This window comes from Phytopseudomonas seleniipraecipitans, from assembly GCF_900102335.1.
Classification (GTDB): domain Bacteria; phylum Pseudomonadota; class Gammaproteobacteria; order Pseudomonadales; family Pseudomonadaceae; genus Aquipseudomonas; species Aquipseudomonas seleniipraecipitans.
The window spans coordinates 171217-228887 of sequence record NZ_FNBM01000007.1 but is presented as its reverse complement, the minus strand read 5'-3'; the positions used below and the strand labels follow the sequence as shown (position 1 = coordinate 228887).

General features: G+C 55.7%; 50 protein-coding genes and 3 pseudogenes (2 of these 53 only partly in view). 29 read left to right on the top strand and 24 right to left on the bottom strand.

Translation table 11 applies throughout. The annotated features are described in order from the left end of the window. Window positions 1-369: the 3' portion of an endonuclease gene (locus BLS60_RS15995; RefSeq protein ID WP_092369948.1), read on the top strand. Its footprint begins 591 nt before the window's first position; only the last 369 of its 960 coding nucleotides appear in the window; its start codon lies beyond the left edge, outside the window; the stop codon is at window positions 367-369. 36 nt (window positions 370-405) lie between these two features. Next, window positions 406-888, top strand: a pseudogene (locus tag BLS60_RS15990) (methyl-accepting chemotaxis protein); the annotation flags it as partial. 237 nt (window positions 889-1125) lie between these two features. Here BLS60_RS15990 and BLS60_RS15985 read toward each other — a convergent pair. The 6 genes from BLS60_RS15985 to BLS60_RS15960 form a co-directional block, all read right to left on the bottom strand. Next, the gene (locus tag BLS60_RS15985) at window positions 1126-2307 is read right to left on the bottom strand and encodes an acyl-CoA dehydrogenase (protein ID WP_092369945.1); all 1182 of its coding nucleotides are present in this window, start codon (window positions 2305-2307) and stop codon (window positions 1126-1128) included. A gap of 41 nt (window positions 2308-2348) precedes the next feature. Continuing rightward, on the bottom strand, window positions 2349-4763 hold the full coding sequence (locus tag BLS60_RS15980; RefSeq protein WP_092369942.1) for an efflux RND transporter permease subunit: 2415 nt from the start codon (window positions 4761-4763) through the stop codon (window positions 2349-2351). After that, window positions 4753-5856: a WD40/YVTN/BNR-like repeat-containing protein gene (locus BLS60_RS15975; protein WP_092369939.1), complete on the bottom strand. Its 1104-nt coding sequence runs from the start codon at window positions 5854-5856 to the stop codon at window positions 4753-4755. The genes BLS60_RS15980 and BLS60_RS15975 overlap by 11 nt, the downstream gene beginning before the upstream one ends. Before the next feature lie 55 nt (window positions 5857-5911). After that, on the bottom strand, window positions 5912-7261 hold the full coding sequence (locus BLS60_RS15970) for a DUF1329 domain-containing protein (protein ID WP_092369936.1): 1350 nt from the start codon (window positions 7259-7261) through the stop codon (window positions 5912-5914). An 18-nt stretch (window positions 7262-7279) separates the two neighbouring features. After that, a complete protein-coding gene (locus tag BLS60_RS15965; protein ID WP_092369933.1) occupies window positions 7280-8914 on the bottom strand; it encodes a DUF1302 domain-containing protein in 1635 nt (544 codons plus the stop codon). A 92-nt stretch (window positions 8915-9006) separates the two neighbouring features. Continuing rightward, window positions 9007-9429 carry a GlcG/HbpS family heme-binding protein gene (locus tag BLS60_RS15960; RefSeq protein ID WP_092369930.1) on the bottom strand — a complete coding sequence of 141 codons (423 nt, stop codon included), beginning with the start codon at window positions 9427-9429 and terminating at the stop codon, window positions 9007-9009. A 163-nt stretch (window positions 9430-9592) separates the two neighbouring features. Here BLS60_RS15960 and BLS60_RS15955 point away from each other — a divergent pair, with 163 nt between their 5' ends. Next, entirely contained in the window at window positions 9593-11497 is a 1905-nt protein-coding gene (locus tag BLS60_RS15955; protein ID WP_244153421.1) for a methyl-accepting chemotaxis protein, read from the top strand. A gap of 74 nt (window positions 11498-11571) precedes the next feature. After that, on the top strand, window positions 11572-12258 hold the full coding sequence (locus BLS60_RS15950; protein WP_208597310.1) for a GntR family transcriptional regulator: 687 nt from the start codon (window positions 11572-11574) through the stop codon (window positions 12256-12258). A 105-nt stretch (window positions 12259-12363) separates the two neighbouring features. On the opposite strand, the gene BLS60_RS15945 is transcribed toward BLS60_RS15950, so the two are convergent. From BLS60_RS15945 to BLS60_RS15930, 4 genes are read right to left on the bottom strand one after another with little or no spacing between them, the layout of a single operon-like run. Continuing rightward, window positions 12364-13923, bottom strand: coding sequence for a bifunctional 3-(3-hydroxy-phenyl)propionate/3-hydroxycinnamic acid hydroxylase (locus BLS60_RS15945; protein WP_092369921.1), 1560 nt, complete (start codon window positions 13921-13923; stop codon window positions 12364-12366). 43 nt (window positions 13924-13966) lie between these two features. Then, the gene (locus BLS60_RS15940; RefSeq protein WP_092369918.1) at window positions 13967-15397 is read right to left on the bottom strand and encodes an aldehyde dehydrogenase family protein; all 1431 of its coding nucleotides are present in this window, start codon (window positions 15395-15397) and stop codon (window positions 13967-13969) included. A gap of 49 nt (window positions 15398-15446) precedes the next feature. Then, a complete protein-coding gene (locus BLS60_RS15935; protein WP_092369915.1) occupies window positions 15447-16004 on the bottom strand; it encodes a VOC family protein in 558 nt (185 codons plus the stop codon). A 41-nt stretch (window positions 16005-16045) separates the two neighbouring features. After that, window positions 16046-16897: a fumarylacetoacetate hydrolase family protein gene (locus BLS60_RS15930; RefSeq protein WP_092369912.1), complete on the bottom strand. Its 852-nt coding sequence runs from the start codon at window positions 16895-16897 to the stop codon at window positions 16046-16048. 113 nt (window positions 16898-17010) lie between these two features. Between BLS60_RS15930 and BLS60_RS15925 the strand changes: the two genes are divergently transcribed. The 9 genes from BLS60_RS15925 to BLS60_RS15890 all read left to right on the top strand — a co-directional run bounded on the left by BLS60_RS15925 (window position 17011) and on the right by BLS60_RS15890 (window position 27118). Further along, complete coding sequence (locus BLS60_RS15925; RefSeq protein WP_092369909.1) at window positions 17011-17592, top strand: amino acid synthesis family protein; 582 nt, start codon at window positions 17011-17013, stop codon at window positions 17590-17592. 73 nt (window positions 17593-17665) lie between these two features. Next, entirely contained in the window at window positions 17666-18781 is a 1116-nt protein-coding gene (locus BLS60_RS15920) for an alcohol dehydrogenase catalytic domain-containing protein (RefSeq protein WP_092369906.1), read from the top strand. Window positions 18782-18850: 69 nt separating this feature from the next. After that, window positions 18851-19384, top strand: coding sequence for a cupin domain-containing protein (locus BLS60_RS15915; protein WP_092369903.1), 534 nt, complete (start codon window positions 18851-18853; stop codon window positions 19382-19384). A gap of 72 nt (window positions 19385-19456) precedes the next feature. Next, entirely contained in the window at window positions 19457-20653 is a 1197-nt protein-coding gene (locus tag BLS60_RS15910) for an acetyl-CoA C-acetyltransferase (RefSeq protein ID WP_092369900.1), read from the top strand. Further along, complete coding sequence (locus BLS60_RS15905; RefSeq protein WP_092369897.1) at window positions 20650-21207, top strand: NADPH-dependent FMN reductase; 558 nt, start codon at window positions 20650-20652, stop codon at window positions 21205-21207. The genes BLS60_RS15910 and BLS60_RS15905 overlap by 4 nt, the downstream gene beginning before the upstream one ends. A gap of 607 nt (window positions 21208-21814) precedes the next feature. Beyond that, window positions 21815-23839: a methyl-accepting chemotaxis protein gene (locus BLS60_RS15900; RefSeq protein ID WP_092369894.1), complete on the top strand. Its 2025-nt coding sequence runs from the start codon at window positions 21815-21817 to the stop codon at window positions 23837-23839. Between the two features lie 1356 nt (window positions 23840-25195). Continuing rightward, window positions 25196-25567 carry a hypothetical protein gene (locus BLS60_RS15895; RefSeq protein WP_092369891.1) on the top strand — a complete coding sequence of 124 codons (372 nt, stop codon included), beginning with the start codon at window positions 25196-25198 and terminating at the stop codon, window positions 25565-25567. A gap of 221 nt (window positions 25568-25788) precedes the next feature. Then, a complete protein-coding gene (locus BLS60_RS21375; RefSeq protein WP_143024615.1) occupies window positions 25789-26295 on the top strand; it encodes an ankyrin repeat domain-containing protein in 507 nt (168 codons plus the stop codon). Between the two features lie 316 nt (window positions 26296-26611). Further along, complete coding sequence (locus BLS60_RS15890; RefSeq protein WP_092369888.1) at window positions 26612-27118, top strand: hypothetical protein; 507 nt, start codon at window positions 26612-26614, stop codon at window positions 27116-27118. 12 nt (window positions 27119-27130) lie between these two features. On the opposite strand, the gene BLS60_RS15885 is transcribed toward BLS60_RS15890, so the two are convergent. After that, on the bottom strand, window positions 27131-27625 hold the full coding sequence (locus tag BLS60_RS15885; protein WP_092369995.1) for a hypothetical protein: 495 nt from the start codon (window positions 27623-27625) through the stop codon (window positions 27131-27133). A 697-nt stretch (window positions 27626-28322) separates the two neighbouring features. On the opposite strand from BLS60_RS15885, the gene BLS60_RS15880 reads away from it, so the two are divergent. After that, window positions 28323-28532 carry a hypothetical protein gene (locus BLS60_RS15880; RefSeq protein ID WP_092369885.1) on the top strand — a complete coding sequence of 70 codons (210 nt, stop codon included), beginning with the start codon at window positions 28323-28325 and terminating at the stop codon, window positions 28530-28532. 121 nt (window positions 28533-28653) lie between these two features. Here BLS60_RS15880 and BLS60_RS15875 read toward each other — a convergent pair whose 3' ends face one another. Continuing rightward, window positions 28654-31743, bottom strand: a complete 3090-nt coding sequence (locus tag BLS60_RS15875) for an error-prone DNA polymerase (RefSeq protein ID WP_092369882.1) — start codon at window positions 31741-31743, stop codon at window positions 28654-28656. A gap of 85 nt (window positions 31744-31828) precedes the next feature. On the opposite strand from BLS60_RS15875, the gene BLS60_RS15870 reads away from it, so the two are divergent. Further along, window positions 31829-32512 carry an SOS response-associated peptidase family protein gene (locus tag BLS60_RS15870; RefSeq protein WP_092369879.1) on the top strand — a complete coding sequence of 228 codons (684 nt, stop codon included), beginning with the start codon at window positions 31829-31831 and terminating at the stop codon, window positions 32510-32512. Window positions 32513-32790: 278 nt separating this feature from the next. Here the strand turns inward: BLS60_RS15870 and BLS60_RS15865 are convergent, their stop codons facing one another. Beyond that, a complete protein-coding gene (locus BLS60_RS15865) occupies window positions 32791-33150 on the bottom strand; it encodes a hypothetical protein (protein ID WP_092369876.1) in 360 nt (119 codons plus the stop codon). Between the two features lie 24 nt (window positions 33151-33174). Continuing rightward, window positions 33175-33633: a helix-turn-helix domain-containing protein gene (locus BLS60_RS15860; RefSeq protein ID WP_092369873.1), complete on the bottom strand. Its 459-nt coding sequence runs from the start codon at window positions 33631-33633 to the stop codon at window positions 33175-33177. A gap of 170 nt (window positions 33634-33803) precedes the next feature. On the opposite strand from BLS60_RS15860, the gene BLS60_RS15855 reads away from it, so the two are divergent. The 5 genes from BLS60_RS15855 (at window position 33804) to BLS60_RS15830 (ending at window position 37042) form a co-directional block, all read left to right on the top strand. Then, window positions 33804-34526, top strand: a complete 723-nt coding sequence (locus tag BLS60_RS15855; RefSeq protein ID WP_092369870.1) for a metallophosphoesterase — start codon at window positions 33804-33806, stop codon at window positions 34524-34526. 18 nt (window positions 34527-34544) lie between these two features. Then, window positions 34545-34811, top strand: a complete 267-nt coding sequence (locus BLS60_RS15850; RefSeq protein ID WP_092369867.1) for a hypothetical protein — start codon at window positions 34545-34547, stop codon at window positions 34809-34811. A gap of 57 nt (window positions 34812-34868) precedes the next feature. Continuing rightward, on the top strand, window positions 34869-35585 hold the full coding sequence (locus BLS60_RS15845; protein WP_092369864.1) for an HAD family hydrolase: 717 nt from the start codon (window positions 34869-34871) through the stop codon (window positions 35583-35585). A gap of 179 nt (window positions 35586-35764) precedes the next feature. After that, a complete protein-coding gene (locus BLS60_RS15840) occupies window positions 35765-36259 on the top strand; it encodes a hypothetical protein (protein WP_092369861.1) in 495 nt (164 codons plus the stop codon). Window positions 36260-36622: 363 nt separating this feature from the next. After that, a complete protein-coding gene (locus BLS60_RS15830; RefSeq protein WP_143024614.1) occupies window positions 36623-37042 on the top strand; it encodes a hypothetical protein in 420 nt (139 codons plus the stop codon). Between the two features lie 24 nt (window positions 37043-37066). Here the strand turns inward: BLS60_RS15830 and BLS60_RS15825 are convergent, their stop codons facing one another. Beyond that, the gene (locus tag BLS60_RS15825) at window positions 37067-38587 is read right to left on the bottom strand and encodes a hypothetical protein (RefSeq protein ID WP_092369853.1); all 1521 of its coding nucleotides are present in this window, start codon (window positions 38585-38587) and stop codon (window positions 37067-37069) included. Window positions 38588-38876: 289 nt separating this feature from the next. Further along, a complete protein-coding gene (locus BLS60_RS15820; RefSeq protein ID WP_092369850.1) occupies window positions 38877-40331 on the bottom strand; it encodes a caspase family protein in 1455 nt (484 codons plus the stop codon). A 374-nt stretch (window positions 40332-40705) separates the two neighbouring features. Here BLS60_RS15820 and tnpA point away from each other — a divergent pair, with 374 nt between their 5' ends. The 3 genes and pseudogenes from tnpA (at window position 40706) to tnpC (ending at window position 42929) form a co-directional block, all read left to right on the top strand. Next, window positions 40706-41023, top strand: a complete 318-nt coding sequence (gene tnpA, locus BLS60_RS15815) for an IS66-like element accessory protein TnpA (protein ID WP_092369847.1) — start codon at window positions 40706-40708, stop codon at window positions 41021-41023. After that, window positions 41020-41355, top strand: coding sequence for an IS66 family insertion sequence element accessory protein TnpB (tnpB, locus tag BLS60_RS21660; RefSeq protein WP_057403590.1), 336 nt, complete (start codon window positions 41020-41022; stop codon window positions 41353-41355). Before tnpA ends, tnpB begins: the two co-directional genes overlap by 4 nt. A 49-nt stretch (window positions 41356-41404) precedes the next feature. Continuing rightward, window positions 41405-42929 (top strand): annotated as a pseudogene (gene tnpC / locus BLS60_RS15805) (IS66 family transposase). A 5-nt stretch (window positions 42930-42934) separates the two neighbouring features. Here tnpC and BLS60_RS15800 read toward each other — a convergent pair. Together BLS60_RS15800 and BLS60_RS21370 are read right to left on the bottom strand one after the other, a co-directional pair. Beyond that, window positions 42935-43456, bottom strand: a complete 522-nt coding sequence (locus BLS60_RS15800; protein WP_003380656.1) for a GNAT family N-acetyltransferase — start codon at window positions 43454-43456, stop codon at window positions 42935-42937. A 308-nt stretch (window positions 43457-43764) separates the two neighbouring features. Then, a pseudogene (locus BLS60_RS21370) lies at window positions 43765-43875 on the bottom strand (ABC transporter ATP-binding protein); the annotation flags it as partial. 168 nt (window positions 43876-44043) lie between these two features. Between BLS60_RS21370 and BLS60_RS15790 the strand changes: the two are divergent. The 4 genes from BLS60_RS15790 to BLS60_RS15775 all read left to right on the top strand — a co-directional run bounded on the left by BLS60_RS15790 (window position 44044) and on the right by BLS60_RS15775 (window position 50612). Beyond that, window positions 44044-47757: a YobI family P-loop NTPase gene (locus BLS60_RS15790; protein WP_143024613.1), complete on the top strand. Its 3714-nt coding sequence runs from the start codon at window positions 44044-44046 to the stop codon at window positions 47755-47757. 291 nt (window positions 47758-48048) lie between these two features. Beyond that, window positions 48049-49803, top strand: a complete 1755-nt coding sequence (locus BLS60_RS15785) for a trypsin-like peptidase domain-containing protein (protein WP_092369835.1) — start codon at window positions 48049-48051, stop codon at window positions 49801-49803. Between the two features lie 26 nt (window positions 49804-49829). Next, entirely contained in the window at window positions 49830-50144 is a 315-nt protein-coding gene (locus BLS60_RS21885) for a 4-fold beta flower protein (RefSeq protein WP_092369832.1), read from the top strand. 60 nt (window positions 50145-50204) lie between these two features. Further along, on the top strand, window positions 50205-50612 hold the full coding sequence (locus tag BLS60_RS15775; RefSeq protein ID WP_092369829.1) for a hypothetical protein: 408 nt from the start codon (window positions 50205-50207) through the stop codon (window positions 50610-50612). A 57-nt stretch (window positions 50613-50669) separates the two neighbouring features. Here the strand turns inward: BLS60_RS15775 and BLS60_RS15770 are convergent, their stop codons facing one another. The 6 genes from BLS60_RS15770 to BLS60_RS15740 form a co-directional block, all read right to left on the bottom strand. Then, entirely contained in the window at window positions 50670-50984 is a 315-nt protein-coding gene (locus tag BLS60_RS15770; protein ID WP_092369826.1) for a DUF7693 family protein, read from the bottom strand. A gap of 5 nt (window positions 50985-50989) precedes the next feature. Next, window positions 50990-51292, bottom strand: a complete 303-nt coding sequence (locus BLS60_RS15765) for a helix-turn-helix domain-containing protein (protein WP_092369823.1) — start codon at window positions 51290-51292, stop codon at window positions 50990-50992. Between the two features lie 538 nt (window positions 51293-51830). Next, window positions 51831-52010, bottom strand: coding sequence for a hypothetical protein (locus BLS60_RS15755; protein ID WP_092369817.1), 180 nt, complete (start codon window positions 52008-52010; stop codon window positions 51831-51833). A gap of 28 nt (window positions 52011-52038) precedes the next feature. Next, window positions 52039-53136, bottom strand: coding sequence for a DUF4236 domain-containing protein (locus BLS60_RS15750; protein WP_092369814.1), 1098 nt, complete (start codon window positions 53134-53136; stop codon window positions 52039-52041). Window positions 53137-53380: 244 nt separating this feature from the next. Further along, window positions 53381-54070 carry a hypothetical protein gene (locus BLS60_RS15745; protein WP_092369992.1) on the bottom strand — a complete coding sequence of 230 codons (690 nt, stop codon included), beginning with the start codon at window positions 54068-54070 and terminating at the stop codon, window positions 53381-53383. Between the two features lie 94 nt (window positions 54071-54164). Further along, the gene (locus BLS60_RS15740; protein WP_092369811.1) at window positions 54165-54866 is read right to left on the bottom strand and encodes a hypothetical protein; all 702 of its coding nucleotides are present in this window, start codon (window positions 54864-54866) and stop codon (window positions 54165-54167) included. 441 nt (window positions 54867-55307) lie between these two features. Here BLS60_RS15740 and BLS60_RS15735 point away from each other — a divergent pair, with 441 nt between their 5' ends. Both BLS60_RS15735 and BLS60_RS21365 read left to right on the top strand, forming a co-directional pair. Then, window positions 55308-57569 carry a hypothetical protein gene (locus tag BLS60_RS15735; protein ID WP_143024612.1) on the top strand — a complete coding sequence of 754 codons (2262 nt, stop codon included), beginning with the start codon at window positions 55308-55310 and terminating at the stop codon, window positions 57567-57569. Continuing rightward, window positions 57566-57671, top strand: partial view of a site-specific integrase gene (locus BLS60_RS21365; RefSeq protein ID WP_143024611.1) — the start only. The gene runs 2168 nt beyond the window's last position; 106 of the gene's 2274 nt are visible here — the first part of the coding sequence; its start codon is at window positions 57566-57568; the stop codon falls past the right edge of the window. Before BLS60_RS15735 ends, BLS60_RS21365 begins: the two co-directional genes overlap by 4 nt.

Here is a 57671-nt window from a genome sequence, read left to right as displayed (position 1 = left end):
CAGCTCCTGATGGCCTGGAGCAAGCAGTACCCTCCGACTTCTTGGGAGGTAGAACGCAACGAGCGGATCGCGAAGGTCGTTGGATACCCGAATGCCTTTGTGACTGGTGAGCGAGTATGGAGTTTGGGGTACAAGCCTACAGGTGATGGGCTCAAGAGAGGCTCGTCGGCAGCCGCCGCGCGCCAAGTCGGATCGTCAGCGGATGTGAGCGCAGAAGGCGAAGTGATAGGAAATCGGCGTAGTAATGTCTATCACTTGTCTAGCGGCTGCCCCGGCTTCAGCCAAGTATTACCGAAGAACCAAGTGGCATTTGGGTCAGAAGCTGAGGCTATCAAGGCTGGGTTCCGCAAAGCCGGCAACTGCAGGTGAGGTGTAGCGTATGGGAATATGGGATCGGCTATTCGAGCAGAGCAGACCAATCTGCTTGCCCTGAACGCGGCCATCGAAGCTGCGCGAGCGGGAGAGCAAGGACGCGGTTTTGCGGTGGTAGCCGATGAAGTCAGGGCGCTTGCGCATCGAACGCAAACATCCACGCAAGAAATTGAACAGATGATCGGTGGCATTCTCAAGGGGGCAGAGCAGGCGACGAAAGCCATGAGTGAAAGTTGCACGCAGGCTGACGGTACCCTGACGATTGCTCACGAAGCCGGCACCGCTCTGAGTCTGATCGCGAAGGCCATCAACGAAATCAACGAAATGAATCTCATGATCGCCACTGCATCGGAGCAGCAAGCCCAAGTTGCCCGATCAGTCGACGGGAACCTGATGAGCATTCGCGATCTTTCCATCCAGAGCGCAACGGGAGCCCACCAAACCGCTGCTGCGAGCGCTGAGCTTTCACGCCTTGCGGTGGACATGAGCAGGTTGGTTGGTATGTTCTCGATCTGAGTGGGGAATGCCACGCGATCACATTGCATGGATTCCTCGCAATGTGATCGCCTGGCGATTTAGAACATACGCAAAGCTACTGTTTTCAGGGTGGGCATTAACCAGTAAGTAGTGCCTAGCGTTTAAATTAATAGGCAAACTCTGTCGCTACTAGAACTAAAACCCTTGAAAACCTTAGGTACGGTTTATGGGTAACCACTTGACGCAGTAGATGCACCGTAAAAGTGGAGCTGTTCGCTAGAAGAACGCCTGGATGCCGGTCTGCGCGCGGCCAAGAATCAGCGCGTGCACGTCATGGGTACCTTCGTAGGTATTCACCACCTCGAGGTTGACCAGATGGCGGGCCACGCCGAACTCGTCGCTGATGCCGTTACCGCCGAGCATGTCGCGGGCCATGCGCGCGATATCCAGCGACTTGCCGCAGCTGTTGCGCTTCATGATCGAGGTGATTTCCACCGCAGCGGTACCTTCATCCTTCATCCGCCCCAGGCGCAGGCAGCCTTGCAGGGCCAGGGTGATCTCGGTCTGCATGTCGGCCAGCTTTTTCTGGATCAACTGGTTGGCAGCCAGCGGGCGACCGAACTGCTGACGATCCAGGGTGTACTGACGCGCGGTGTGCCAGCACGCTTCGGCGGCGCCCAGCGCTCCCCAGCTGATACCGTAGCGGGCAGAGTTCAGGCAGGTGAACGGGCCGCGCAGGCCGCGCACGTCCGGAAAGGCGTTTTCTTCGGGGCAGAACACGTTGTCCATGACGATCTCGCCGGTGATCGAGGCACGCAGGCCGACCTTGCCGTGGATCGCAGGAGCCGACAGTCCTTCCCAGCCCTTTTCCAGCACGAAGCCGCGGATCTCGCCGGCGTCATCCTTGGCCCAGACCACAAAAACGTCGGCGATCGGGCTGTTGGTGATCCACATTTTACTGCCGCTCAAGCGGTAGCCGCCGTCGACCTTCTTCGCACGGGTGATCATCGAGCCCGGATCGGAGCCGTGGTTGGGCTCGGTGAGGCCGAAGCAGCCGATGTACTCTCCGGTGGCCAGCTTGGGCAGGTACTTCTGTTTGGTGGCTTCGTTGCCGAACTCATTGATCGGCACCATCACCAGCGACGACTGCACACTCATCATCGAGCGATAACCGGAATCGATGCGCTCCACCTCGCGGGCGATCAAGCCATAGCACACGTAGTTGAGACCGCTACCGCCGTAGACTTCGGGGATGGTCGCGCCGAGCAGACCGGTGTCACCCATCTCACGGAAAATCGCCGGGTCAGTCTTCTCATGACGGAAGGCCTCGAGAACCCGGGGCGCCAGCTTGTCGGCGGCGAACTGCTCGGCGCTGTCGCGCACCATGCGTTCTTCTTCGGTGAGCTGCTGATCGAGCAGCAGTGGATCAATCCAATTGAAGCTTGCTTTAGTAATCATGTTCTAGCCTCAGGAAATTATTCAGATCAACAGATGTGGTTTTATATTCGTACAGGTTGCTGATGGTCGCTTCGCGCCAATAGCAATCGCGCTAGAGCAGGAGTTAGGACAAGAGCGCCGAGCATGTTCCAGATGAACATGAAGGCCAGCAGGATGCCCATGTCCGCCTGGAACTTGATCGGCGAGAACGCCCAGGTGGCCACGGCGATGCCCAGGGTTATGCCCGTCAGTACCACCACCTTGCCGGTGGACAGCAACGCCAAGTAGTACGCCCGTGACAACGGGATGCCCTGGCGCAGGTTGGCCAGCGTGACACTGAGGATGTACAGCGAGTAGTCCACGCCAATCCCCACCCCGAGCGCGATTACCGGCAGCGTGGCGACCTTAAGGCCGATGCCCAGGCCCACCATCAATGCCTCGCAGAGAATCGAGGTGAGCATCAGCGGCAGCACCGTGCAGACCACCGCGCGCCAGGAGCGGAAGGTGATGTAGCAGAGCAGGGTGACCGCCGCGTAGACCATCAGCAGCATCTGCACGTTGGCCTTCTTCACGACGATATTGGTGGCCGCCTCGATACCGGCGTTACCGGCCGCGGACATGAACTGCAGGCTGTCGCTGTCGTTCGCTGCTGCGAAGGTTTCGACGGTGTTGACCACTCGGGTCAGGGTGTCGGCCTTGTGGTCGGCGAGAAACACGTTGATGGTCAGCAGGTCGCAGTTCTGGTTGAACAGCTCCCGTGGTGCACGGGTGATGATGGCGTTGAGCAGGCCCTGATTCCGGGGAATCTCGTACCAGGTCAGGCTGCCTTCGTTCATGCCGGCGGCGGCCTGTTTGCTGAGCGCCGCCAGGGAGGTGGTGGAGACCACCCCGGGCAGTTGCTGCAGCCGCGCTTCCAGGGCATCGACCTTGACCAGAGTTTCGTAGTTGGCGCAGTAGTACTGCGGCGTTTTCACCATTACCACGTACTTGTCGCTGCTGGCCGCGTAGTTGCTGACCATGAAGGCGTTGTCCTGGTTGTAGCGCGAGTCGGCACGCAGCTCAGGGGCTCCCGGGTCGAGGTCGCCAACCTTGAGGTGCAGGCTGACCGCGAAGCCGCCCAGGGCCAGTACAGCCGCGACGATCAGAGCACCGTTGCTCCAGCGCCCGGGGCGGGTGAAACGGTCGAGAAAGGCCCACAGTGCCTGACGATCCTGCAGTTCGTCGCTGATCGCGCGTTGCTCGGCCACTGCCTCGCGGCGCGCAGCGGTCTTGCTGACGCCGGTGTAGGAGAGCAGCACGGGCAGCAGCACCAGGTTGGTGAGCACCAGCACCAGTACGCCGATGGTGGCGGTCACGGCCAGATCCTGAATCACCGGGATGTTGATGATCATCAGCACGGCGAAGCCCACGGCATCGGCCAGCAGCGCCATGGCACCGGTCAGGAACAGACGGCGAAAGGTCAGCCGCGCGGCGGTGAGCTTGTCGGCGCCACGGCCGATGTCCTGCATGATGCCGTTCATCTTCTGCGCGCCATGGGACAGGCCGATGGCGAAGATCAGGAAAGGCACGAGGATCGAGTAGGGATCGAGGTTGTAACCCAGTGTCGCCAGCAAGCCGAGCAGCCACACCACGGCGATCACCGAGCAGAGCAGTACCAGCAGGGTGCTGCGTACACAGCGGGTGTACCAGTAGAGCACCAGGGCGCAGATCAGCAGGGTGCCTGCGAAGAACAGCTGCATCAGTGCCAGACCATCCATCAGGTCGCCGACCACCTTGGCGAAGCCGGTGATGGCGATACTGGTCTGCTCGTTGCTGTACTTGGCACGCAAGTCGTCCAGCTGTTTGGACAGGGTTCGGTAGTCCAGGGCATTGTCGGAGCCGGCCGTGGCGGCGTCCTGCAGCGGCAGGATGATCACGCTGGAGCGCAGGTTGGGGGCGACCAGGCGGCCGATCTCCCCGGAGCGTTCGACGTTCTGGCGTACCTGCTCGATGCTCGCCGCCGAGCCGTCGTAGTCTTCGGGAATCACCGGGCCGCCGTCGAAGCCCTCTTCGGTCACGCCGATCCAGCGGGTGGCCGGCGTCCACAGCGATTTCATGTAGGGGCGATCCACCCCGGTGATCAGGAACAGCTCGTCGTTGAGCTGTTTCAGGGTTTCCAGGTAAGCCGGGTCATAGATGCTGCCGTTGTTGCTGCGCACGGCGATGCGCAGGGTGTTGCCGCCTTCGCCAAGCTGGCCGCGGTATTTGAAGTAGTTCTCGATGTAAGGATGACCGACCGGGATCATCTTCTCGAAGGCGGCGCTCAGGCGCAGATCCTGTGCCTGCCAGGCCAGTGCGGCACTGAACAGCAGGCACACGACGATGATGATCTGCCGGTACCTGAAAAGCAGCCGCTCAGGCAGGCCGCCCGAGTGCGGGTCGAACAGGCTGGTGGCGTTCTCGCTGCCATTCTGGGGGGCGGTGGCTTTACTGTTCACGAGGGTCGCTCCGGTTCAGGGCATCGAGGTTGAGGCGTGATGCGCCGCGGGCGCCGCTCAGCACCAGCCCGCCACCGGCCACTTCGACCAGGCCGGTGAGGTAGGTCGGCTCGGCGAGGGTGGTGGTGACGAAGCCGTCTTGTGGGTTCTTGCTGACCAACAGCCGCCCGGATTCATCGACCAGCAGCACGCTGCCGTCGCTCAGTCGGGTACCGGCGGTGAGGGTGATGGGTTGCGCATTGGCGATGGCCTGCCAGCTCTCGCCGGCGTCCCTGGACAGGTAGCTCTTGCCGCGCAGGCCGAAGGCGAGCAGGTCGCCCTGGCCGCTGGTGACCAAGCCGAACAGGGTGCCGCTGGCTGGTGATTGCAGGGCCTGGAAGCTGGCGCCGCCATCGTCGGAGCGCAGCAGCAGGCCTTGTTCACCGGCGATGAACAGCTTGTCGCCGCTGGCCTGGATATCGTAGAGGTGCAGGGCGCCGGGGTTGTCCAGGCGCTCGTCGATAGGCTGCCAGGTCGCGCCGCCATCGCTGGTGGCGAATGCCAGGCCGTAAGCGCCCAGCACGATGCCGCGCTGGTCGTCGAAGAAATGCACGGCCAGGAAGGGTTTGTCCGGGCCGTCCGCGATCAGGTTGCGGGCATCTGCCACGCGGCGTTCGCTGGCCGCGCCGGGTTCGGCTTCGAGACGCTTCTGCGCCGCCACCTGGATCAGTTGCGCGGCCTGCCGACCGTCCAGTTGCAGGCGCCAGCTGCGCCCGCCATCACTGCTGTGCAGCACCACGCCAGCGTGGCCCACCGCGCAGCCCTGTTCGGCAGTGGGGAAGGTGACACGGGTCAGCGTGACGCTGACTGGTGCCTCCATCTGCTGCCAGGATTGCCCGCCATCTTCGGAACGAAGAATGAAGCCGCGCTCGCCAACCGCTACCAGCGCATCGCCGGCATGGGTCACGTCGAGCATCAGCGAACGCTGGGCCAACTGGCTGTGTAACGCCGGTTGCTGCAGCGGTTCGGTCGGCACTGCCTGATCATTCGCGTTGGTGCTGGCCACACTCAGGCACAAGGCCAGGGAGAGCCCGCCAAGTAGGATTCGTTGCATCGATGGTTACCTCGAAGAGGGGCGGGCACGGCGTGCCCGCCCTTGCTGCGTTGGATCAGCGCACGGAGTCCGACGCTACTGCGTTGCCGGTGAAGAAGTTCTCCGGCTTGCGTGGTACTACCGAGTAACGCTCGCCGTTGAGCCCTTGCACCACGCTGTAGGTGCCAGCTTGCAGGTTGTAGATGACCACCGGCTTGACCACGACAGCGGGGATGCTCGGCACCACGAACGGCAGCGCCTGATTGACCCGCCACAACTTGCCCTGGGCGTCGTAGCCATCAGCCAGGGCGATGGTCCAGCTGTCCTCGTCGATGTAGAAGCGGCGTTTCGGTACCGCATGGCGTTTGCCTGGGGCGACCGTGGCTTCCACTTCCCAGACACGGTGCAGCTCCCAGCGCATCTTCTCGGGGTTGAGCACGTCCTTGGTGTTGACCTCGTCGGGCTTGAGCGAATGGAAGTTGTTGAGGTTGTAGGGGATGTACATTTCCTTCTTGCCGATCAGCTTCCACTGGTAGCGATCCGGGTGGCCGATGAAACCATGCACTTCGTCGAAATAGTTGGCCCCCGAGGCGACGAAGTCCGGCGTGTCGTAACCCACGGTAGGGGCCTTGCGAACCCGGCGCTGGCCGACCAGGTATTGCCAGGCATCACGCGGGTTGGCGGCGTTGATGCTGTCGTGGGTAACCAGCGACTCACCGGCCTTGAACGGCGGTTCGTTGGTGAGGAAGCGCAGCAGTACGTACTGGCCTGGCCATTTCTCGGCGCTGCCATCTTTGTAGTAGTACGGATACTGCCAGTTCTCCACGCCGCGGCTGGCCAGGGTGCGCGAGCCGTCGGCGTTGCCGATGGTGTTGCGGTAACCCATTTCGATGGACTCGGCCTCGACCCGCAGCAGGAAGTTCCAGATCAGCTCGTTGCCGTCCTTTGGAATCGGGAACGGGATACCGCCGTAGCAGCCCTGTACCGACAGCCCGTTCTCGGTCAGCTGGCAGCGTGTGGCGTTGGCTTGCGTATTGTCATAAACCCATTGCGCTGCCGCGGCGCTGCGGTGGGTTGGGTAGACATCGACATGAAAGCTGTTTGGGTACTTCTGCAGCAGCGCCTGGGTACCTTCACTGAGCTTGTCGGCGTACTGGGCGGCGTTGGCGGCCGTGATGCGTACCAGTGGTTTTTCGCCTGGGAACGGATCAGCCGGCACATCGCCGAACTTGGCACCGGCGACTTCGCCAGTCAGCCCGCCCGTCCAAGCGGGGATGCTGCCATCGGCATTGCCGGCGCGCTCGGCGCCTAGCGGAGTAAGGGTACTTTTCAGCGCCTCGGCTTCCTGGGGCGTGACTGCAGCGAGCGTCTGGCCAGCGATCAGGCTGGCGGCCAGGGCAGTCAGTAGCAGAGCTTGTCGTTTCATCTTGTTGTTCTCCGTGGATCAGAAAGTGCGCTGGATAGAGAAGGCGACGAAGTCTCTGTCCTTGAACGATTGCTCGAAGGTGTAGTTGTTGCTGCCGTCGATGACCGGGCCGCCGTCACCGAAGAAGTTGGTGTAGCTGAGCGAGGCGTACCACTGCTTCTGGTAGTCGGCCTTGAGCGCCACGGTGACATCGCCACCGTGCTCTGGCGCGAATGCCTGAGGGGTGACCGAAGAGCGGCCGTAAGGGGTGTAACCGACCGTGATCGGCACCTGCACGTCTACGCCTGGCATCACCTGGAAGTACTGCGGCTCGAAGGTGAAACGCAGCGAATAGGCATCGCGTGTGGTGTTGGGGTCGAGGTTCTGGGCGTTCTGCTTGATTTTCAGGCGGCGGTTGAAGGCCACCTCACCCGCCAGCGAGGCGCCGTCCCAGAGGGCCGAGCCGCCGTACACGTTGATCATCGAGACCTGTGCATGCAGGGAGTCGCCAACCGGGTAGAGCGGGTTACTGTTGTTGTCGCCGGTCATGTCGCCGGTCACCACCACGCCGCCGGTCGGTGCCAGCGGCGTGTCGACGCGCATCGAGAGTTCGCCGGCTACGTTGGCTTCGCCCACGGTGGTGCTGAAGCTGGCGCCGAATACCTTGACGTCTTCGGGGTAGACGTTGATGAAGCTGTCGTCGCCGCCAAGGAAGCCTGGGCGGAAGTACCAGATAGGGGTCTTTTCGTGATAGCGCGCCGCGTACAGGCCGAATTCCCAGTCATCCAGGGCAAAGCGCACCTGTCCGCCGAATTGGCCGGAATCCCGTGCATCGATGTCGTCACCGCGCAGTAGCGGCCCGCCGGCAAAGAACAGCCGCTCTGCACCCTCGCCAATGAAGTCGCCAGTGCTGAAATAGCTGCCTGAGCTTGGCAGACGGGTCTTGTTCCATTCGAACTGGTAGTAGGCGCCAACGCTGATCGTGTCGGTCAGCTGCCAGTTGAAGGAGAACTGCTCGGTGGGCAGGAGGATTTCCTTGAACTGCGAGCCGGGCACCGACTGTAGCTTGACGATATCGACGTGCCCTTGTGCGGCAGCGATGCCATTGGCGCCGAAGAACAGGCTCTCGCCGTACGTCTGGTTGAACTGGCCGAGGCGCAGAGAAAGGCGAGTCGAGCCGATATCGCGCGCGCCGTAGACGAAGGCATCGAGAAGTTCCGCGTCGCGGCCATGCAGGTCGCGGGTTTTGTCGGTGAACTCGTTGTAGTCGACGCTCACCGGGTTGGCGGTGCCGGGCGAGTTGTTGTCGTTGCTCTCGTTGTAGACCGTGTCGTACCAGGCTGAGCCGCTGATCCGTGCGCCGACATCGCGGTATTTGACGTCGAACTGAGAAAGCAGGTCGAAGCGGTTGGAGATCAGCCCGGTGCTGAAGTTGCGATCACCGTCGTCCCTGTTCGGGTTGGGTGAGGATGCGGTGATATTGTCCGCCCGCTCGTTGAGGCGCCAGGCGTTGCTGTACTTGACGGTGTTATCCCAACTGGTGGAAAGGCCTTCGACGCCCGTATCGAACTGGAAAGCCAGGGCATTGGCCGAGCACAGGGCCATGGCGATACCAAGGGCGCTGGCGCTGCGCAGGGATGCCGGTACGGCTGAGTGGCGTTGCTGGATGTTCATGGATACCTCTTCTGCATTCTTGTTGTTGTTACAGGCGGTTCCATCCGTAGCTACGGATGCTCGGGTTGGCAGTTCTGGTGGTGCTCCTTGACTCAGTTGTGGCGTTGCTCGGTAAGCGCGAGCGCGGCAATGCCGGCGGTCGCAATCTGTTCGTCGAAATCGGCTCTAACGCCGCTAGCAGCGATGCCCCCCAGGCACTGGCCCTCGTGCAGTAGGGGCAGGCCGCCGGGCATCGGCATCACGTTGTGCAGAAAGGCGGCGCCAGGTTGCCCGGTGCTGAGCATGTCGGCGAAGAAACGGGTGGGGCGTCGGGTGAGGGCGGCGCTGCGCGCTTTGTCGATGGCGATCTGTGCCGATGAGGGCGTTGCGCCCGGCAACCGGCGAAAAGCCAGCAGGTGGCCGCCGTCATCGACCACGGCTATCGACACCAGCCACTCGTTGCGCCCGGCTTCGGCAAGGGCGGCATCGAGCAGCGCGGTGATTTCCTGAGCATCGAGGCTCGGTCGGCTATGCATGTCGGGCACTCTTATTTTTATGCATTATCTATTTATTTTGCTTTTTAATATGCTTTGTGCACAAAAATAGGACGCCTGTTGGATGGAGTCAAGGGAAAAACGATGGCTCTGTTCGAATCGGCACTCTCTCGAATGGCATAGGAACAACAACAAGATGAAATCCATGTCTCTGGCGCTTCGGCAGCTTTCCATCGGCACCTTGCTGGCTGTGGGCTTCAGCCTGCTATGTGGCCTCAGCGTGCTGCTCGCGGCGGCCATCGCCTTCAACCTGCAGGCGGTTTTCCAGGGGGAGGCGCAACTGGAGCGCATCGCCAGCGTGCACACGGGGATTCTCGACAGCCGCATCGCCGAGAAGAGCTATCGCCTGGAGGCCAGTAAGGCCAGTGGCGATCAGGTGCGCACGCGGATCCAGGCAATCGCCCAGTACCTGGATGGCAACGAGCAAGCGCAGCGCCCACTGCTTGAGGCTGGCGAGCACTACCTCGAGCAGTTCGAGCGTCTGACCCAGGCCCGCGAACGCCTGGGCGAAACCCGCCAGGCGATGATCCGTGAGGCCGACGAGGTGCGGGTTTCCTTCGAAAGCGTGGAGCAGGATCTGACCGAGTCGCTGATGCAGCAGGACAGCGACATGGTCGCCGCCCTGGTGCTGGCAGAAAGTGCCATGGCGCTGATGCGCAAGTTGCTGGCGTTGCGCACTGCCGAGTGGGCGTACAGCGAGGACGAAGTGGAAAACGACTATGACCAGTGGATATTGCTGCTCAGTGATCTGCGTTCCTCCACCCAGGCGCTGGCCGGCGGTGCCCAGGCACAGCAGCGCGAGGCACTGGATGTGGCACTCGGTTCTCTGGAGCGCTACCGCACGGCCTTCGAGGCCTACCACGCGAGTGCCGCCGCAAGCCGCGAAACGGAGCGTGAGATGGAGCGCATCGCCGAGCAGATGCTGGGCGTTTCCAGTGCGATGCGCGCGCAGGTCTCCGAGCGCCAGCAGCAGCTCAAGGGCGGCGCTTATTCGTGGCTGGTGGTGATGGGGCTGTTGGTGTTGATCCTCGGCGCCGCAACGGCCTGGTTCATTCGCCGCCAGATCATCCACTCGCTGCGCGACACGGCTGCGCTGGTCGAGCAGTTTGCCGCTGGCCGGCTGGGCGTGCACATCAGCGAGCGCAGTGACGAACTGGGTCTGGTGCAGCGTGCCATGGGACGGATGGGCGAGAGCCTGCACGGCGTGGTCAGTCGTATCGAACAAGGTGCTCTTGGCCTCAGCGCGGCGTCCCGTGAGCTCGCCCAGGTGACCGAGGAAATGGCCCAGGGCGCTGAACAGCAGGCTCAGGAAACCGAACGGGTGTTCAGCGCCATGCAGGCCATGGGCATCACCCTGGGGCAGGTGGTGAGCCTCACCGGGGAAGCGTCCAGCGCCGCCGGCTCAGCGCGTCAGGGCAGCGAAGCCAGTCGGGGTGATGTGGAGGCGACGGTGAAGCAGATCAGTCAGCTCGATGAACTGGTGCGCGAGGCCGGGCAGGGTATGCGTGCGCTGGATGCCCGCAGCACGAGCATTGGCGGGGTGCTGGGAGTGATTCAGGGGCTGGTGGAGCAGACCAATCTGCTGGCGCTGAACGCTGCCATCGAAGCGGCGCGGGCGGGTGATATGGGCCGTGGTTTCTCAGTGGTCGCCGACGAGGTACGCAGCCTGGCCAATCGTACCCAAGGCTCGGCCGCGGAGATCGCCACGATGATCGATTCGCTGCAGCGCGACAGCAAGAACGTGCTCAGCCATGTGGAGCGGGCGGGTGAGGAGTCGGTACGTGCCCGCGAGCATTCTTCTCGGGCCAGCCTGGTGCTCAGTGGTGTGAGCACCGACGTGTCGACCATTCATCAGATGAACCTGCAGATCGCCAGTGCCACCGAAGCGCAGAATCGCATGGCCAGCGAGGTCGGCCAGAGCATGGTGCAGGTGCGTGAAGCCGCATTGCAGGGCCAGGCACGTAGCCACAGGTTGCGCGGTGCCTGTCAGGAGCTGGAACAATTGGCCGGGCAATTGCGCCAGGCGCTGGGATACTTCAAGCTGAACTAGCCGCATATAAATTGCACAAAGATATCTTTGTGCATAAAATAAAGAAGCGTGCAACATCCATGGATAACCGTGATATGCAAAATCAACAAGGCGGTTCCCTCATCGAGGTCGCCCTGCAGCAGATGAAGAAATCCATCATCTGCTGCGAACTGGCACCGGGTGAGAAACTAAAAGTCGCCGAGCTTTCCCAGAACTACGGCCTCAGCAGTTCACCGATTCGCGAAGCGCTCAATCGCCTCGCCCAGGAAGGCATCGTCGAAGCCAGTGAGAACAAGGGGTTTCGCGTCGCGCGGTTGTCGGTCGAAGACTTCCAGCAGATCACCCAGTTGCGCCGGTTGCTGGAGTGCGAAGCATTGGCTGAAGCCATTCGCCATGGCGATGACGCCTGGGAGGCCGACGTGCTCGGCGCTTTCCACCGTCTCAACGTGATCGAAAAGCGCCTGGGCAGCATTGCCGTGGCCCTCGATGACGACTGGTCGGTGCGCCACAAGGCGTTCCACTTCGCGCTGTTTTCCGCCTGCCCGTCGACCATGTTGCTGCGTCTGATCGACTCGCTGTTCGACCAGGCAGAGCGCTATCGTCGCTTCTCCGCGCTGCACCGCAAGGTCGAGCGACACAAGGGCGACGAGCACCAGCAGTTGATCGACGCGGTATTGTCGCGGGACATCGACGTATCGGTCAGCCTGCTCGGCAATCACATCGGCGGTACCCTGACTCACGTCACCGACGTATTGCGCCAGCAGCACTCGACGCTGCAGTGACAGGCAAACGCCCGCACCGCCGTCATGGCGGTGCGGGCGTTTTCGTGTCCGTCATCCGTATCGCAAACGATCGATGAGGAGGCCGGCATGCCGGCCTCCTATCATTCAGCCGCGCAGTTCACCCAGGCACTGGCGGATCAACTGCACCCCTTCCTCGAGATTGGCAGCACCGCCGTAGACATAGTGATCCGGGCGCACCAGTACGACCTGGCAGCCATGCTGCTGCAGCCAGGCACTCAGCAGCCCATCGTGTTCGCGGTACTGGTTTCGGGCCTCGGGGTGGGCGCTCAGTTGCACCACGCTCAGCGGCAGTAGTGCGCCAGCCAATGCGTGATCGAGGGCTGCCAGTAGTTCATCGGTTGCGCCGAAGGCTTCGGCAATCACCAGCCGCAAGCTTTGCCCGGTAAAGCGATCGAGCAGATCTTCCCGGCCATCGTGGGCGCTCACCCGCGGTTGTGGGAACAGTTCACCGGCTGGTTTGCGGAAGTCGATAAAGCCATCCTTCAGCCCGGGTATCAGTGATTGGCGAATGGTGCCGCCAGGCGTTCCCTGTACGGCGGCGAGCAGCAGCCGGTCACGCTCGGCGGCTTTGGTCGGATCGCGTTCGCAGATGGTCTGGCCAAACTCCTTGGCTACTTCAGTGGTGCGCTTTACATGGGGGGCGCGCTCGACCTGATAGCTGTCGAGCAACTTGGGCGAGGCCGCTCCACGTTCCACCAGCGCCAGCTTCCAGATCAGGTTCATGGCATCGCGCAACCCCTGGCACATGCCCTGGGCAAGGAAGGGTGGCGTCATGTGCGCGGCATCGCCGAGGAAGAAGATATTGCCAACCCGCCAGCGCTCCAGAATCAGCGCGTGGAAGCGGTAGGTGGAGGCGCGCCAGATGTCGTAATCCTCTGCGGGCAGCCAGCGTGAGATCAGCCTCTGAATCGACTCGGGTCGAATGATGTCTGTGGGCGTTTCGTCATCGTTGATCATGAACTCCCAGCGCCGATGCCGCCCTGGCCCGACCACGAAGGTGCTCGGCCGCCCGGTTTCGCAGTACTGCACGTTGGTTTCCGGTAGCGCGCTGCCGGCGCCCTCCTTGAGCATCACGTCGACAACCAGCCAGGGTTCGTCGAAGGCCAGGTCTTCCATGTTCAGTTGCAGATTGGTGCGGATCGGGCTGGTGCCGCCGTCGCAGGCCAGCAGGTAGGTCGCACTGGCCTGTTCGAGGTTGCCGCTGGCGTCGCGGAAGCTGACGCTGACCGCGCCGTCGTGATTGTCGACCTGGATGACCTCGCGGCCCAGGCGCACTTCGACCTTGTCCAGGCTCTCCAGATTGGCGCGCAGTGCACGCTCCAGCGGCGGCTGGGAGAACACGTAGTTGGGTGCCCAGCCGAGCAGGAACGGCGGTTTGGAGGCGTCGATGTGTTTGATCAATTGCGCTTCGGCGTTCAGGTAATGCGAGGCGCGATAGGGCATCACGTGTTCGGCAATCGAGTCGGCCAGGCCGAGGTTGTCGAAGGTGCGCATGGCTTCGTGATCCATGCCCATGGCGCGGGGGTTCTGGTAGACGCTTTCGCTCTTGTCGAGCACCAGCGTGCGCAGCCCCCACTGGCCGGCCAGGTTGGCAGCGGTAACGCCCACCGGGCCCAGGCCGACGATGATCAGGTCGTAATCCATAATGCTCTCCATCTTGTTGTTGTCATGGGGCCGAGCTGCCGCTTCAGGCCTGGGTATAGGCGGTTTTCACGCTGGTGAAGAATTCGATGGCGTATCGCCCTTGTTCCCGCGAGCCGTGGCTGGAGGCTTTGGTACCACCGAAGGGCACGTGATAGTCGACGCCGGCAGTTGGCGTGTTGACCATCACCATGCCGCTCTGCACATGGCGTTTGTAATGAGTGGCGTGCTTGAGCGACGTGGTACAGATGCCCGCCGATAAGCCGAAGGGCGTGTCGTTGGCGATTTCCAGGGCATGCTCGTAATCGTCGACGGGGATCACGCAGGCCACCGGGCCGAAAATTTCTTCCTGGGCGATACGCATCGTCGACTGGGCATCGGTGAACAGCGCCGGGCTCATGTAGTAGCCCTCGGTGTCACGGGTCAGCGGCTTGCCACCCTGAACCAGCGTGGCGCCCTCGTGCTGGCCGATGTCGACGTAATCGAGGTTCTGGCTGAGCTGGCTCATGTCGGCGACCGGGCCGATCTGGCTGTCCGCCTGCAAGGCGTGGCCGACGCGCAGCCCGGCCAGGCGCTCACTGACCGCTGCGACGAAGCGCCCATGGATGGCCTTTTCGACGATGAACCGCGAGGACGCGGTACAGCGCTGCCCGGTAGAGAAATAGGCGCCCTGAACGGCGCATTCCACCGCCTGCTCGAGGTTGGCGTCGGCCAATACCACCAACGGATTCTTGCCGCCCATTTCCAGCTGCAGTTTGGCGAAACGCTGCCCGGCCGTGCGCATCAGGCGTTGGCCGGTGGCGGTCGAGCCGGTGAAGCTGATCGCCCGTACGTGGGGGGATTCGGCCAGCGCTTCACCGATCACGCTGCCACGGCCCATCACCAGGTTGAAGGTGCCAGGCGGCAAGCCCGCGCGGCTGATGATCTCGGCCAGGGCCCAGGCGCTGCCAGGCACCAGGTCGGCCGGCTTGAACACCACGGCATTGCCGTACGCCAGGGCCGGCGCGATCTTCCAGGCGGGTATGGCGATGGGGAAGTTCCACGGCGTGATGATGCCCACCACACCAATCGGCTGGCGCAGTACATCGACGTCGATGCCGGGGCGTACCGATTCGACGTGTTCGCCGGACACCCGCAGGGCTTCACCGGCGAAGAATTTGAAGATATGCCCGGCACGGCCGACTTCGGCGATGGCTTCGGCCAGCACCTTGCCTTCCTCCCGCGCCAGCAGGCGGCCGAGCTCTTCGCGACGCGCGAGGATCTCCTGGCCGATCACGTCCAGGGCCTCGGCGCGGCGCTGTGAACCACCTGCTGCCCATAGCGGCTGTGCGGCCGTAGCAGCTTCGATGGCGTTGCGAGTGTCCTGAGCGTCGGCCTGGGCGTACAGGCCGACCCGATCCGTCAGCTCCGAAGGGCTGCGGTTTTCACGTACCGTCTGGCCTTCGCACCAGACCCCGTCGATGAAATTCTTGTGCATGTGCTGTTACCCGAGATGGCGTGCGGCCCTGTGGGCCGCACCGGATTGCTCACCAGCTGACGCGTTGCTCGGCGATGCGCTGGCGGGTCGACTCGATCCATTGTTCGCGGGTCTGGAAGCCCGGCCGACGGCGACACATGGCTTCGGTGGTGGCGAGAATCTGCTCGCTGCTCTGCTCCAGATCCAGCGGCTCGCGGCACGGCTGGTTAGTGTAGAAGGGCGCGTCCACGTACATCTCGATAGGGTTGCCTTCCGGATCCTTGAAGTACATCGACCAGGCGTTTCCATGGTCGACCTGATCGAGCGGGCCTAGGCCGTTGGCCTTGGCAAAGGCGTAGTAGGCCCTGAGATCGTCCAGGCTATCGAGCAGGAAGGACAGCTGGTTGATCGGGTTGAACGGCAGATCCGTCGGCTTGCCGTCGAACAGCACCAGTTGGTGGTGCACTTCCGGATTTTGGGTCATGAAGAACAGGCGATGGCCGGTAGAGGCCACTCCCTTGTCGCTGATGACGAAGCCCAGTTTGCTGCAGTAGAACTCGACCATGTTGTCCAGGTCGCTGCAGAAGGTGCCGGTGTGGGTGAAGTTGATACGGGGCAGGGTGGCCATGTGCGTATTCCTAATGTTGTGCTTATTCGAGGATGGGTGGCTCAGGCTTCATCAATGACCGGATTACTCAAGGTGCCGATCTGGCTGATCGTCACTTCGAATACGTCTCCAGGCTTGAGGAAAATCGGCGGGTTGCGCTTGAAGCCGATACCGCTGGGTGTCCCGGTGGCGAGGATGTCGCCGGGGTTCCAATCCAGTGCCTGGGAGACGTAGGAAATGAGCTGTGGAATGTCGAACGCCAGTTCGGACAGGTTGCCCTCCTGCAACTGCTCGCCATTGAGAATGCCGCGAACCTGCAGTTCGCGATAGTCGGCAATCTCGTCTGCGGTCACCAGCCAGGGGCCCAGCGCGCCGGTGAAGCGGAAGGTTTTGCCCATGCCGTACTGGTGGGTGTGGAACTGCCAGTCGCGCACGCTGGCATCGTTGAAACAGGTGTAGCCAGCCACGTGATCCATGGCGTCTTCCGGGGCGATGTGCGAGCCGCCTTTGCCGATTACCACCGCCAGCTCGGCCTCGAAATCGAATTCCTGAGACACCTTCGGGCGTACCAGCGGCGCGCCGTGGGCCTGCAGGGTTTCGGCGAAGCGCTGGAAGATCACCGGGTGCTTGCCGACCTTGCGGCCGGCCTCTTCGGCATGGGCGACATAGTTGATGCCCACGCAGATGACTTTGCCGGGTGCCGGGATCACTGGCGCCAGGGTGACGTCGGTGAGTGCGTACTCACCCTGGGCGGTGGCCGTCAGCTCGCGAGCCTTGGTCAGCTGTGTCGGGGAGGCGAGCAAGGTGGCCAGATCGGGGATATCGGCGAAGTGGGCGCCCAGGTCGACGACCCGTTCGCCAACGACGGCGCCATACCCGGCTCGACCGTTGAGGTGGAAGGAAACGAGTTTCATGGTGTGACCTCTCTTTTGTTTTGTGCATAAAACATAAGTTCTTGCACAATAAAGTGCAAGATGCATAATGAAAACACGCCAATAAAAATATTCCCGGCGTAGGAGAACGAGTGATGGCATTGGTGAAAGTCCGCAAATTCAAGCTGGATATCGAAGACGTCCTTCATGAGCGTGGCCCGGTGGCTGCTCAACCGCTGAGGGTCGCAGTGGCCACGGCGGTGATCGAAAACCCCTATGCCGGGCGTTACGAAGAGGATCTGCTGCCGTTCATGCAGGAGCTGCGGGCACTGGGCTCGGATCTTTCGCAACGCCTGGTCGATGCGCTGGGCGGTGCGGACAAGGTGCAGGCCTATGGCAAGGCCGCCATCGTTGGTGAAGATGGCGAGCTGGAGCACGGCGCGGTGTGGCATGAGGCAGGTGGCTGGGCCATGCGCGCACTGCTTGGCGAACCCAAGGCCATCGTGCCGGCGGCCAAGACCATTGGTGGGCCGGGTTGCCGATTAATGATGCCGCTGGGGCACATTCATGCCGCTTATGTGCGTAGCCATTTCGGGGTGGCCGAGGTGACGCTATGGGACGGCCCGCGCCGCAACGAGATCGCCTTCGCGCTGGCCATGGCCAGCGGTGGCCGTATCCATGCCCGCCTGGGCGGGCTCGCCGCCGCTGACGTCAAGGGTGAAGACGGGCTGCGCTGATTCAACGGTTTCTCCGCCCGCGCCAGGGTGCGGGCGGTCGGCAAATAACAAGAACAAGAGTTGGAGAAACAGCATGACCACAAAGATGATGCGGGCCGCGCGTATGTACGAGGGCGGCAAACCGATGGAGATCGAGCAGCTTGCGGTTCCCTCCATTCGTCCTACCGAGGTGCTGGTGCGGGTCAAAGCCTGCGGCATCGTGCCGAATCTGCACAATATTCTCACCAACTGGAAAAGCTGGTTCCCGCACCTGCCGCTGCCGCAGCTGCCGGCGGTGTTCGGGCTGGATCCGACCGGCGTCATCGAGTCGGTCGGCGAGCAGGTCTACGACTTCAAGCCTGGTGACCGCGTGTACGTGAACCCGGCGCGCTACTGCGGTTCCTGCCGTGCCTGTCGCGCTGGTAATACCACTGCTTGCACGGCTTACACCTTCAATGGCTATTTCGGCTTCACTGCCCGCAGCCCACGTATGTTCGAGGACTATCCCTACGGCGGTCTGTGCGAGTTCATGCCGGCGCCGCAGTACAGCCTGGTCAAGCTGCCAGACAACATGGCCTTCGAGACTGCCGCGCGCCTGGGGTATCTGGGTACCGCATACCGGGCCTTGCTCAAGGCCAAGGTCGGGCCCGGCAGCACCATTCTCATCAACGGCATCAGCGGCACTCTCGGTCTTGGCGCGGTCGCCCTGGCACTGGCCATGGGCGTGCGGCGCATTCTCGGTACCGCCCGCAACGAGGCGCTGTTCCAGCGCGTGAAGGATCTGGCCGCCCCTGGCCGTATCCAGATTCATACCCTGGGCAAGGGCAGCACCGCGCAGTGGGTGAATGAGGTGACCCACGGTGAGGGCCTCGATGCAGTGATCGATGCGCTCGGCCCAGGCGCTCCGGCTGAAAGCCTGATCGATGCGTTCAAAGGCCTGCACCGCGGCGGCCATCTGATCAACATCGGTGCGGTGTCCGGGCCGGTGCCGCTGGATCTGCACTGGATGATGGACAACGACATTCAGCTCAGCGGCTCCGCCTGGTTCACCACCGGGCAGGGGCAGGACATGGCCGACATGGTGGAGTCCGGTGCGCTGGATCTGTCGTTCTTCGAGCACAGCGTATTTTCGCTGGATGAAGTCAACCAGGCCATCAGCGGGATCGAAAACCGCAACGGTGGTTTCGGTAACTACGTCATCTGTCCCTGAATCGGTGACCGGGTGTAGCGTTGCCGCTGCACCCGGTTCTTCACGCGTTGGATGTGGGAGGGGCTTTGCATGCAGGTAAGAAGAATCGTCACCGGGCACGATGAGCAAGGTAAGGCCGTATTCCTTGCCGATGGGCCAGCGCCACGCGCCAAGAATTTTCAGGACATGCCGGGCTACGGTATCGCGCAGTTATGGGCGACCCAGCCGGGCAGTGACGCAGGCCGCGATCTGACTCTGGCGGGTGGCTCGCTGGTTCCGGGGCCAGGCGGCACTTCGTTGCTGTTCGTCAGCCTGCCGCCGGATACGGTTATGGCAGCGCCCATCGATCCGCAGCGCGCCGTAGCGGAAATGATCGAGAACCTACCAGGGTTGATCGACCTCTTCGAAGTTGACGATCCGGCCATGCACCGTTCGCCAGCAATCGACTACGGCATATTGCTCGAAGGCGAGCTGTGGCTGGAGCTTGATGACGGCGAGCAGCGCCTGCTGCGGCCAGGTGATGTGGTTATTCAGCAGGGCACGCGACACGCCTGGCGCAATCGCTCACAGGCTGTAGCCAAAGCGGTATTTTTCATGGTGGGCGCGGTTCCTCCCGCTCGCTGACCCAAACCCTTTCAACGGCACGCCGACCCATCCGCTTGCGGATGTCGGTTCGCCGTGCCTGTGAGACTTGTTATGAGCGACGCCGTAATCGTGGCAGCAGCGCGTACACCCATCGGACGTTTTCAGGGGATTCTGGCCAGCGAGTCGGCCGTCGATCTGGGGGCGCTGGTTATCCGCGCGGTACTAGAGCGCAGCGGCCTGGCGGCCGATCAGGTCAATGAGGTGATCATGGGCCAGGTACTGACCGCCGGCGCCGGGCAGAATCCGGCGCGGCAGAGCGCGATTCGCGGCGGGCTGCCCTACACCGTGCCGGCGATGACCATCAACAAGGTCTGTGGCTCCGGCTTGAAAGCCATCCAGCTAGCGGCCCAGGCGATTCGTTGCGGTGATGCCGAGGTGGTGATCGCCGGAGGTCAGGAGAGCATGAGTAACGCGCCTTACTTGCTGGAAAACGCCCGCAGCGGGCTGCGCATGGGCCACGGCCAGTTGCGAGACAGCATGCTCCACGACGGTTTGTGGGATGCCTTCAACGATTACCACATGGGCATTACCGCCGAGAACCTGGCGGAGCAGTACGGCATTACCCGTGAGCAGCAGGATGCCTATGCGCTCGAGTCCCATCAGCGGGCTGTACGTGCGCAGAGCGATGGGCGCTTTCGCCAGGAGATTGTTCCGGTTCCGGTGAAGGGCAAACGTGGCGCGAGGTTGCTGGTCGACAGCGACGAGCAACCGATGTCGACCGCCTCGCTGGAAAGTCTGGCTCGCCTGCGTCCTACGTTCCAGGCCGAGGGCAGCGTGACCGCTGGCAATGCGTCACCGCTGAACGATGGCGCTGCAGCGGTGATCCTGATGAGCGAGGAAAAGGCCCGTGCCCTGGGGCTGCCAATCATGGCGCGCATCGTCGCGTTCGCCAGCGCCGGTGTCGACCCGACGGTGATGGGCATCGGCCCGGTGTTCGCCACCGACCTTTGCCTGCACAAGGCCGGCTGGAGCCTGGAACAGCTCGATCTGATCGAAGCCAACGAAGCCTTCGCGGTTCAGGCCCTGGCCTTGCAGCGTGAGTTGGGCTGGGATCTGCAACGCGTCAACGTCAACGGTGGTGCCATCGCCCTGGGCCATCCACTGGGTGCATCCGGCTGCCGGGTGCTGGTCACCCTGTTGCACGAAATGCACCGGCGTGACCTGCGTCGTGGGCTTGCCACGCTGTGCATCGGTGGCGGTCAGGGCGTGGCATTGGCAATTCAACGTGATCAGGAGCAGCGACCATGACGACTATCCATCTGCTGGGGCTCTGCGGCAGCCTACGCAGCGCTTCCAGCCACGAAATCATCCTGCGTACAGCCGCCGAGGAACTGCTCCCGGCGGACGTCCAGCTACACCTGCATCCGCTGCACTGCATTCCGCTGTATAACGAAGATCACGATGGCGACGCAACGCCCGGTGCCGTGCGGGCGCTGCGTGATGCAGCGCGTCAGGCCGATGGCGTGCTGCTCGGTTCGCCGGAGTACAACCATGGCATGTCTGGGGTCATGAATAACGCCCTGGACTGGTTGTCTCGCCCCCACGGTCGCTCGGCTCTCAAGGAAAAACCGGTGCTCAGCTTCACTGCGTCGCCGGCGTTTACCGGTGGCGTGCGAGCCCAGCAGCAGCTCAATGAATCGCTCTGGGCTATGCAGGCGGTGCTGGTGCCTTATCCGCAGATCGTGATAGGCAGTCTCAGCACTAAGCTCAGTCAAGGCCGCCTGACGGATGAGGCTGCGCGGCAATTTCTAAGATTAGGTATTGAGGCAATGATTGCGCTCATAAAGATCGACCGAGCCTAGGATACAAGCTAACGGGCGAGGGAGTTGGAGGAGTGTGTTCGTTCGCGTGACCACGAACAAGGGCATATGTCAGGTCGTACAGCGGTGCCATCGTACATGCGCCATGGTCACTCGAAGACGTGAAGTCCATGGGAGAGACCCTTTCACTTCCGCAAGCAGAGCTCGTTTGTCCGAGGGCTAGTCAGCCGTCTTAGAAATCTATTGCACTGATGAGTTTCTTTATGTGTTTTGGATGATGTCTTTGTGACATCTTTCAAGCCTGCCTTCTGAGCACAGCAACATGCCTCTATCCGAATTTTGCCACCGAGAGATGGGATGAGTCCTAGCTTTTGCTGTACCAGTTTGGGTAACTGCCGCCTGCGGTCGAGCCAGATCAAGCCGCACTGGGAAAGAAGAGAATACGTCCGTCGGCCAAGTGAAATATTAAGTTGCAACTTTATTGGACTGCAATCAATCCTACGCACGATACCGATAATGGCCTACTGACATTACTGGTGAGCTACCGTTCAAAAAGGCGCGCCGACCGGGCGCAAGGAAAGCTCCCTTGAGAAACTGAATGTTCTCGCCACCAAAATCCTAAGCCGACCCTATGAGGTCTGTGAGACCTATGAACATCCTTGCTCCTGCCATCCATATAACCAGCCGGTTGCGCTTTCCGGCAAAATTCGTACTGCTCGCGGTGATCGTACTGATTCCATTGACGCTGCTTGGTCTACGAGTTCTCACGCAAATCAATAACAGCATCGAGGGCATCCGCGCAGAGCAGGTCGGCCAGAGCTATCTGATGGATGTCACGCCCGTGCTTCGCTTGTCGATGTTGGAGCGCGCGCTCACCAATCGGCTGCTCAGTGGCGATCAAACAGCGCAAGCCGACCTTTCAGCCAACCGGATAAAGCTGCAGGAGGCCTTCTCGAAACTGCAAGCTACGGATCGGCAGCTCAACGTGACCCTCGAAACGGGCGACCGTGTGGAGCGTCTGCGTGCAGATGCGCAGCAACTGATTGATCGTGCCAAGGGGGATGCCGACCAGGCCGAGCTTTTCGATGCCTGGAACGACCAGGTTGGTAAAACCGTAAATTTCGTCTATTTCGTGAGCGCCACATCAGGGATGGTGCTGGATGAAGACTATGCGTCGTTGTTCATGATCGACCAAAGTACCTTGAGGTTGCCACGGCAGATTAACGTGGTCGGGCAGCTCCGCGGGTTGGCCAGTGGCCTGCGGGAGGGCCAGCCCATGGCTGACGGCACCCGCTCCTCGTTGAGGGCATTGCTCAAGCAGGAAGCGCAGGTTCGCCAAGAGCTTGAACAAAGCCTGAATCTCCTGCGCCGAAGGGAATCCGCCCTGGCCGACAGGATTCAATTACCGATCTCCAGCGCTTTGCAGGCACTGGACGCTTTCCGTAGTGACCTCGAAGTGATGCTTCGCTCTTCTGGTGACAGGGTGATGGGTGTTCAAGGGGTAGTGGCCAAGGGAAACGCAGTGGTCGCCGATTTGTATAAAGCCCAGGATGTCCTGCAGGACGAGTTGATGACCGCCCTGGATCTAAGAGCCCACAGCAGGATGTCCGAAAGGCTGTTCATTCTGGGTATGTTCACGCTCATGGGCTTGCTGCTCGCTTACGTCTTTTGTGGCATCTACGGCTCCATGCGCAAAGCCATCGGGGAAGTGCTGACGGCTACGCGTCTGATTGCTCAGGGTGATCTCACCGCCCATGTGCAGGTGCAGGGTAAAGACGAAATGGCGGACGTGGGCACAGGTTTCAATAACATGGTTCAAGCCTTTCGCGCGTCGTTGGCTCAGGTCGAGCAGAGCTCGCATGCGGTATCTGAGGCGTCACTGCGTATGGGCGCATCCATCGAGCGTGCCAAGCAGTCGATGAATGCTCAGCAGGGTGAAACCGAGCAGGTTGCCACTGCCATCAACGAGATGACCGCGAGCGTCGCGGATGTGGCCCAGAACACCGAAGGTGCTGCACGTGCTGCCGGGCAAGCCAGCCAGGCTTCAACCAATGGCCTTGCCGTGATGCAGGGCACCCGTAAGACCATTGAGGCCCTGGCCAACGAGGTCGAGCTCAGCTCGCAGAAGGTCTCTGCCCTTGCGGTACACAGCCAGGAAATCGGTGGCGTCATCGAAGTCATCCGCAATATCGCTGATCAAACCAACCTGTTGGCTTTAAACGCGGCGATCGAGGCGGCGCGGGCTGGCGAGCAGGGCCGTGGTTTTGCGGTGGTCGCCGACGAGGTTCGAACGCTGGCGTCGCGCACTCAGGGTTCGACCGAGGAAATCCGCCGCATTATTCAGGAGCTACAGTTGGCCATGTCGGCGGCCGTGGAACAGATGAAAACGGGCAAAGACAGGGCGCAGGAGTGCGTACAGTCAGCCGATCAAGCATCAAGGAGCCTGGGTGCTATCAATGATGAAGTCGAACTGATTGTCGGCATGAACACCCAGATCGCCAGTGCTGCCGTTCAGCAACACGCGGTGTCGGAAGACATCAACCGCAATGTCACCGAGATTCGTAACGGTAGCATCGTGTTGTTAGAGGGAATCGAAGAGAACGCCCTGACTGCGGAAGAGCTGTCCCGGTTGGCGGGGGAACTGCGTACGGTCGTCTCACGGTTCAAAATCTAGGGTGAAATTTCGTTCTGTGTGATGAAGCTTTGGAACTGCTGACTCGCGCAGTGCAGTGGTCGATAGAGCGACTTTGCACGCATCGGACAGGGCGCTATGTGTACCTCCAGCGTAGCTCTTGAGTCGTCTCTAGATTCGTAAGTTGCGCTTGCTACCGATACGAGTTACATGTCGTCTGCCTGTGGTAGTCGGCTTGTGGCCGATTGCGACCTGCGGCCACTGGCAGGTGGTTGGTGTCCGCAGAGGGGCATTCCGTCGAACCCCGTCCGCTTGCTCCGAGAATTTGTAGGCACGCAGCTCCCTTTGGAGATACCTGAAAGCCCGCCTTAATGGCGGGCTTTTTTGTATGGCACCATACAGCCCTGCGATGGACAACTATTGGCCGTTAGCGACGGCCTGACTTCGACCGTCGCTATGCATGGTCAAGCCTCGGCCTACGCTTGAGCAGCTTCCTACCCGCTAGCGATCAGCAGAAACCAGCCCCAAACGGATAGTTTGCAGCGACCCGCGCAGACTATCCTTGGGGTATAAGGATATCTGCGGAACCTAAGGCGATTAGGGGCGGTACAGAAAATCTCGCTCGGCGTGGCGCTGGCATGGTTTTTACACTGTGATTGTATTTGTATTCGCCGTCGGTGTTTATTTTCTAGCTAGGGTGCAGGCTATGAATGTTAGCTGTCCTGGGTTCACTGTCGGCTGTTATCTGGTAAAAGCTGAGTTAGCCAAGGGACATCAGTCTAAATGGTAGCTCTGATTTATATCATTGGCATATTGATCTCTACCGGCGCAAGTCTGTGGGTGAGTCGATTTGTTTTTCAAAGGTAGTTACTGGGCTCGAAGCCCTTTTGGTGGTGGCAGGGGGGGATTGTATGAATGAAATAAATCCAGCTTGTTTTTCAGGCAAGATGATTGGATAGATTATTTATAAATTAGTTGAAGGGAGTCAGCCGATTATGTCGAGCAAGCAATCTGGCTCATCCAGAGCCTTGGTTAGAACTGCATCGTATTGGGCGATTATAGTTAGTGCGATTTCGGTTGTCATCGCTGCTGCTACAAGTGGCGACCTGTACAAGGTTTCGGTTCTTGTTTCCGGTGTAAGCATGTCATTCGCTTCCCTAATAACAGCAGTTATTTGTGTTTCCCTGAAAACCGTGCCTGGCGCGCCTAGTGACTATGGACGCGTGCAACCGACCCATTGGAAAGAAAAGCCCGTTCAGTTTTTGTTATGTATAGTATTGTTCGTTTCTGTTGCGGTGCTAATGCTGTTAATGACTCTCAAAAATTACAAAATGTTCTTCCCTGATTAGGTTTGCGCCTACATTTGAAGATCGAGCGGGATAGCGAGGAGAAGCGGTCTTGAAAATAGTTGTTATCGCTATCATTACAACTCTTGTGTATTTAGTTTATCTGAATTTTACTGCAATGCATCAGCCAATTGAAACTTTCAACTCCAGAGAGTGGAATGAAAGGTCTAATAAGTTTTTGACGAACGATCCTGGTTGCATACGCGGCGGCATGGCCTTGGATCTGATGGAAAGTAAAATTCTTACCGGTCTTGACAAGCCGGCAGTTCTGGAAGTCCTTGGAAAACCTAACCGAGCGGCGGCAACGTCTCTGGGATATGAGCTCGGCCAGTGCCATTGGGACTGGAAGGCCAGCTATTTGGAAATCAGCTTTGATAATGATTATTTGGTGAAAAAACTAAAATTGACATCATCAACGCTTTAAATTACTAAAACCGCTTAGCAGCAAATACTCGCCTCACGCAATAGGATTGATAGATGAAATGGAAGTTCAGGTGTGTTGTCAATTGTCCCGTCAGTTGTTTTCTATGCTCTGCCTAAGTCTTTATTCTTATTGCTACTCTGAGTGCACAGGAAATAAGTAACGGTGTATACGGCAGTGCTTTTCGTACAGAACCTAAGTCGATCAAAAATTCTGGAGACAATATGCGCCTGATTACTACCGGCCTGGCATCAATGGCTGCAATTTTTTGCTTGAGGGTTCATGGCGGTGAGCTAGAGGCAATGCAGACACTTAGTGAAGCTACCGCCGAAAAGCTATGCACGATTATTTATAGAGGCAAAAAAGAACCAATAGTCGCATTCACTGCTACTGCTTACAGCTTAAATGGCGTCGACAAAAATGAAGTGATTTATCTTATTGAAAAACAAATTGCTAATGGGTGTTCCCTTGATGCTCCCGATAGCGAAGGTACATCAGCGCTAAATGTGGCAGTCCTGAAGGCCGAACCAAATCTACTTAGTCATTTATTGAAAATGGGGGCGGATCCAGTGCAGCGAATTAGAAGCAATCGCCCTTGGGTGAATGGCCTAAACAGCTTCGAGTTCGCTGCACTGCTCTATAAGCACGATCCGTCACAGACACGGGATGAGGTCGCGCAAACTCTAGAAGAGTATCATCGACGTAATAACCAATCTGCAAAACGGAATTAGCATGGAGACGACAAGTAAAGAGTTTGAAGCGGGCGCAGAAGTTGGCAAAGACGACGCTGAACCTTACGCTAACAAGAGCTTTCGCTCTAGTGGTCATACTGGCTCGCACACTGCGATGTCTTAGGCAGTACTTTTTGAATCGCACCGGATTCTATAGGCTTCTAGTGATGCCTACTAACCTCTGTGATCGTCCGCTTTTGGCCGGTTTCTGCCTGTTGAGATCGTTACCAATTAGCAGCTACACAAGCCTCTCACGAATTACCGAAAGCCCCGCAGTGAGCGTAATATCGCCAGTCCACATGGCAGGAGGTAGAACATGTTCAACCAGCAGGCTTCAGCTTGGGAAGCTTCCATCGTCGCGGCCATCGCTGAAGAGCTGGATCAGCTCAGGTATCTGGTAAATGACAAGAGCGGCTCGACGGAGAAAGGTGACATCCATGCCCAGATTGATCGGCTATGCGGCCTCACCGACCTTGCGCACAACGAAGCAATCCCTTTCTCGGAATCGAGCAGGGTTCAGATCCGAGAACTGAACGAGATGGCGATGGGGATGATTCGGGCAACGCTCGACTTCACTCCGCCTAGTGAGGAGCGCGTACAGAGCCTTGAGCGTGAGGCGGCGCAGGGGCTTTTCGATGCGATTGCGCTCAATATCCCCCACCTAGCCCAAGGTGAGACGAGGAAATACGCGATTGCCCTGTCGACCAGTGCTTTCGAGGAGCTGCGAAAGCACATGGGTGACCACCCTGATTTCGAGATGATGAAACAGTTGGTCTTGGTTCAGGACTATCGGGTGATGAAGCTGGCTGGCGATAACCGCTAAAGGTGACCGCGCTCACGGGCGCGACCAGCGTAATCGTGCGATCGCTTTGAATTGAGGTATCCCAACCGACCCTCGCTCGTTGCGTGCTTTCGAGCCCGGCCTCGTGATTAAAGTCTCCACAGCCGGTCTTGCGGCTTCATAGATGGCGAACGCGTTAAAGTCGCAGTCCAAAAGAACCAGCTGAACGACGTCGAAAGGCTGTCTGAGGTCGATGGCGCCGACACGGCCAGTGATTTTTTTCGGATTGCCAATCACGCGTCCTTTGATTTGCACTCGGACAGCGATCCCATCTCTCATCTCTGTGGCGTCATAGCCGGCTGTACGTGCTGCATGTAAATCCAAGCCAAGGATCGCAGCAGCTTCGCATTCAGCAATCTCTCCCGTGATCCCTAGCGGCTTGCCAGTTAGTTGTCGGTACCGGACAGCAACTCGCTTTGCCTGCTCCACGAGCTCGGACACCTGCGCACGCCCGTCTTCGGGCGGCAGCGTAACGAGGGGATTGGTCATCACGGACTGCTCCATATTCTTCCTTCTCATGTGCCGATATTTTGCCCACGACCACAGAGAAAAATGGTGAGAGCTGGACTTGGCGGCAGTGGTGGCATCAGACCTAAATCCTGAACATTTCTCGGGTAGTGTCAGACAAAGCCACCGGTCGTCGGAGATCCGTCATTTTTTGGGGCTTTTTTAACTCCCCCCTAAAAAATTTTAAAGACGACGGAGTTTATATATTTGAGAGCAAAGAAAAAGCAGCGTAGCTCGGAGCACGGCAGTCCTAGACACTCCACGGTTTTACCTAGGCTTTTAGGCTTTTTTGCCATTTGCTCCTGGGCGTTTCCATGGTCTTGAACGACGGGCTAAGCTCTGGGGTAAGGGGGAGATCTGCCTTAAGGCCGCAGGCCGCACTGCTTTACCTTTGAAGACAAAGATCAAGAGCACAGCAGATCTCACTGGCGAGTAATTTCGTGTGATGGTTTCCCGTGCCGGACAATAGCCCGTTCATCACGCCGGACACCATCAGCACCCTGGCACTAAGGGTAATGATGTCCACTAGTAATCACGTGTGAGGGGCAGATGGTTACCAAGATTTTCAATTTTGTTGGCTAGATTTTCTTAACGACGACAAGATTTTTTTAAAATTCGCGCGAAAGGCTCAGAAAAAATTAACGAAAGGGGCCGCGCCACTAGGGGCGATTCGGAACGCGTGATCGATAATCTGAAAAGCGCTATCTGGCGCCTGGCCGCGCAGCGATATGGGGATGAGCTGCATGCCATCGTATGGGGCGCCCTGTCCGACTACAAACTCGCGCCTGGCTATGATCGCCGAAGCCGCATTCACTTCGATATGATGTATTTCCTCCCAAATCTTGAGGGAAATGATGCCGATCAGGTTCAGGAGCTCATGAGTGTTTAGATAAGAGCATCGGGGGCTTCGCTCATCGTTCTTAGTTCTAGTCGATACTTTTTAATGGCTGCTGCTGCCCGGCACCTGCCGGCGGATTTAGGTAGTGAGCAAAGGCTTAATACGCATGCGTCTAGTGAAAATTCCTACTCCTCACATCTAGCCCCTCCAGCAAGTCGCTCCTGTCCGCTAGATGCCCCGCGATCAAATGCACCACGCCCTCCTGATCCTCAAGTTTACCCTTCACCTGGAGCAGCTTCGAATGCACCAGGGCTGATCGATACTGCTCGGCCAAGTCTTTCCATACGATGACGTTGGTCATGCCGAACTCGTCTTCCAGCGTCACGAAAGTCACGCCGCTCGCCGTTGAAGGCCGCTGCCTGCCGGTCACTATCCCAATCACGGTGACATGATTGCAGTCCCCCATCTCCCGCAAATCCCGCGAGCTCTTCGCACGCATTCTCTTCAGTTGGGCCCTGAGTAACGACATCGGATGCGGCCCCAGGGTCGTGCCTGTCCGCGCATAATCCGCGTGCATGTTTTCCACGACGCTTGGCTCCGGAATCGCTACCGGTTTTTCATCGGGCTCCTGCGCAAACAGGGGCAGTGGCTGCTGCACCGCTGCGATTTCCCAACGCGCTGCATGGCGATGACCTGCTAGGTGCTTCAGCGCATCGGCCTCCGCGAGGAGCTCGCGTGCCTTGTGATCGAGCCCCACGCGCAGACAGAGATCTCCAACGCCTCCAAACGACTTCGCCTCCCGTTCGGCCTGAATCCTTCTGCCCACGGCTTCGGCCAGTCCCCTGACCATCCGTAGACCCAGTCGCAGCGCCGGCAGCCTTCGATCCAGCGCTTCCAGAGTGCAGTCCCAATCGCTCACAGTTACGTCGACAGGACGGATCTCAACACCATGGCGGCGAGCATCCTGCAGAACTTGGTCGGGACTGTAGAACCCCATGGGCCAGCTGTTGATGAGCGCGCATGCGTACGCCGACTGCTCATGGCACTTGAGCCAGCACGAGGCATATGTGAGCAGCGCAAAACTGGCCGCGTGGGACTCCGGAAAGCCATAACTGCCAAAGCCCTTGATCTGCTCGAAGATGCGAGCCGCGAACTCCTCGCTGTAGCCTCGTTCAAGCATGCCTTGGCGCAACCGGATCTGGTGCGGTTCCAGTCCACCGTGCCGCTTCCAGGCGGCCATGGAGCGCCTCAATTGATCCGCTTCACCTGCCGTATACCCAGCAGCCACAATCGCGAGACGCATCACCTGTTCTTGGAAAAGCGGTACACCCAGCGTGCGCTCGAAGACATCACGCAGCTCGTCACTTGGGTAGGTGACTTTTTCCTCACCATTACGGCGCCGTAGGTAGGGGTGAACCATGTCGCCGACAATCGGCCCGGGCCGCACGATGGCCACCTCGATCACCAGGTCGTAGAACGTCTTTGGCTTCAAACGCGGCAGCATCGACATCTGTGCTCGTGACTCGATCTGAAACACACCCAAGGTGTCTGCCTTGCTGATCATCCGGTACGTCGCAGCATCCTCGGGTGGGATCGTAGCCAGGGTCAGATCTCGCCGGTTGTAGCGGCGCAGGAGATCGAGACAGCGACGGATAGCGCTGAGCATCCCCAGAGCCAGCACATCGACTTTCATGAGCCCCAATGCGTCGATGTCGTCCTTATCCCATTGAATGATCGTGCGGTCTTTCATGGCCGCGTTTTCGACAGGGACGAGCGTGGACAGGGGATGTTCGCAGATCACGAAGCCCCCTGGATGCTGAGATAGATGACGGGGGAAACCCACGAGCTGCTCGGTAAGGATAAGCACCATCTTGACCTGTTTGTTTTCCGGGTCGAACCCGGCTTCATGGAGACGCTGATCAGGTGGCAGTTGATCGCTCCAGCGTCCGCAGCAATTCGCTAACGTCGTCACTTGGTCAGGCTGCCAACCAAGCGCTTTCGCAACATCTCGGATCGCGCCGGCAAAGTGGTAAGTGCTGGCCACGGCGGTCAGAGCCGCACGCTCTCGACCGTAGCGATTGAAGATGTACTGGATCACTTCTTCACGGCGCTCGTGCTCGAAGTCGACGTCGATATCTGGTGGCTCGTTACGCTCTTTGGAGATGAAGCGCTCGAACAGCATGCTCATGCGTGTTGGGTCGAGCTCAGTGATGCCCAGCGCGAAACAGACTGCGGAGTTTGCTGCTGAGCCGCGCCCTTGGCAGAGGATGTTTTGGCTCCTGGCAAAGCGAACGATGTCATGCACGGTCAGGAAGTAGCTCTCGTACTGAAGCTCCTCGATCAAGTGAAGCTCGGCTTCGATCTGGGTTTTCGCCTTGGGCGACACTCCGTCTGGCCACCGCCAAGCAGCACCTTCGTAAGTGAGCTCGCGCAACCAGGCGGCTGGCGTTTTTCCCTGAGGGACTACCTCATGTGGGTACTCGTATTTCAGCTCGCTTAGGTCGAACGTACAGAGCGACGCGATACGTACTGACTGAGCTAAAAGGTCTGATGGGTAGAGGTCGGCCAGGGTGGGAATAGGGCGTAAATGGCGCTCACCATTCTGGAACAGATGTCGGCCTGCTTCTGCGACGATGCAGTGGTGCCGGATGGCCGTCATCGTGTCTTGCAGAGCACGCCGCCCACGCACGTGCATGTGCACATCACCTGTCGCCACCAAGGGCATCTGAAGAGCTTCGCCCAGGCTGATCAAATCCTTGAGCTTCTGATCGTCGTCCGCATCTCTATGCAGCTCTGCGCCAATCCAGCTACGCCCTGGAAAACGCTCTGCCAACCATTGGCCGTGTAGCACCTCACAGCTCGCGTCTGGGATCCAGATAGCCAAAATCCCCTCGTTATCACCATTTAGGTCTGCACGGCTGAGCTCGTACTGTCCCTTCGGGCTGCGGCGCCGGCCAACTGTGATGAGTGCGCAGATCCTTTGATAGCCAGCCAAGTTCTGAGCGAGCAGAACGAGCTTAGGGCCGTCGGCTACTCTTACCTCAGTCCCTGTGATCAGCCGGACGCCGTATTCCTTGGCTGCTTGCCAAGCTCGGACGATGCCCCCCAGTGAGCACTCGTCGGTGATCGCCAGTGCTTCATAGCCGAGCTGGCCTGCTTTCTCGAAGAGTTCTCTGGCGCTCGAAGCGCCACGCTGAAAACTGAAATTGCTGAGGCAGTGGAGTTCGGCGTACTGGACTCGGGGACGAATTGAGGTATTCATGGTTAGCAGGCGTTACTGTATAGATATACAGTTTTGCTGTTGACCCGAAAGCGGGTCAATCTGATCCCGACGAGAGGAAATCGAGATGTGTGGACGACTCGCTCAGTACCGGGCAGCTCAAAAGTATCTGGCTTCATTGGGGCTGGATGTGCGCCCGCTCAGCCGCCTGGCCGAAGAGGATATCGCGCGCTATAACGTGGCTCCGCACTCGAAAGTCGATCTAATTAGGCCGACTGCCGCTGGTTACATCTGGACTGCGGAGAAATGGGGATGGACGCCAGCGTGGGATGCCAAACCGGCGCGGCGGGACATCAACGCGACGCGGGAGAAGGCAGCTAGGAGTAAGTACTTCCGGCAGATCTGGCCGCACCGTGCCCTAGTCTGCGTAGACGGCTGGTACGAGTGGTGCGTCGTCGACGGCGAGAAGACGAAGCAGCCGTACTTCATCCGCCGCGCAGATGATGAGCCCCTCTTTCTGCCAGCCATTGGGCAGTTCTCAGAGGCGGGCGTCGAGCCTGGGGGGCATGAGGGATTCAGGATCATCACGGCTGACTCTGAGGGCGGCATGCTCGATGTCCATGATCGTCGCCCCGTTGTGTTCGGCGAAGAAGACGCCCGGCAGTGGCTGTCAGATATCGGCTCCAAAGGAGCTGATCAACTGCTCCAGGAGCGCGCGCTGCCGGTAGCGGATTTCACGTGGTACCCGGTAAGCCGTGCTGTCGGCAGTGTTAGAAACGAAGGTAGGGCACTAATCGAACCAATCAGTTGATTGAGAACTGCCCACCGCCCGATCACTCTTGTCCGGAATCAGGCGCAAGATGCGCCCTGAGTGCTTCTGCAAGCTCCTCTAAAGCGCTCTCTAATCGGCGATCTTCTCTTGCGTCGCGAGAGCACGCCTTGAAGGCTAGGCAATGCCGGAGCAGGGCTTCCGCGTCGTTTGTGTTCAAGTCGAAAGAGATCATCTGATGCCTCAGAGCGAAAGGTCGTGATACTACCTCGACAGGTGAGATTCGTGCCTCGCGACGACTATTGTAAGCGCGCTGTGACCTAGAGCCCCAAGTCAACCCGAAACTTGATTTCAGGGAGGCGGGGAGTGAGCTCATCATCAGGCACTCGTCTGAGGATCTCGCTCGCGATCGCAATCCGAATATCTTTCAGCGCTCGCAAATGCTCGCGATTGAATGACCTGAAGTCATGCAAAAGTGCACGCCTGCCTTGCTTGATATCTTCCAACAGATGCCCTGCGACTTCAGACATGCCTTCTGGACTAGCAAGGCGAGGGATATCGCAATCGCGCATATCTCTTTGGATGTACTCGACGCTTCTGAGCACAAAGCCCTGCAGAACAGGCACGGCGAATAAATCCAACGCGCAGGCCCAAATTAATCGTTCTTCTTCGCGATTCATTCGCTTATCTACTTCCTGAAATTCTTACTCTGCAGATCTGTTCCAATGTCGGCCAACCGTCGATGTTGAGATATTGAGTCTTCTCGCTACCTCGGCCTGGCTAAGGCCCTGACCTTTGAGTTTCAAAACTGCGCGAGTGGTTTCATGTCCCCTGGCTGTAAGCGGGTGAACAGGGGCAGGCACCAGTGACGAAACCTTAGCATCAAGGAAATCATGCTGATCGAGCTCCTCGCTGGCTAACCTCAGCGCTTCGTGTGGAGTCGAACCTGCCCGGATGGCATACACGAGAGTGAGCAATGTGAGCGGCTGAATTTCCATCGCTTGGGCTAACAGCTCAATTGATTCAAGCGTGGCCGCGCTTTGTGCTCGTTCCAGTCGGCTGACCTGAGACTGATCTAGCTCAACAGCAAGCTTTCGCTGAGTAACCCCTTTGTGTGCCCTGAGCAACAGCAGGGCATCAGCAAGGGCCTGTCGGAGCAGCATGTGGCATTCCCGCAAATCCGACTGTATGACGCGTTTGAGTTATCCCTCACAAATGTATATATTCATCTTTGCGGGATGTCTCTGTTCATGTTGCGATACATCGCGCATCGCCAGGGGAGCATTGAGCAATTTATGCCTAAGTCGGCGAATCGAGACGGGCGCAGATTGGTATGAGAGTTTTGATTTATTCCGATCTCCATTTGGAGTTCGGCTTGGGCTTTGAGCCCCCGAATATCGATGTCGATCTAGTGATTTTGGCTGGTGATATTGGAAAGGGGGTACGGGCGGTGCAATGGGCTAACGAAGCATTCATGTGCCCGGTCGTGTTTATTGCAGGTAACCATGAGTTCTACAGCGGGCACATCGACCGGACTTGGCAAAAGATGAACGCTGCTGCAGCACCCCACGTACACCTCCTGCAAAACCAGGCGGTTGTTATCCAGGGGGTACGGATTTTAGGCTGCACAGCGTGGACAGACTTTTCGATTTCAGGTGATCCGGTGACCGCAGCTCATGTAGCTCAAGCTGAGATGAACGATTACAAGCGGATCCGGATTGGCGACAGCTACAGAAAGCTACGGCCTGCTGATTTGATTCAGCGCAACCGAGCCGCCTATGACTGGCTAACAACTGAGTTGGAGAGGCCATTTGACGGCAAAACAGCCGTGATCACGCACCACGCTCCGCTTGCTTGCATAGCGGGGGAAGATCACCTGAGTGCTGCCTACGCAAATGAATGGCCGGAGCTCGTGGCCAAGGCTGATGTTTGGGTTTTTGGCCACACGCACGACTCGACCGATGCAGAGTTTTACGGGTGTCGTGTGATTTCAAACCCCCGCGGTTATCCCGGCGAAGAGACGTGTTTTAAACCAGCCTTCGTGATTGATCTTTAAGCCACAACAGGAGTTGCTGTGCTGGATGTAAAAGCTATCCCTGCCAATGTAGAGCGGGCCTCACGCATCGACTGGGGTGTGCCCATCGATGCTTACCTCACTGAGGCGGCTAGAGTCGGCGATCGAGTCACGGCGACTCTCTTTCTTGATTTCGCCGGCGTGATAGGTAATGGCGAAACCGTAGTGACTCCTCCACTGCGGAAGATCACTTCGCGTGGTGATTTACAGCTCGTGCAAAGTGCATGCGGCCATGACCACTACATCATTGTCTCCGAGTGTGGCTGATTAAGCTCCGTTGTTGAGCAGGGAGCAGGGCCAGTCCGTTATTCAAGGAAGAGCCAGATGACCGCAGTTATTTTTGACGTCTTTGGGACGCTCATCCGCATCGAAGAAAGGCGAAACCCGTACCTCCAGCTCCTGCGGTATGGGCGTGAGCAAGGGCTCTCCCCGAGCAGCAAGCACCTACACATGCTCATGACGCGTGATCTCGGCTGGGGTGAAGCTGCCGACCGGCTGGGAGTTCGTGCGAACTACGTAAAGCTCAGGGAGATAGCTCAGCTGCTGCAACAAGAGCTTGAAAGCATGACGCTATACCCCGATGCCCTGGAGGCCATCTCGATGCTGCGAGAAGCTGGGATCAAGGTTGGTTTGTGCTCAAACTTAGCGTCGGAATATGGCCCAGCTGTGCGCGAGTTGTTGCCTGGGCTCGATGCCTGTGGCTTTAGCTACGAAATCGGCGCGATGAAGCCTAATCCAGTCATCTACCACTCGGTCTGTCGTGACTTAGGCGTACAGCCAGGGCAGCAATTGGGAGGCGCCCGTGTGGCGATGATTGGAGACTCGATCAGATGCGACCGGGATGGGGCTCGGGCGGCGGGGCTTGCTGGGTTTCATTTGAGTCGCAGTGGTAAGGGAGACTTTTCCAATCTGATAGATTTTGCTGAATGTATTTTGGAAGAGAAACGGATCGGATTTCTAAACGGGAAGCTTAAAGTTCCTGATGACTTCGATGGGTTGGGGCGAGCTTGTATTGAGCGCGGTTCTGAGGGTGAGCCATAAGTAGGACTCGTCTTTTGACGAGAGGTTGTCTGGAAGTCGCGTACTCCGTATGCCTGTGCTCAGTCGGATCTAGCTTTATTGAATGACGGCATTTATCCGATAGTTGTGTTCGCTGCTTACACAATAGGTATTACCTCGCCTAATTATTGGTTGATTCGCTTTTAGGGAAGGATCGCTACATGTCACAAATGCACAAAGTGGTAAGGGTTGTCAAAAATTATAAAGACAGCGTGAGAGGTAACTCTGCGACTCTTTTAAAGAGAGTAAGAGCTGAGGATGAATCAGGAGCCACGGTTTACTATAAAGACTTGCTTATTCCCGACTATCTCAAAAGTAAAGGGGCTTTCAGTAAAGACGTTCCTCGTACCTGGTACGTTAAAGAGACTTCCAAAAATGTGACCGTCGTTGTAGGGTTTGCAAAAAATAGCGGCGAGTTCTTTTATGATAACGATGAAATAAAAGGGATTGCTCGTGGCGCAAGAGTTCAGGGTGTAATATTTGGCGCCGCTGCTGTCCCGGCAGGAGTTATCGTAGGGATTGCAACTTATGGGGTGGGACTATTGATCACACCTTGGCTGTTGTTTTTGGCCTATCGCTTCTTCATTAAAATTCCTGCTGTGCTCGGGCAGAAAACTCTGCAGCGGGATTTTCAGGAGTTTGGGATCAAAATTTAGCGTTGTTGTCGGGCGGCATTAGTCGAGCAGGGTAGAACATGAGCTGGGAGGTGGCTATCGAAGACTGGGATGGAGAGGGCGCTATCCGCATTCCCGAGGAAGCGTTGCACAAGCTAGGCGTCAATGTTGGCGATAGCGTCTACCTGTTGGTTGAGTACGTCGGCAATGCCCGGTGCCTTGTACTCAGCAAAACTCGGGAGATCCCCGATCGCACCGATGGGCTCGTCCCGCATCGGGATCGATCTGGGCATGCGTAGCAGTGATCATGCCGGGCTACTCGTGGACACAGGGAGCGATCTATGAGGTCGTTGATAGACATCTACCTGGGCTTGGGAGCCTTCTTGAAACTGGCCGATTCAGACGATGGAAACGACTCAGATGAGTGGTGGTTGTGACGAGCCTGATTCGTCGCGCGAGGTTGACGAACAAGTAGGTCATTACGACGTGCCTCTGTGTCCAAATCGCTTAATTTTGGCTGTCGAGGCTGTGCGTGGGCCGGGCATTGCGCTCGCGTTGCTCCGAGAGCATCTGCAGCTGCGCGAAACCGCAACGATGGTGTTCTCTGCCTATAGCGACTGCTTCTTTTTGAGGCTGGACGAAATCGACCGCTTTCAGAACCGGCGTGTCGGCGGGCTGGAGGCGGTATCAACCATGCCGTTCAAGGCGGGCGAGATCTTCAAGTACGAGGTCGCGAGCTGGACGGTTTCAGATGTCGCTGCAGTTGAAGGCATGCAGGGTGTTAGGGCGCTTACAGCGCTTGGATTGATTCCCGACGCACCGTGAACGGGTGCTCCGCGCAAATCAGAGCTAAACGCTCAAGGGGTGGTTCCGAAAGTGTTGTCGGTAAGTTTTCATGAGAGGCTTATTCGCGCCGCCTTCCACCATTGAAAGCAAGTCGAGGCCCTCTCTGTAGCTGAGCTGAAACTTGTCTGTTGTTGCCTGCCTTGCGGCGATCAGATCCTTCGAGGCCTGGGTGAGAGACGCATTTGTCCAAAGCTCATATGACTGAGCGCAATCTTTGTAGGCGCTGTGCTCTTTGACGAAGTCGCGCATCGTCGGAAGTCTTTTGTTGAGCCACTTTTCCACTTCGGCCTCGTCTACGGTGCCATTGGGTTTGTGGCCCTTGCATTCGATGAAGACCAGGTTTTTTCTGTCGACCTCTACAAGCACATCAATCTCAGCCCGAGCCCCAGTACGATTGCTACCTATCTCCCTGTTAAGCCACACGTCCAAAGGACGGTAATGCTCCCGAGCAATCTCCGCTCCCACGTATTCGAATAGGCACCCCCTGAGGGTCGAGGCGGCGCCCTCGATCTTCACCAGAGTTTCAAATAGCTTGTCGAGCTTCTCTGGATCCCTGGCGGACTCGGCAGTCGATGTCAGCGTCTGGGCTAATCTCGCTAACGCTTGGGCGACCTCCGTTCCCAGCAGCGTTTCAATGGTCGCAGCCATTGCGCCAATGCTTTTGAGCCGCTTGATCGCATCACTTGTGTAAGAGTCAGCTACGAACATCTGTAGCACTGGCGAGAGCTTCGGAAAGGCGCGGACATTCTGGCACTTCCTCACGAAGGGCTCGATGGCGTCCCCAGATGCCTTATCACCGAGGTAGATATCGCAGACGAACGAACCTGGTCTGACCTTTCCAGGTTCGGATGATCGTCCCTGCACTGGGAATAGATAACAAGGAGCAACTAAGTCCCACAGATTTGGGCCGACGTTGGGGCTGTCACCGGCATCGTCCCGAGTGGTCACTTGGTTGTAGGCTCCGACTCCCAACCTCTTGGCCCAATCCCTCACCGCGCTAAGCGCAAGAGTCTCGGTGACCAAGCGCGCTTTAAGCCGCGGCGCATCGATCTCATCGTCACGCAGAGTTCCTAAAGCAATGCATTCGCCGACGCCAGGGACGTCTACCAGGCGAGCAAGATTCGATACGACGAGATTCTCAACAAGGCGCTCAGCCGAGACTTTTCCCTTCTGCATCTTGGGGGAGCCGCTGGCTATCTTGAAGTGCTCTCTGGGGAGAATGCCGCCTCGTTCGGTCAGTACCGCTAGGCCGAAGTAGCAGTGGTGGTTTGCTGTCTTAAGGGCGCTGAGGAGATTGTTAGAGAACATCTTCATCCCGTACTGCATGTCGAGATAAAGAAATCGAGCTCTGTGCGGGAAGACTATGCCCTTGAGCCGCCTGACTGGCGCTCCTGAGCGACTGATTGCCTGCCTTGCTGCTTCAGCGGACATGCCATAGCGATTGATCAACTGACTAGCCAAGTCGGTGCTGAGCTGGGGGCCTCGCTGAGCGAGGATTGTCGCAACCTTTTCAGCTGTGCTCATCGCTACATCCTCATGCCTGCCAAGAGAAATGTCACACTGCGCTATTTATAATCATGATTTACATGCTGTGAAGAGCATTTTTCGCGTTGTTCGGGAGAGGCCGCTCTGGGGCGGTGCTTTCAGATGGGGCAGAAAGTGAGTCAGAGCGATTTTGTCACAATAGCGTCTCTAGACCCACTCGGTTATGCGAGAGAAGACCTTTTCGCTGACACCTTTGGCGATGGAATGTAAGGTAGGCCAGGACATGGGGTCGCTCGAACAGGGGGCTAACTACCACGCAGGATTATCTCTATTTGCGCACTGTCCAGTAGCGAGGGGAATACAGTGTGCTGGGCTTTTTTGCGCCGGAGTAGGTGAACGACAGCAAATGAAGAGGAATCATTAACTCGGTTGAGATTCGAGCTTCAAAATGATCAATGGAGCGTTTTTTAAAACGCTGAGGTTCCTCAATTTCATCCTCGTCCTCTTCATCCTCAGGGCGGAGGACGTTGCCTGAAGCGATGCAAATACGTGCGACGTGAGGGTGCTTCGAATCATCGCGAAACTCCAGTACCACATCAACCGCTACCTCGACATTTTTGCCTGGAAGCGCATGAAATCTTTGTGCGTGTGGAAGAAGGCATTCCGCGATGAACTCGAAGCTTGGCGTGTTGGACTCAAATTGCTGCAAGCTAAATAGGCTACTGAAGCAGCCGTCCTTGAAGTCCCGGCGCAGCTTTCCACTGCCATCAAAAAACACTTCGAAGAGCATGCCATCGAGCAGAGCTTTCTTCTTATCTTCTGGCACCCCGCTCGTTTTGCCAGCGAAGTCCCCGATGAAACGGCCTGCAGTGTGCTCACTACCGCAAGCGGCCTGATAAATGTTCCGACCTACGATGAATAGGTTGTTTTTGTTACATTGCGTGATGAATTCCGGTTTTAGTTTGGCCATCGCGCGTGCTTGTACAGGCCAGTTCGTTACTTTGAGACCGCGAATGACGTCATGCGAAGGTTTTGAGGCATCGTATTCAAGCAGAGCGTCCTTAAGGGCAGTCGTACTGTACACGTCTATACGCGAACCAACGCTGCGATTGAAATAAAATTCAGACGCCAGCGACGTGTGCTCCCAGGAGATCTGCTTTCCATCGGTTGCTATGCTGAGAGTGTTGCGTACCCTTTTGAACATGGCCTCAATGGTGCAGTCCGGTGTCCCGATGTGCTGGAGGAGGGCGCTGGTGTATTCGCCATTTCGTTTGCCCTTCCCGTCAGCGGCTGTTTGGCCAGGTGAGGTTGCGAAGGCGATCAGCGTGCCTCGCGGCACGTATACCGGAGCCAGGCCGGCAGTCCCGGTCGACCTGTGCCATCGCTTCTCCCAAGGGTTGATACGGCAAGCGTCAAGAACTACCAGGTTGGTAGACGTACCGGACTTTTCCATGGAGTCGATAACCTTATCGAGTGACATGGACGAGTATTCGACATCAAGCTCATCATTGGCGCAGGTATCAGTTGCCAACAAGTAGTTTTTACCGTCGATCTGCAACCCATGCCCCGCAAAAAAAAATAGGCCCAGATCAGCATTGTAGAGCTCCTCGCGAAAATCTCGAAGAGCCCGTCCCATATCCGCGTTCGTGGCGTCTTTACGTTCTAGCACGAGAAAGCCGAACTGGCGCAATACCGAGGCTACGTCTTGTGCATCGTTGCAGGGGTTGTCGAGGGGTTTCTCAGGATACGATGCGTTACCGATGACCAGCGCGACCCGCTTCATAGACTAATGTACTTCCGCTAGTACCTACCAAGGCGACGTAGTATTAGAGACATATTACGAGGGCGAATCAATCGCTTGCTTGCAAGAACAAAGATTATGAAGGCGAGCCTCCAAGCCTGACCGAAGGAGCGCCATAGGGTGATCGGGTCTCATCCGCCCGAGTCGAAATCCCGCTCATCAACTGCTTGCCAATGCCCTGCATCAAGATCCCTCCATTCACCCGTACATAAGCCTCGTTAGCGCTCTTCAGCGCTTAGTTGGCATTTTGTTCAGGCGTAAGCGGCCAGCAAACACACCTTCAAAAATCCAGAATTAAGGGCAATGGTGTCCGTCTATTTTAAGCGGACGCGATCACCCTTATCGCTAGGATTTCCATGCGCCAACGAAGCTCTTACCCCAAACCCTTTAAAGCCCAGGTCGTTCAGGAATGTCTGCAACCCGGCGCCTCAGTTTCCAGCGTCGCCATCAGCCACGGCATCAATGCCAACGTAATTCGCAAGTGGTTGCCGATTTACCGCGATAAACCCGTCGCGCCACTTCCCGCGTTTGTGCCGCTGCAACCGATGCCTAAACGGCACGCTGATGAAGCGGTAATTATCGCATTGCCGCTGGGCGAAAAATCTATCACGGTCAAATGGCCCATCTCCGACCCGGACGGCTGCGCACGCTTCATTCGCAGCCTCTCGCAATGATACGCATCGACGCCATCTGGCTCTCGACCGCGCCCATGGACATGCGCGCTGGCACCGAGACTGCGCTGGCCCGCGTGGTGGCGGTGTTCGGTGCGGCAAAGCCGCACAGCGCTTATCTGTTTGCCAACCGCCGCGCCAACCGGATGAAGGTGCTGGTGCATGATGGCGTGGGCATCTGGCTTGCCGCACGCCGGTTGAACCAAGGCAAGTTTCACTGGCCTGGCACTCATCGCGGCCTGGAAGTCGAACTCGACGCTGAACAACTGCACGCGCTGGTGCTCGGTTTGCCATGGCAGCGTGTAGGTGTGAACGGCGTGATTACGGTAGTTTAGTCCTGCCTTTGAGCTGTGTCGGATGAGTTGCTTTGGTAAAATCCACGGCATGACTTCCTTGCCCAATCTCGACCAAATGACACCCGACCAACTGCGCGCACTCGCTGCGCAGTTGCTGTCGAAGGTCGACACCATGGGTCGAAAGATCCATCGTGACGAGACGATCATCGAACAGCTCTCTCACGAAATTGCCATCCTCAAACGCCACAAGTTCGCCAAACGCAGCGAGCAGATCAGCCCAGCTCAAGGCAGTTTGCTGGATGACCTGCTCAACACCGACCTTGAGGCCATCGAGGCAGAACTGGACGCGCTTCGTCCTGCCCCGACGCCAGACGAAACCCGCCAAAAGCCCAAGCGCGCCGCTGCCGCCGCAGTTCCCACGCACCGTCATTCGTCACGAGCCAGAGAACACCCAGTGCGCTTGCGGCTGCCAGCTTCAGCGCATCGGCGAAGACGTCAGCGAAAAGCTGGATTACACACCGGGCGTGTTCACCGTTGAGCAGCATGTACGTGGCAAGTGGGCCTGCCGCCAGTGCGAAACGCTGATCCAGGCGCCGGTGCCCGCCCAAGTCATCGACAAGGGCATCCCTACTGCCGGTCTGCTGGCCCATGTGATGGTGGCCAAGTTCTCCGACCATTTACCGCTGTACCGGCAGGAAAAGATCTTTGGCCGTGCAGGCCTGGCGATCCCGCGCTCAACACTGGCTCAGTGGGTGGGCCAAACTGGCGTGCAACTCCAGCCACTGGTGGATGCACTGCGGGAAGTCGTACTCGCCCAGCGAGTCGTGCATGCCGATGAAACGCCGGTGCAGATGCTGGCCCCCGGCGAGAAGAAAACGCACCGAGCGTATGTCTGGGCTTATTGCACCACGCCGTTCTCGGTACTGAAGGCGGTGGTCTACGACTTCAGCCCCAGCCGTGCTGGCGAACATGCACGTAACTTCCTTGGCACGTGGAACGGCAAGCTGGTCTGCGATGACTTCGCGGGCTACAAGGCCAGCTTCGAGCTGGGCATCACCGAAATCGGCTGCATGGCCCACGCTCGCCGCAAGTTCTTTGACCTGCATGTGGCAAACAAAAGCCAGTTGGCCGAACAGGCACTGCACTCAATCGGCGGCCTGTACGAGATCGAGCGGCAAGCCAAAGAAATGAACGATGAAGACCGCCGGCGATTACGTCAGGAAATAGCGGTTCCCGTCGCAGCAAAGTTGCATGAATGGATGCTGGCTCAACGCGAGCTTGTGCCAGAAGGCTCGGCGATGGCCAAGGCCTTGGACTACAGCCTGAAACGCTGGGTAGCGCTGACGCGCTACCTGGGTGATGGTGCCGTGCCCATCGACAACAACCCTGTCGAGAACACGATCAGGCCTTGGGCGCTTGGGCGCTCCAATTGGTTGTTCGCCGGGTCTCTGCGCAGCGGCAAACGAGCGGCCGCGATCATGAGTTTGATCCAGTCGGCACGCATGAATGGGCATGATCCGTATGCTTATCTCAAAGATGTGTTGACGCGGTTGCCGACGCAGAAAGCCAGTGAGATTGAGCATCTGCTGCCGCATCAATGGATGCCGGACTGACTTACTCAGCCTGAGTTTGGCAGCCTGCTTGTCGCCCGCGTGACGTCCATTAGCTCTTCACTGGCCAACTGTTTCCGCATCGGTGTACAAGCCAGCTCAAGACCGGAGGGCGAGGTATAGATAGCTTGATTATCTCCGTGATAGCCACACCGACGGTAGAACGCGGTTGCGTTAGGGGTAGCATCTAAATGGATGTCGACGATTCCGGCTTTAAAGGCCAGTCGCTCAAGGTATAGGAGCATTGCCTTGCCAATCCCCTGCCCCATGAATGCAGGCAAAACGAAAATAGCGCCTATCTCTCCAGACTGGAAATCAATCAGACCTGTTGCGACCGGTGTCTCGCCCAACCAGGCAACGTGGTACTCCTTTTCCACCCAAGCCCGATATCGGTCTGTGAGCGGCACATCAGTCCACGCCATTACTTGCTCAGCGGTATAGACGGTAATGCATTGATGCCGGATCGCCTGGAGGCGTATATCAAACGCGGCCTCGGCGTCAGTACGTTTGGCTGGGCGAATCAACAGCATCTTCACTCTCCTTGTCATCAATGATTTGGAAGGGGAATGAAAAAGCCCCTTCCATTTCTGGCGGGGCTTCTGGTCAATGCTTCTGCTCTAAGCGCGCATCGCCCTATGGCCCGCCAAAGGCAGTCATCAAGGGGCGCATCATGCTAACGAGATTTGTAGGGTGCATTGATTGATAATCTGGAAATTTGAGCACTGTGTCAATAACCGAAAATGCAAACTGGCGAGTCGCTCTTTCGTGAAATCTGATCGTATTTAGACCATTTGCTTTGTCCAGACGACTTCACCAGACGCTTACGTTCAGGCTGGGACAATGTCACACCGTCGCGGCTCTTCTGCTCGATGATGTGAAATACCTGCTGGATGATGATGGGCGCAAGGCCAAGCGATGGCTCATCGAGCAAAAGGCGCTCGGGAGAGGTGTTCTGGCCCGCCCATCGAGCCTGCACCGAGAAAAAACTGCAGTTCGTCCCGGATAGATTGTTATGCAATGCAACTTAAGAAAGAAGGCATAATGCCACTTAGCCAATCGCTAATCAGCGGCTCATGCCCTGGCATGAGCTATGCGGATGATCTCAAGGACGAAAAAATTGAAATATCTTGAGCCAGTGTTACGTAAGATCTTTGGCACCAAAGCATTCAAGCGCGTCTGTTGGTATTTAAAGTATGAGCAACCGACTGATGAAAGATTTTTTGATCTTGCACCCGTCGATAGTGCGGATCCCGATGGCCTATATGGAAAGGCATTAGATTTCGCGATGCAGAATGCTGCTATCAGAAACATCGCTCTTACAGGCCCCTATGGCTCAGGCAAGACAAGTGTAATAAAGACCTATGAGAAAAATAAGCACTATCGGTTCTTGAATGTCTCGCTCGCTACATTCAGTGATCCTAACGTAGTCAATGCGCCAGGGGTTGAGCCTCCAGCAGACGAAGTTACTGTGAAAATTGAACGCAGTATTTTGCAGCAAATGTTATATGGCACGGATAGCAGTACCTTGCCATATTCGAGATTCAAAAGGATCTCCAAGCCGCAATGGCTGAGCATAAATGCAATCTGCTTCACAGGCTGGATCGTTGCCTGCGGGCTACTCTACCACGAGAAAGATAAGCTTCTGGCTACGCCGTCATTGGGTGCTTTAGAGCCGTTATGGATATTCATTTCTTTGTACGTAGTCGCATACTTCGCGCAGCTGATATCCCGTGCCCATAAAGCCTCTCACTCCTTGTCGGTCAAGAGGCTCTCACTTCAAAATGGTGAGGTTGAACTTGATAAAACTCCTGAAAGTTCGATCCTCAATAAGCACCTTGATGAAATCATATATTTCTTCGAGGAAAATAATTATGACGCCGTCATCTTCGAGGATCTTGACCGGTTTGGCAGTCCTGAGATTTTCATCAAGCTTCGAGAAATTAATAAGATTATTAATGATCGCCCGAAGCGCCGCAGTTTCTTGCATAGGCTCAAGATTGCTCAGCCTTTAAAGTTTTTGTATGCAATCAAAGATGACGTTTTTCTCAATAAGGATAGGGCGAAGTTTTTTGATTTTATAACACCAATTATTCCAATTATAAACAATTCAAATTCGCGTGAAATGTTTGCGGAGTGTATCTCGCCGAAGGGGGCTGAGATTGGAATTGGCTCTAGATTCCTTAGCGAGGTATCGCTGTATCTTGATGATTTTCGGTTGATTAAAAATATAAGCAATGAATTTTTGGTTTATCGGGGCAAAGTGGGTGGAGATCCGAACCTAGAAAAATTGCTTTCTATGATCGTTTATAAGAATACGTATCCAAAAGATTTTGAAGAGCTTCATCATGGCAAAGGTGCTCTTTACCGTATCGTAGATCAGCGGGTGTCGGTTATTGCGGCTGCGTCGTCTCAAATCGATGAGGATATCGAGCGGCTTAAGAAGTTGGTTGCAAGTTCAGAGGGTGAGGTTTGTGTCGCTTGCGAAGATATGGTTCGGATATTTTGGGGGCATTTGTGCGGAAATTACCAAGACAATTGGATTGTAGGTATATATTCTGGCGATAGTGTAATGCCTTATGAAGAGCTTCTAAATTGGCAAAATTTTAGGAAGATTTTTGGCGAGAAAAGTATCCGAGTTCAGGCGAAGGTATACACTCCGCGCTATTACCAATATCAGCTGCAGGATGTTAATATCGACAGCTCGTTTCGGGAACTTGAGCAAGCAGTATCACCGGGGCTCAAGTTTGAAGATAGATATGAAAGGGTAAATGCTAAAAATATACAGCAGCGGCATAAGTTGAACTCTGAAATTGAAGCGCTTAAGTGGAGGAAGTCAGAGCTTGCGAGAAAACCGCTTAGAGAGCTTATTGGCGGGGCAGACGTAGAAATCGACGTTGTAGCACTTGAGCATGGGATCAACGATTCAAGGTTGCTAGGTTACCTGATTAAAAATGGGTATCTAGATGAAACATATCATCTGTATATATCGATTTTTCACGAAGGTCGGATGTCTCGCAATGACTGGAATTATATCCAAGCAATTCGTGACTTCCGATCACTTGATCCCAACACTCAGATCGACACACCTGCTGAAGTGATCGCGGAAATGCGTGAAGAGGACTTTGGGGCTGTGTATGTGCTGAATGTCATGCTAATGGATCATCTGCTAGTCACACCTCATACTAATGCCTCCAAGATTCAGAGCGCCTTAGGCTACTTGTCAAAACGCTTTGCAGAGTCTGAAGATTTCTTTTCGGCGTATTGGATGTCAGGGCGCGCAGTCGACAAGTTAACGTTAGCGCTAGCCGAGAGTTGGCCTCAGTATGCCACTATCGCCTTAGACAGCGATCAAGCTAATAAACATGTTGCAAGGATATTGTCCTTCGTTCCTCCGGTCTATCTCGCCCAGCATATGAACACGGCTTCGAAATTGTCTAGTTATTTATCGAAAAATGCTCAGGCAATCTTTTCGGAGAATATCAACTTTGATAGCGGCTATTCTGCATTGGCACTTATGTCTGTGAAGATTGCTGACATCAAAACAATCGAAGGCCTCCCAAAACTATTTTCCTACGTTTACGAGAACAGTTTGTACTTGCTCAATAGTGAGAGCGTGAGCCTTGTCTTGGAAAAATTTCCAGGTGGCAATAGTAACCAAGATGGCAGAATTGTAGACTGCCGGATCGCGAACTATACCGCGATCAAGACTCAGGGTGGTTCGCCACTGATAAAATACGTGTTTGATAATATTGATTGGTACTTGGAAGACGTGGCTCTTGCTCTAGAGAGCAACGTTTCCGAGTCGGAGGAGTCGATCGTTGAGGTTATGAATCACCCTGATGTGGACAGTGAATTAGCGATTCGATTTGCATTGAAGCAGGATCATGTCTTTTGTGATTTTGAAAATATCCCTAGAAGCATGTGGGGTGAGATGTTTTTCAATGGTGGCATTATCGTCAATTGGGAGAACATCCTAAATTATTTTTCTCATGAGGACTGCGAAAAGGATCGGTTGATTAAAAGCCTTGATAATGAAGTTCTGGCTACTAATCTCTCGCAATCCAAGATCCAGATTCCCAAGGATGATGCAAGTATTGTTCAAGCATTTTGTTTGGCGCTAACTTCAAATACGACAATCAGTATGGCTAATTTCGCAAGGATATGTGCGAGTATTCCTTATCACTATAAGTCATTTCCATCAGGCCTACCGACTGACCGGCGGATGATCCTTGCCGGTCTCCGAATTGTCCGACTCAATGAGGAGTCTTTTCCAAGCACATCCGAATCAGTCGAGTTGAGAGCGGCGCTGATAAGAAATAGCTTTGATTTGTACTTAGGGAAAACTGATATTTACCCAGTTGGGGTTGATGTCAAAATTCTGCTCCTCTCTACTGTTAATGAGGGTCAGAAAAGCGAAATAGTTAAGTCGATCTCTCTTGAAGAAATTCAGTCCAATGCAAAAGCTCTACGCGAGGTCTCAAGGTTTTTCTCACGTCTAGCTATATCAACGGGAGGGTATAGCAAGGAAGCAGTTGCTTACTGCCTGGCTAATGCTGCAGGGGATGGCGTAGGGACAGGGATACTTATGAATTTTGTCGGAAACTTAACGGATCAGCAGGTTGCTGACGCGTTAAAAGCAGCCCCTGAACCGTACTGTAATTTCGTCAAACCTAATGTACGACAGAAGATCGAGCGCACTGAGAGACATCTAGCCTTTGTTAAGGCGCTTGACCAAAGAGACATCATTTCGTCTGTATCTGATGATGGCGTGACTCTCCGGGTTAACACCTATAAAAAGGGGTTCATGAAATTCCTTTTGGGAGACAATTGACCGTCGTGGTCTTCAACTTTGGCCGATATGTGCCATGGTTAATGGGGATAGAACTCAGCCATACCTCAAGCGTTATGGCTGTTGTCGAGGCTCACCGACTTATCAAATGGTTGACCCCTATGTTCGGTCGTGGTATTAAATTAGCAGCCGGGGGCAGGGCCCAATTTAACTTTCTGCTGACTATATGCGGCGGCTAATGTAAGGGGGGCTTTGCCCGTTACGTTCTCACAGTGGGTTACGAATTGGCAATGTGGGTAAAAGAGAAAATTGCCCTGACTCCCGGTTACCATTATGACTCTTGATTTTTTATCTAAAGATCTTGCTTTTTCTAAATTTCAAAGTCTTTCGAGTTTTTGTAAGCTGCTTCAAGTCGATCAGGATAAGCTTCTAAAGTTTCTTTATAAGAAAAGTTCAAGCCACTACGTGAGCTTTACTATATCGAAGAAAGATGGCTCACTTAGATCTATAAAAGCTCCGAAGAAGGTTACGAAGATGCTTCAGCATAGATTGCTCTCGCATCTGGAAGAATTTTATACGCCCAAGTCTTCGAGTCATGGATTCATTAAGGGGCGTAGCATAAAGACAAATGGCCAAATGCATGTCGGAAAGAATTACGTTTTTAATATAGACCTCAAGAACTTCTTTGAGAGTATTCACTTCGGTCGTGTTAGAAACCTCTTCATGGCTGCTCCTTTTAATGCTGCGTATAATGTCGCGACAGTAATGGCTCAAATCTGCTGTTGTGAAAATAAACTAGCTCAAGGCGCCCCCACATCGCCGTTAATATCTAACATGATATGCCGTAGGCTAGATGCGCAACTGCAAACGTTGGCTAAAGCCCAAAAATGCCACATGACGCGTTATGCTGATGACATATCTTTTTCTTTTACAAGCAGGTTGCGCCATCTTCCAAAAGAAATAGTAGAGATTTCTGAGGATGGGAGAGTAATCCCCGGGCAAGCACTTGAAACACTCATAAAAACGAATGGGTTCGCGATCAATTCTGATAAAACTCGTCTCCAGCATCGCTCTCAGCGCCAGATGGTGACCGGGCTGGTTGTTAACAAACTACCGAATGTTCCTCGGGAGTTTGTGCGTCTTACGAGCTCAATGATTAATGCGATGAAGCGCTACGGGCCGGCGCAGGCTGAGGCTAGGTATCTGGAAATTCTGGCACAAACAAAGCAAATCGTTCCGGAACGGCAGTTGGCTAGGGTCAAGTCTAATGCAGGTGATTTCTTCATCAAGGTTGTTAAAGGCCGGCTGAACTATATACAAATGATCCGGGGGCGCAGTGATAACGTTTATAGAAAACTAGCCTATGATTTTACAGTTGCCTTGGGTAAAGAGAATATAGAGTTCAAGAAAACACCAGAAGAAATTCTTGGCAATTCGATTTTTGTTGTGACCAATATCCTTGATGACAGCCAAGGCACAGCCTTTCTGTTGGAGGGCGTTGGGCTTGTTACAAATCAGCACGTTGTAAGTGGTGCCACGCATGCACTCGCTTCACACGTCATTAGCTTCAAGCGTGCGGGTGATGAAAGAAGCTACACAGCAGAGCTGATATTCTCAGATCTGAAATCAGATCTTGCAGTTTTCTATCCAGGGCCAGAATTTAAAAATATCCCACATCTACAAAAAGCCGATAAGCACATCATTCGTGCAATGGATCCTGTTTTATCTATTGGCTTTCCAAAGTACAGAGACGGCTCCGCGCACTACATTACAAAAGGCAGTACTACTCAACTACGGCGGCAAGTGGATATAGATCTTTGGTTGGTAGATATGCCGCTAATTGAAGGTAATAGTGGTGGCCCGATCTTTAATGATTCAATGGAAGTGATTGGTATCGCTTCGCGGGGCTCGGTTAATAACTTGCAAGCAGCACTGTATGGATTTATTCCAATTGATTCACTGACTCGTTTTATATCCAGGCCAGCTTTTGGGTTGGCGCGCAGGGTACATGATCTTCTTGCAGGTGATAAATTTAAACCGCTATCGAAGACTGGTCATACTCGGTTGCTTTTGAAGTGTGCACCTTGAGTCCTGATACCCATTAAGGAGGCGTGATGACCCCGATCTATCGTTGGAGTGGTGAGTACTTTGGATTCCTGAACAGTGCGGGGCGTTTCTTTAGTGCTGACTCAAAGTACCTGGGGTGGGTGGCGGATGACGGTAGGGTATGGCGTGCCAATGGAAGCTTTCTAGGAGAGCTCGTTAGCGAGAACTACGTACTTCGGCGAACCTCTATGGTGACCCCCGTATCAAAGGTAGCCCGTATGACACCCGTTACGCCCGTCACACCCGTGCGCCGGGTAAATCGTGTGGGGAAAATCAAAAGGTCGGGGTGGATTGATGCCTTGGCCGAGTTTAAGGACACTTGACTATTCATCCTGGCAGCGTCGACGAATAGCCCTCGGCGAGCTAGGAGTACTTGAGAGGTTATGATGCGCCCATTACAAGAGATATTAATTGAGGCCCTTGAGCACTGGGATGGTGAAAGTGCGAGCATGCCCGCCATTAAGGCGATTCAAGAATTAGCGTTCGATGGGCGATTTCTAGAAGTCACTGCACTGCTGCGCTGTTTCGTTGAGCGCTTTGGTCGTTCGAATCTCACGTTTACCGTGGGCCGCGTCCCGGGCATCTTGTTGAATAAATATGTCTACAGGTATGCCGATGCTTCGCACGACGTCGTTGACGAGTACTGGGGCGAAAGGGAGGCCGGTCAGGCGATCATCGATGCCGCACTGGAAGAGGGTCAGCTCGATACAGTAATGGGCAAGATAATTCGTGAAATCAACGAAAAAGCGCTAAGCAGATCAACAACGTCGGGACTTGGCTCACCACCATAGCCGGCTTTTGAATTGGGGAGAGCCAGGCTGCAACGTCGTTCGTTGCTAGCATCGTACTCAAGCTGTTGCGAGGAGCTTTTCGAGCTGGTCGTGCTCCCAGTTACTCATCAGCTCGACGGGGTCTTTACCCTGGGGGAGAAGCGCCTCGAAGTCAAAGGCCCGACCGTCTGGGTCATTACAGCTGTTGCAGTAGCTCAAGAAGCCACAATCGTTGTAGAAGGTGATCGTCCAGCCATCAACTTCAATGCCCATCAGGCCGCAATAGACCTCGTCCCACGTCAGCTGGCTTCGACGCCGCATGATGCGTGTTCCCTGCGCGATGTCGCGAAGGATCTCGTAGACCTCGTAGGGTGTTAACGGCTCCAGGGACATCGTAGTTACTCAATCTCGTGGTAGTCGGGCGAGAGGCGCGGATCTGGGCATGCACCGCGCACGTTGTCACCGAACATCACCTTGTGTCCTGGAATGAACATCATGCCCTTTGCCTCGCAAGCATACGCAATCGCCTGCAGGCTAATAGGCTTGAGCTTTCTGAATCCGCTTTCGTACTGCTCGATCGCGAGGGGCGACACGCCAGACTGCTCAGCGAGCTGGTAGATACTCCAGTTCAGCCGGGCACGCGCCTGGATGCAGTGCTCTCGGCTCATGTGAAAAAGAGGGATATCGACGAAAGGGTTCATGTTTGGCTCCAAACTGGGGGTGGGCCTAAATACTGTTTGGATGTACAGCTATCGTCAAGCGTTTGCGGCTGGGTGGTGGTGGTGGGAGCTTGCTCCAGTTGGCTGGCAAGTGAAAAAATTCAGCTAACTACTGATCTTGCTTTGCTCCCCTGGTTGGGGGCTTTCAATGCCTTTTTCGAGACTGATGATGACCGATTCATTTAGCGAAGAGCAGATGCGCAGGGCTCTCTTCGGCGACTCTTCCGCAGCTGCTGTATCACCTGAAAAACCTAGTAGCTCAAGCCGCGCGAGACCTCCTCGTATGCGGATAACGATGCACGTATCCAGAGAGTTTGAAGGCAAACTAGAGGTGTTCGTTCATGACGCGAGTACGCTGAGTCGCCTGGTTGCGGAATTGGAGGCTAAGGCTGCCGCTAGGAAGAAAAAATATCGCTACTTTGAGGTGGTTTCGGCAGTTCAAATTTAGAAATTACGCATCGCATTGCATCACTGGCCTTGGAAGAGCGCTAAGTTCAGGCACAAGACGTTGCGCTTCCGGTCATGTCCCGTGGTATTCAGGCCTTTTCAAATTGGACTTTTCAAGTTCTTCGGCAAGAGCTGTCAGCGCATCGGCAAGACGTGCATCTTCCCGAGCATCGCCTGAGTCCGGTTGAAACGACTGGCAATGGCGGAGCAGGGCATCGCGGTCGTTCTGGTTAAGATCAAAGGCTACGAGCATATCGGCTTCCTCGGCTGACAGAACTGACTTAGCTCTGATTTTTCACCTTGGCGATACCAGCAATCGCCCTTGCCAGCCCTGCGGTACGCCCTACGCAGGACATCTGAATACGCTCCAGCAGGCCCGTATCGCTCGAAAACTGAACCTCTTCATAGCGCACCACCGGCAGCTGCCTGTTGTTCTTGAAGCGCCGATCTGGCCCACCTTTTTTGTTCACAAATTTCCAGGTTGTACTGACTACCTGAGAGTCCTTCGGTACAGCACCGTCTTCGATGAAGTTGGTGGTTGAGATGTCGACTCTCAGGTTTTTGTAGGACACAGCACCGACGCCATTGGCCTCAAACACCAGTACCTTATCAGGGAAGAAATAGAGGGTCTGGCGGCCTACGGGAATGCTGGGCGTGGCGATATTGGTTCTGACGTAGGGCGGAGTTTTGAAGGTAAGTGATACTGAACGTCGGGTGACGAGATGGCTCGCGCCGGCGTGATACTTTCGATCAAGCACCTTGCCTTGAGCCTGAAGGTGCCAGGTTGATTGACAGCCGCGCACTGCCTCAAACGCAGCGTGCATCTGCTCAACGTTCGCGGCAAACTCCGGCTCGATGTCGTAGAGCATGACGGTCGTTTTCCGCAACAAATCCCAGTAGTAGGTGGCGGTTGTGAGCAAACCGCCTGTGATGAGAACTGAATTGAGGAGCCAGGGCTCAAGCTGCTTGTTGCTACCCAGCAAAAATGCTCCCACGGTCAGAGCAAGGGCGAACGGCCACAGACGCAGGCGCTTGCGCTTGTCGTTAAGCTCCTCAATAAGCGCTTGCGATGAGGAGTCGACCATCAGTCCAATCTCACCACTGTCGATCTCCTGCAGCGCCTCATGAGTAGCCGACTGAGGCTCGAGCGCTGTGGAGGAGGGGCGCACCGGGCGCGAAGGCGCAATCGTTGGTGCTGGGCGCGTTGAGGAAAGCGTGTGACGGTAGTTGAGGCCGCCAAGCCCCATGTGGATGTAGTTACCCCTGGGGCCTGTCCCAACCCGAAGCCCTTTGATGCCAGCCGAAACACCGATCCCGGAGTTCGAGAGGTTGAACCTGAATGGCCCAACGCGAACAGATTTGCGAACGGATAACCCCATGCTCCCTCCTGGTGCGGTACTTGGCTTACTTCCTTGCGCCGATGTCGTCGCGCTATCTACCCCGCTGCTTATGTGGTTACCACTGCGAGGTGGCAAAATGATCTCACGCTTCTGGAGAGATGCAAAGTTTCAAGGAGGCGCCGTCCTGCTCACTTGGGAGGAGGCGAAACCTCAACCAGGAGTCGTTGAGCGCTAGGCGCTGCCCTAGCATATGCGCTTATACGACCGCAGCCCTGGACTTGCATCACCAGCCGGCGTAGTGAGTGACAAGCCGGCCCCACATGGAGAGCGCAGTTCTATCGGCCCGGAGCACCCGGAGCGCCTCTGCTGCCGATATCTTGGTCGGGCAGCCACCCTTGAGATAGAAATCATCCTTTCCAGGGGAGTACAGGTGTAGCAGTGTCAGCACCATCACGCGCTGTACGTTACTCATCTTTCGATACGCGCTGCGCATTGCCTTCAGCGCCTCGGGTATAGGTTCTGATCGGTCATGGTCGAAGCCGCAGGGCCGCATGGTGTAGTGACTGCCTTCGCTACCGTATGCCCTGCTTTGGGTAAAGCAGTCGCCTAGCTCGTACTGGTGAACGATTTCCCACGCAACAGCGCCGAACACTTCCCCTCGTGCCTCGGCTGACGGGAATATCGGAGCGGGTATGCCGCAGACGATCGCCAGGGCGGTGTACTCGATACCATCCAAGCAGGGCATCTTACCAACGAGATCGATCAGCGTGTAGTCAGGAAAGCGGCCTGCTGCGAAAGTAGGATTGATCGTGGCGTAGGCGACGAGCGCGACTGGTTGATGAGAGTGGTGGATATAGCCGTGACTTGTAGTGGCTATATCAGTGAATGCCCAGATCCCTGGATACTCTTCGCGTACCCCGAGTCTGTGTAGCAAGGCCATCGCTTTTTCTGAACAGTCGATTGTGTAAGTCATCTCTGTCATACCCATGGCTGGTGAACTTGAATATGCAAAGGCCAGAGCTCATCGAGAGTCAGGCCAGAAAGGCAACTGGTAGGCGACGTCGTAGCTAGGTATTCAGGTATGGACGACCGAGAGTTACCCCGCCTGAGCGAGCTTGCCGATCTGGCGACAGCTCGTCTGCAGCATGGGCACATTCAGTGTTACAGGCTTCAGGGCCGCATGGAGGGTCTCTATCAAACGTTAGGTCAAGGAAGGTAGTTGGCGGGATCCTGTCCTTCTTTATGCTCAGGGTATTGTGAATATCCCTTGTCCAATCATCAGCGACTATGAGCAGATCGGAGGAAAATTCCTTGATCCCTAGTTCGTGATGCTCCGAAATTTGATGGGCTATATCCTTCAGTAACAGGTCACCGCCGGGGAGCATGCAGTCAGCTGCTTCAGAAATTAGCTGTACTTCCCTGTATGGCCAGCCTGTCTCTTTGGCGATCAAATTCCATGCAGTCGCAACGGCTTCGAGTTTCGCATCAGTAGTTTCTTGATCGCAAACGACCGTCAGTGCTCCTTGGTAGTCACGTACGATTTTTACCGGCGATAGCACGCCTAGGATGATAGCCCTCTCAATCAGATAGACGAGATGCGTTACATCGTGAAGATCCCAAAGGACAGCAAACGTTTGTATGCAAATATCAGGAAGGCGGTTGAGGTTTATGTCGAGTGATTGTTGAGTGCTGAAGATAGTGAAGTCACCCTCGTTTTTCTCATTAGGGCGTTGCTCGTGCTCTGTGTAAATCAACCGAGAGTAAATCATTAGATCATATCCTTCATCGCATATATGACGGCGTATAGGGCTGTCATCGTAGTTGGATGGCTCGCCGATATTTAGAACCTGATTTCTTCTGTTGGTCTAAGCGTGACTGTTTTATGTGTCATGGTCACGCCCGCCTCCTCACTGAGTTCCGTCCTGAGCCGCAGTCCCAAATTGGGGTTGCGGCTCAATGGCGTCGCTAGCCCAAATTGGGACTGCTGTTTTCCTAAGCTGACAATTCGAGCTGAGATTGGCGTTTCTTCGGTATTTTTTAGAAAAAACATAGATTCTTATTTATTAAGTTTTCTGTTGGAAGTTATTGAGTTGAATATTTAATGCAGTAAGTATTGATTAATTATTTATTCGATTCTGTGTGGGTTTGTTATATTGATTATATGTGTTTTGTATGCTAGTTGTAATATATAAATTGGCTTTTGGTGTTATATGATACGTACACTTGGTATCGCCAGTTACAGTAGGCGGTTGATTACTGATCAAATTCTTGAGCGAGTGCGCTCTGATTGTAAGGATCAGCGGGAGTATACAAGCACAGTTCAGGCTCTAGGGCTATTGGATGCCTTTATGGTTATATGTGGACTGTCTTATGTTGACTTGAAGGATGGAAATGTCATTGGACGGTTTTGGGGGTTTCTTCTCCATGAGACCAATTGTTCAGAAGCATATGCGTGGCGCCATCTTTCATCTGTGAGAAAGCTTGCCTATATTATTGGTTTGAATGTCAGTGGTTTTAAATCTGTTTGCGGTTATAGGACGAGAGATAAGTGCATTGCTTTATATCTAAACGGCTTTAGAAATAAAATGATGGTTAGTTATTATGAGGGGTGGTGGATTTTTACGCACGATAAAAGTCAGAAGATTTTTATAGATTTGGTGCGTGTCCATGAGCAATATGGTGCAGGCTACACTGATTATTTGTTTGCTGCGATAAAGAAACATATTGATAAACATAGGCCGGAGACGCGCTTATCAAAACGGCGGGCAGTCAACGATTTCCTAAGAATCGTCACCAGTAATTTTTTAAATTTAGGCGAGTTACATTGTCTTCAGCAGCCAGACGTGTTGAATGATTTTTTGGAGCATGCACACAAGATTGAACTTAACTCAGTTAAAGAAAAAGAGCACTGTGAGGAGGCCTTTGATAGAGCATGGACAGCTATGATGTTGGTAGTAAATGAAATATTTATAGATGAAGGCGTATTCCCAATCCAGTCATACCGTCCTGCCTTTGAGAATTATAAGAATTTAGTCGATGGCGATATTCTTGAGGAGAAAAATCGAAAGGAAATTTTTGGTCTAATATCGAATATTCCAAATAGCATTCCAGACGAGGAAGCAGCAAACGAATTATATAGAAGAATTAATTCTGATTTGTCTGGCGTAGTTGAGGCGTGTGAGCGAGCTAGAGAACAGATCCTGCGAAACTTCAGACAGCGACAAGACGCAGCAAAGCGAGCATTGGATACCACTAAATATAGTCTGGCCTCAGATGATGAGAGAAAATATATGGATCTGTGCCGGTTGTGGGGAGAAAACCCTTATGCCACTACAGATGATTACGATTTTGAAAATCTATATAAAGTTCAGAAGTCATTTGCTTACGAGAAGCTGGGACTGCTTGACAGTTCAACCCTGCTACCATTTATATATTTAATTATCAGCGAGGTTCCAGCAGTAACAAAAAGCTGGTTTTTAGGTCACGTACTGACTGATAAGCATGGTCAGAATTTTGGATTTAGCGCTGAGGCGGGCACTGCGGAAGGGAAGAAGCCTAGGCGTGGGCCTGCAAATGAGCAGCAAATCATTTCGTTCACTGCTAAAGCAACACAATACATGAATGAAATTTATGAGTTGACTAGTGAGGCGAGAGCATACCTGACTTCAATTGGTGACCCTGCCAGTAAATACACGTTACTAACTACCCCGACGGGAGTTACTCGACCAACTAACCTCAAACGAATTTCTGGCATGGGGTCAGAGAAAAACAAGAAGAGCCTTTTAGCTAATGAAATTTCACAGCAGTTCAAAAAAAGAGGTGAGGAAGTACTAAAGCGCGTGACGCTGAAGGCTATGAGAAAAACGTCAGCTGTAATTGTTTATTTTGAAACAAGCAGCGTCCATGCAATGTCCGAAGCTCTGGGACATAAAAATTTTGATTCCAAATTACTTGATAAGTATTTGCCTGCATCAATTAGGAACTTCTATTTAGGGAAGTGGGTTCGTTTGTTCCAGTCTGGCATTATTTTTGAATCTCTTAAAAATTCTGACTACCTTCTTGATGCTATGGCAATTGATACTCTCGATGAGTTGAATGAGTTCATTAAAAATCATCGACTAAAACCACTTCCGCCTCAGATGAATTTAAAAAACTGGATGCCAGTTAATGAGCGCTTAGAAACTGACAGCTCACTAACTGGAATTATTCCTATTAGCCCGGATCTCTGTACGTTATTTCTCGCCATTGTTAGTGCTGTTCGCACTGGCTCGATAGAAGTCAATAATATCCCTGAAAAATTTTCCTCTTGGTTTCAAGCTGCGACCTATGTGTCGCACGCGGTGGAGCTTTATCACAGTGGGGAACTGGAAATTGTTTCGCAGGAAGTTGCTGATATTTTCTCCCGTGCGGAACTTAATACCAGGCTTGCGGCAAAGATCAGCGGAATGCTTGTTGAGGAGCTCGCAGCGTGAGTCTGATTAAAAAAATGGGGCAGGTGCTTCCCAATGATCAAGAGAAGAAATGGACTGAAGATGAGTTGTCAAAGCTTCGGTACCCAGAAAGAATAGCTATTC

What these genes read in the sequence shown, in the direction of transcription:
- tnpA (WP_092369847.1), top strand. Translation starts at nt 40,706, where the DNA reads ATGCGCCAACGAAGCTCTTACCCCAAACCCTTTAAAGCCCAGGTCGTT.
- BLS60_RS15920 (WP_092369906.1), top strand. Translation starts at nt 17,666, where the DNA reads ATGACCACAAAGATGATGCGGGCCGCGCGTATGTACGAGGGCGGCAAA.
- BLS60_RS21885 (WP_092369832.1), top strand. Translation starts at nt 49,830, where the DNA reads ATGACCCCGATCTATCGTTGGAGTGGTGAGTACTTTGGATTCCTGAAC.
- BLS60_RS15915 (WP_092369903.1), top strand. Translation starts at nt 18,851, where the DNA reads ATGCAGGTAAGAAGAATCGTCACCGGGCACGATGAGCAAGGTAAGGCC.
- BLS60_RS15875 (WP_092369882.1), bottom strand. Translation starts at nt 31,743, where the DNA reads ATGAATACCTCAATTCGTCCCCGAGTCCAGTACGCCGAACTCCACTGC.
- BLS60_RS15955 (WP_244153421.1), top strand. Translation starts at nt 9,593, where the DNA reads ATGTCTCTGGCGCTTCGGCAGCTTTCCATCGGCACCTTGCTGGCTGTG.
- BLS60_RS15750 (WP_092369814.1), bottom strand. Translation starts at nt 53,136, where the DNA reads ATGGGGTTATCCGTTCGCAAATCTGTTCGCGTTGGGCCATTCAGGTTC.
- BLS60_RS15775 (WP_092369829.1), top strand. Translation starts at nt 50,205, where the DNA reads ATGATGCGCCCATTACAAGAGATATTAATTGAGGCCCTTGAGCACTGG.
- BLS60_RS15940 (WP_092369918.1), bottom strand. Translation starts at nt 15,397, where the DNA reads ATGCACAAGAATTTCATCGACGGGGTCTGGTGCGAAGGCCAGACGGTA.
- BLS60_RS15975 (WP_092369939.1), bottom strand. Translation starts at nt 5,856, where the DNA reads ATGCAACGAATCCTACTTGGCGGGCTCTCCCTGGCCTTGTGCCTGAGT.
- BLS60_RS15825 (WP_092369853.1), bottom strand. Translation starts at nt 38,587, where the DNA reads ATGAGCACAGCTGAAAAGGTTGCGACAATCCTCGCTCAGCGAGGCCCC.
- BLS60_RS15860 (WP_092369873.1), bottom strand. Translation starts at nt 33,633, where the DNA reads ATGCTGCTCCGACAGGCCCTTGCTGATGCCCTGCTGTTGCTCAGGGCA.
- BLS60_RS15945 (WP_092369921.1), bottom strand. Translation starts at nt 13,923, where the DNA reads ATGGATTACGACCTGATCATCGTCGGCCTGGGCCCGGTGGGCGTTACC.
- BLS60_RS15965 (WP_092369933.1), bottom strand. Translation starts at nt 8,914, where the DNA reads ATGAACATCCAGCAACGCCACTCAGCCGTACCGGCATCCCTGCGCAGC.
- BLS60_RS15770 (WP_092369826.1), bottom strand. Translation starts at nt 50,984, where the DNA reads ATGTCCCTGGAGCCGTTAACACCCTACGAGGTCTACGAGATCCTTCGC.
- BLS60_RS15765 (WP_092369823.1), bottom strand. Translation starts at nt 51,292, where the DNA reads ATGAACCCTTTCGTCGATATCCCTCTTTTTCACATGAGCCGAGAGCAC.
- BLS60_RS15970 (WP_092369936.1), bottom strand. Translation starts at nt 7,261, where the DNA reads ATGAAACGACAAGCTCTGCTACTGACTGCCCTGGCCGCCAGCCTGATC.
- BLS60_RS15930 (WP_092369912.1), bottom strand. Translation starts at nt 16,897, where the DNA reads ATGAAACTCGTTTCCTTCCACCTCAACGGTCGAGCCGGGTATGGCGCC.
- BLS60_RS15735 (WP_143024612.1), top strand. Translation starts at nt 55,308, where the DNA reads ATGATACGTACACTTGGTATCGCCAGTTACAGTAGGCGGTTGATTACT.
- BLS60_RS15985 (WP_092369945.1), bottom strand. Translation starts at nt 2,307, where the DNA reads ATGATTACTAAAGCAAGCTTCAATTGGATTGATCCACTGCTGCTCGAT.
- BLS60_RS15960 (WP_092369930.1), bottom strand. Translation starts at nt 9,429, where the DNA reads ATGCATAGCCGACCGAGCCTCGATGCTCAGGAAATCACCGCGCTGCTC.
- BLS60_RS15785 (WP_092369835.1), top strand. Translation starts at nt 48,049, where the DNA reads ATGACTCTTGATTTTTTATCTAAAGATCTTGCTTTTTCTAAATTTCAA.
- BLS60_RS15865 (WP_092369876.1), bottom strand. Translation starts at nt 33,150, where the DNA reads ATGAATCGCGAAGAAGAACGATTAATTTGGGCCTGCGCGTTGGATTTA.
- BLS60_RS15910 (WP_092369900.1), top strand. Translation starts at nt 19,457, where the DNA reads ATGAGCGACGCCGTAATCGTGGCAGCAGCGCGTACACCCATCGGACGT.
- BLS60_RS15855 (WP_092369870.1), top strand. Translation starts at nt 33,804, where the DNA reads ATGAGAGTTTTGATTTATTCCGATCTCCATTTGGAGTTCGGCTTGGGC.
- BLS60_RS15950 (WP_208597310.1), top strand. Translation starts at nt 11,572, where the DNA reads ATGCAAAATCAACAAGGCGGTTCCCTCATCGAGGTCGCCCTGCAGCAG.
- BLS60_RS15830 (WP_143024614.1), top strand. Translation starts at nt 36,623, where the DNA reads ATGGAAACGACTCAGATGAGTGGTGGTTGTGACGAGCCTGATTCGTCG.
- BLS60_RS15745 (WP_092369992.1), bottom strand. Translation starts at nt 54,070, where the DNA reads ATGACTTACACAATCGACTGTTCAGAAAAAGCGATGGCCTTGCTACAC.
- BLS60_RS21375 (WP_143024615.1), top strand. Translation starts at nt 25,789, where the DNA reads ATGCGCCTGATTACTACCGGCCTGGCATCAATGGCTGCAATTTTTTGC.
- BLS60_RS15755 (WP_092369817.1), bottom strand. Translation starts at nt 52,010, where the DNA reads ATGCTCGTAGCCTTTGATCTTAACCAGAACGACCGCGATGCCCTGCTC.
- BLS60_RS15885 (WP_092369995.1), bottom strand. Translation starts at nt 27,625, where the DNA reads ATGACCAATCCCCTCGTTACGCTGCCGCCCGAAGACGGGCGTGCGCAG.
- BLS60_RS15925 (WP_092369909.1), top strand. Translation starts at nt 17,011, where the DNA reads ATGGCATTGGTGAAAGTCCGCAAATTCAAGCTGGATATCGAAGACGTC.
- BLS60_RS15840 (WP_092369861.1), top strand. Translation starts at nt 35,765, where the DNA reads ATGTCACAAATGCACAAAGTGGTAAGGGTTGTCAAAAATTATAAAGAC.
- BLS60_RS15905 (WP_092369897.1), top strand. Translation starts at nt 20,650, where the DNA reads ATGACGACTATCCATCTGCTGGGGCTCTGCGGCAGCCTACGCAGCGCT.
- BLS60_RS15870 (WP_092369879.1), top strand. Translation starts at nt 31,829, where the DNA reads ATGTGTGGACGACTCGCTCAGTACCGGGCAGCTCAAAAGTATCTGGCT.
- BLS60_RS15935 (WP_092369915.1), bottom strand. Translation starts at nt 16,004, where the DNA reads ATGGCCACCCTGCCCCGTATCAACTTCACCCACACCGGCACCTTCTGC.
- tnpB (WP_057403590.1), top strand. Translation starts at nt 41,020, where the DNA reads ATGATACGCATCGACGCCATCTGGCTCTCGACCGCGCCCATGGACATG.
- BLS60_RS15740 (WP_092369811.1), bottom strand. Translation starts at nt 54,866, where the DNA reads ATGATTTACTCTCGGTTGATTTACACAGAGCACGAGCAACGCCCTAAT.
- BLS60_RS15800 (WP_003380656.1), bottom strand. Translation starts at nt 43,456, where the DNA reads ATGCTGTTGATTCGCCCAGCCAAACGTACTGACGCCGAGGCCGCGTTT.
- BLS60_RS15820 (WP_092369850.1), bottom strand. Translation starts at nt 40,331, where the DNA reads ATGAAGCGGGTCGCGCTGGTCATCGGTAACGCATCGTATCCTGAGAAA.
- BLS60_RS15900 (WP_092369894.1), top strand. Translation starts at nt 21,815, where the DNA reads ATGAACATCCTTGCTCCTGCCATCCATATAACCAGCCGGTTGCGCTTT.
- BLS60_RS15890 (WP_092369888.1), top strand. Translation starts at nt 26,612, where the DNA reads ATGTTCAACCAGCAGGCTTCAGCTTGGGAAGCTTCCATCGTCGCGGCC.
- BLS60_RS15845 (WP_092369864.1), top strand. Translation starts at nt 34,869, where the DNA reads ATGACCGCAGTTATTTTTGACGTCTTTGGGACGCTCATCCGCATCGAA.